Origin of the sequence: Polaromonas sp., assembly GCF_039930745.1 — a bacterium.
In the GTDB taxonomy this organism is placed as follows: domain Bacteria; phylum Pseudomonadota; class Gammaproteobacteria; order Burkholderiales; family Burkholderiaceae_C; genus Polaromonas.
Genome location: NZ_JBDTTH010000006.1, coordinates 1 through 57,671, shown reverse-complemented (window position 1 = coordinate 57,671; position 57,671 = coordinate 1). Strand labels below are relative to the sequence as shown.

46 protein-coding genes and 1 riboswitch (1 of these 47 running past the window's edge) are annotated in these 57,671 nt (G+C 63.2%); of the genes, 32 read left to right on the top strand and 14 right to left on the bottom strand.

Annotated elements, in window-relative coordinates; translation table 11 throughout:
• The 5 genes from ABI660_RS03850 to glnE all read right to left on the bottom strand — a co-directional run.
• Positions 1-1,862 carry the 5' portion of an efflux RND transporter permease subunit gene (locus ABI660_RS03850; protein ID WP_348065132.1) on the bottom strand. Its footprint begins 1,273 nt before the window's first position, so only the first 1,862 of its 3,135 coding nucleotides appear in the window; its start codon is at positions 1,860-1,862; its stop codon lies beyond the left edge, outside the window.
• An 11-nt stretch (positions 1,863-1,873) separates the two neighbouring features.
• Positions 1,874-3,070: an efflux RND transporter periplasmic adaptor subunit gene (locus tag ABI660_RS03845; RefSeq protein ID WP_348065130.1), complete on the bottom strand. Its 1,197-nt coding sequence runs from the start codon at positions 3,068-3,070 to the stop codon at positions 1,874-1,876.
• Positions 3,071-3,115: 45 nt separating this feature from the next.
• The gene (locus tag ABI660_RS03840) at positions 3,116-4,597 is read right to left on the bottom strand and encodes an efflux transporter outer membrane subunit (RefSeq protein ID WP_348065128.1); all 1,482 of its coding nucleotides are present in this window, start codon (positions 4,595-4,597) and stop codon (positions 3,116-3,118) included.
• Positions 4,594-5,325 (bottom strand): CerR family C-terminal domain-containing protein, encoded by a 732-nt coding sequence (locus ABI660_RS03835; RefSeq protein ID WP_348065126.1) that lies wholly within the window; start codon positions 5,323-5,325, stop codon positions 4,594-4,596. The genes ABI660_RS03840 and ABI660_RS03835 overlap by 4 nt, the downstream gene beginning before the upstream one ends.
• Positions 5,326-5,453: 128 nt before the next feature.
• Complete coding sequence (gene glnE / locus ABI660_RS03830; RefSeq protein ID WP_348065124.1) at positions 5,454-8,387, bottom strand: bifunctional [glutamate--ammonia ligase]-adenylyl-L-tyrosine phosphorylase/[glutamate--ammonia-ligase] adenylyltransferase; 2,934 nt, start codon at positions 8,385-8,387, stop codon at positions 5,454-5,456.
• A gap of 57 nt (positions 8,388-8,444) precedes the next feature.
• Between glnE and ABI660_RS03825 the strand changes: the two genes are divergently transcribed.
• From ABI660_RS03825 to ABI660_RS03810, 4 genes are read left to right on the top strand one after another with little or no spacing between them, the layout of a single operon-like run.
• The gene (locus tag ABI660_RS03825) at positions 8,445-12,635 is read left to right on the top strand and encodes a YhdP family protein (RefSeq protein WP_348065122.1); all 4,191 of its coding nucleotides are present in this window, start codon (positions 8,445-8,447) and stop codon (positions 12,633-12,635) included.
• Positions 12,636-12,637: 2 nt separating this feature from the next.
• Complete coding sequence (locus ABI660_RS03820; protein ID WP_348065120.1) at positions 12,638-13,444, top strand: carbon-nitrogen hydrolase family protein; 807 nt, start codon at positions 12,638-12,640, stop codon at positions 13,442-13,444.
• Positions 13,441-15,519 carry an ATP-binding protein gene (locus tag ABI660_RS03815; protein ID WP_348065118.1) on the top strand — a complete coding sequence of 693 codons (2,079 nt, stop codon included), beginning with the start codon at positions 13,441-13,443 and terminating at the stop codon, positions 15,517-15,519. The genes ABI660_RS03820 and ABI660_RS03815 overlap by 4 nt, the downstream gene beginning before the upstream one ends.
• 22 nt (positions 15,520-15,541) lie before the next feature.
• On the top strand, positions 15,542-16,168 hold the full coding sequence (locus ABI660_RS03810; protein ID WP_348065116.1) for a response regulator: 627 nt from the start codon (positions 15,542-15,544) through the stop codon (positions 16,166-16,168).
• Here the strand turns inward: ABI660_RS03810 and ABI660_RS03805 are convergent.
• Positions 16,163-16,312 carry a hypothetical protein gene (locus ABI660_RS03805; RefSeq protein ID WP_348065114.1) on the bottom strand — a complete coding sequence of 50 codons (150 nt, stop codon included), beginning with the start codon at positions 16,310-16,312 and terminating at the stop codon, positions 16,163-16,165. The genes ABI660_RS03810 and ABI660_RS03805 overlap by 6 nt on opposite strands.
• Here ABI660_RS03805 and ABI660_RS03800 point away from each other — a divergent pair.
• Together ABI660_RS03800 and ABI660_RS03795 are read left to right on the top strand one after the other, a co-directional pair.
• Entirely contained in the window at positions 16,260-17,465 is a 1,206-nt protein-coding gene (locus ABI660_RS03800; protein ID WP_348065112.1) for an MltA domain-containing protein, read from the top strand. The two genes, ABI660_RS03805 and ABI660_RS03800, sit on opposite strands and share 53 nt — an antisense overlap.
• 2 nt (positions 17,466-17,467) lie before the next feature.
• On the top strand, positions 17,468-17,794 hold the full coding sequence (locus ABI660_RS03795; RefSeq protein ID WP_348065110.1) for a hypothetical protein: 327 nt from the start codon (positions 17,468-17,470) through the stop codon (positions 17,792-17,794).
• 44 nt (positions 17,795-17,838) lie between these two features.
• Here the strand turns inward: ABI660_RS03795 and ABI660_RS03790 are convergent, their stop codons facing one another.
• Together ABI660_RS03790 and ABI660_RS03785 are read right to left on the bottom strand one after the other, a co-directional pair.
• Positions 17,839-18,465: a hypothetical protein gene (locus ABI660_RS03790; protein ID WP_348065108.1), complete on the bottom strand. Its 627-nt coding sequence runs from the start codon at positions 18,463-18,465 to the stop codon at positions 17,839-17,841.
• Positions 18,466-18,526: 61 nt separating this feature from the next.
• Entirely contained in the window at positions 18,527-19,012 is a 486-nt protein-coding gene (locus tag ABI660_RS03785; protein ID WP_348065106.1) for an Lrp/AsnC family transcriptional regulator, read from the bottom strand.
• Positions 19,013-19,188: 176 nt separating this feature from the next.
• On the opposite strand from ABI660_RS03785, the gene ABI660_RS03780 reads away from it, so the two are divergent.
• From ABI660_RS03780 to ABI660_RS03760, 5 genes are all read left to right on the top strand, one after another.
• Positions 19,189-22,767 carry an indolepyruvate ferredoxin oxidoreductase family protein gene (locus ABI660_RS03780; protein ID WP_348065104.1) on the top strand — a complete coding sequence of 1,193 codons (3,579 nt, stop codon included), beginning with the start codon at positions 19,189-19,191 and terminating at the stop codon, positions 22,765-22,767.
• Between the two features lie 193 nt (positions 22,768-22,960).
• Positions 22,961-23,296, top strand: a complete 336-nt coding sequence (gene yajC / locus ABI660_RS03775) for a preprotein translocase subunit YajC (RefSeq protein WP_348065102.1) — start codon at positions 22,961-22,963, stop codon at positions 23,294-23,296.
• A gap of 72 nt (positions 23,297-23,368) precedes the next feature.
• Positions 23,369-25,273 carry a protein translocase subunit SecD gene (gene secD / locus ABI660_RS03770; RefSeq protein ID WP_348065100.1) on the top strand — a complete coding sequence of 635 codons (1,905 nt, stop codon included), beginning with the start codon at positions 23,369-23,371 and terminating at the stop codon, positions 25,271-25,273.
• Between the two features lie 26 nt (positions 25,274-25,299).
• Complete coding sequence (gene secF, locus ABI660_RS03765) at positions 25,300-26,253, top strand: protein translocase subunit SecF (RefSeq protein WP_348065098.1); 954 nt, start codon at positions 25,300-25,302, stop codon at positions 26,251-26,253.
• 26 nt (positions 26,254-26,279) lie between these two features.
• Positions 26,280-28,760: a DUF1631 family protein gene (locus ABI660_RS03760; RefSeq protein WP_348065096.1), complete on the top strand. Its 2,481-nt coding sequence runs from the start codon at positions 26,280-26,282 to the stop codon at positions 28,758-28,760.
• Between the two features lie 124 nt (positions 28,761-28,884).
• On the opposite strand, the gene ABI660_RS03755 is transcribed toward ABI660_RS03760, so the two are convergent.
• The 3 genes from ABI660_RS03755 to ABI660_RS03745 form a co-directional block, all read right to left on the bottom strand.
• Complete coding sequence (locus tag ABI660_RS03755) at positions 28,885-29,406, bottom strand: DUF494 domain-containing protein (RefSeq protein WP_348065094.1); 522 nt, start codon at positions 29,404-29,406, stop codon at positions 28,885-28,887.
• A gap of 76 nt (positions 29,407-29,482) precedes the next feature.
• Positions 29,483-30,604, bottom strand: coding sequence for a DNA-processing protein DprA (dprA, locus tag ABI660_RS03750; RefSeq protein WP_348065092.1), 1,122 nt, complete (start codon positions 30,602-30,604; stop codon positions 29,483-29,485).
• A gap of 84 nt (positions 30,605-30,688) precedes the next feature.
• Positions 30,689-31,906: a LysM peptidoglycan-binding domain-containing protein gene (locus tag ABI660_RS03745; RefSeq protein ID WP_348065090.1), complete on the bottom strand. Its 1,218-nt coding sequence runs from the start codon at positions 31,904-31,906 to the stop codon at positions 30,689-30,691.
• A gap of 190 nt (positions 31,907-32,096) precedes the next feature.
• Between ABI660_RS03745 and def the strand changes: the two genes are divergently transcribed.
• From def to metH, 9 genes are all read left to right on the top strand, one after another.
• Positions 32,097-32,603: a peptide deformylase gene (def, locus tag ABI660_RS03740; RefSeq protein ID WP_348065088.1), complete on the top strand. Its 507-nt coding sequence runs from the start codon at positions 32,097-32,099 to the stop codon at positions 32,601-32,603.
• Between the two features lie 276 nt (positions 32,604-32,879).
• Complete coding sequence (gene fmt, locus ABI660_RS03735) at positions 32,880-33,863, top strand: methionyl-tRNA formyltransferase (RefSeq protein WP_348065086.1); 984 nt, start codon at positions 32,880-32,882, stop codon at positions 33,861-33,863.
• A 47-nt stretch (positions 33,864-33,910) separates the two neighbouring features.
• Entirely contained in the window at positions 33,911-34,600 is a 690-nt protein-coding gene (locus ABI660_RS03730; protein WP_348065211.1) for an AzlC family ABC transporter permease, read from the top strand.
• Positions 34,597-34,926, top strand: coding sequence for an AzlD domain-containing protein (locus tag ABI660_RS03725; protein ID WP_348065084.1), 330 nt, complete (start codon positions 34,597-34,599; stop codon positions 34,924-34,926). Before ABI660_RS03730 ends, ABI660_RS03725 begins: the two co-directional genes overlap by 4 nt.
• Before the next feature lie 291 nt (positions 34,927-35,217).
• Positions 35,218-36,411: a phosphoglycerate kinase gene (locus ABI660_RS03720; protein ID WP_348065082.1), complete on the top strand. Its 1,194-nt coding sequence runs from the start codon at positions 35,218-35,220 to the stop codon at positions 36,409-36,411.
• A gap of 187 nt (positions 36,412-36,598) precedes the next feature.
• Complete coding sequence (gene pyk / locus ABI660_RS03715; RefSeq protein ID WP_348065080.1) at positions 36,599-38,032, top strand: pyruvate kinase; 1,434 nt, start codon at positions 36,599-36,601, stop codon at positions 38,030-38,032.
• 250 nt (positions 38,033-38,282) lie between these two features.
• Positions 38,283-39,347 carry a class II fructose-bisphosphate aldolase gene (fba, locus tag ABI660_RS03710; protein WP_348065078.1) on the top strand — a complete coding sequence of 355 codons (1,065 nt, stop codon included), beginning with the start codon at positions 38,283-38,285 and terminating at the stop codon, positions 39,345-39,347.
• A 93-nt stretch (positions 39,348-39,440) separates the two neighbouring features.
• Positions 39,441-40,349 (top strand): phosphoribosylaminoimidazolesuccinocarboxamide synthase, encoded by a 909-nt coding sequence (locus ABI660_RS03705; RefSeq protein WP_348065076.1) that lies wholly within the window; start codon positions 39,441-39,443, stop codon positions 40,347-40,349.
• Between the two features lie 33 nt (positions 40,350-40,382).
• A riboswitch (S-adenosyl-L-homocysteine riboswitch) is annotated at positions 40,383-40,477 on the top strand.
• A gap of 17 nt (positions 40,478-40,494) precedes the next feature.
• Positions 40,495-43,302 carry a methionine synthase gene (metH, locus tag ABI660_RS03700; protein WP_348065074.1) on the top strand — a complete coding sequence of 936 codons (2,808 nt, stop codon included), beginning with the start codon at positions 40,495-40,497 and terminating at the stop codon, positions 43,300-43,302.
• A gap of 12 nt (positions 43,303-43,314) precedes the next feature.
• Here the strand turns inward: metH and ABI660_RS03695 are convergent, their stop codons facing one another.
• Positions 43,315-44,853, bottom strand: a complete 1,539-nt coding sequence (locus tag ABI660_RS03695; protein ID WP_348065072.1) for a YifB family Mg chelatase-like AAA ATPase — start codon at positions 44,851-44,853, stop codon at positions 43,315-43,317.
• A gap of 209 nt (positions 44,854-45,062) precedes the next feature.
• On the opposite strand from ABI660_RS03695, the gene ABI660_RS03690 reads away from it, so the two are divergent.
• From ABI660_RS03690 to ABI660_RS03640, 11 genes are all read left to right on the top strand, one after another.
• Positions 45,063-45,830 carry a TorF family putative porin gene (locus tag ABI660_RS03690; RefSeq protein WP_348065070.1) on the top strand — a complete coding sequence of 256 codons (768 nt, stop codon included), beginning with the start codon at positions 45,063-45,065 and terminating at the stop codon, positions 45,828-45,830.
• Between the two features lie 36 nt (positions 45,831-45,866).
• Positions 45,867-46,205: a P-II family nitrogen regulator gene (glnK, locus tag ABI660_RS03685; protein ID WP_007873831.1), complete on the top strand. Its 339-nt coding sequence runs from the start codon at positions 45,867-45,869 to the stop codon at positions 46,203-46,205.
• Positions 46,206-46,234: 29 nt separating this feature from the next.
• Positions 46,235-47,770, top strand: coding sequence for an ammonium transporter (gene amt / locus ABI660_RS03680; protein WP_348065068.1), 1,536 nt, complete (start codon positions 46,235-46,237; stop codon positions 47,768-47,770).
• 217 nt (positions 47,771-47,987) lie between these two features.
• Positions 47,988-48,854: an aldose 1-epimerase gene (locus ABI660_RS03675; RefSeq protein ID WP_348065066.1), complete on the top strand. Its 867-nt coding sequence runs from the start codon at positions 47,988-47,990 to the stop codon at positions 48,852-48,854.
• Positions 48,851-49,780 carry an SMP-30/gluconolactonase/LRE family protein gene (locus ABI660_RS03670; protein ID WP_348065064.1) on the top strand — a complete coding sequence of 310 codons (930 nt, stop codon included), beginning with the start codon at positions 48,851-48,853 and terminating at the stop codon, positions 49,778-49,780. Before ABI660_RS03675 ends, ABI660_RS03670 begins: the two co-directional genes overlap by 4 nt.
• Positions 49,781-49,977: 197 nt before the next feature.
• On the top strand, positions 49,978-51,075 hold the full coding sequence (glcE, locus tag ABI660_RS03665) for a glycolate oxidase subunit GlcE (RefSeq protein ID WP_348065062.1): 1,098 nt from the start codon (positions 49,978-49,980) through the stop codon (positions 51,073-51,075).
• Positions 51,075-52,322 (top strand): glycolate oxidase subunit GlcF, encoded by a 1,248-nt coding sequence (gene glcF, locus ABI660_RS03660; RefSeq protein WP_348065060.1) that lies wholly within the window; start codon positions 51,075-51,077, stop codon positions 52,320-52,322. Before glcE ends, glcF begins: the two co-directional genes overlap by 1 nt.
• A gap of 62 nt (positions 52,323-52,384) precedes the next feature.
• Positions 52,385-52,756: a VOC family protein gene (locus tag ABI660_RS03655; protein WP_348065058.1), complete on the top strand. Its 372-nt coding sequence runs from the start codon at positions 52,385-52,387 to the stop codon at positions 52,754-52,756.
• 9 nt (positions 52,757-52,765) lie between these two features.
• Positions 52,766-53,218: an EVE domain-containing protein gene (locus tag ABI660_RS03650; RefSeq protein WP_348065056.1), complete on the top strand. Its 453-nt coding sequence runs from the start codon at positions 52,766-52,768 to the stop codon at positions 53,216-53,218.
• A gap of 103 nt (positions 53,219-53,321) precedes the next feature.
• Entirely contained in the window at positions 53,322-53,792 is a 471-nt protein-coding gene (locus ABI660_RS03645) for a GyrI-like domain-containing protein (protein ID WP_348065054.1), read from the top strand.
• 352 nt (positions 53,793-54,144) lie between these two features.
• Positions 54,145-54,831, top strand: coding sequence for a YafY family protein (locus ABI660_RS03640; RefSeq protein WP_348065052.1), 687 nt, complete (start codon positions 54,145-54,147; stop codon positions 54,829-54,831).
• A gap of 73 nt (positions 54,832-54,904) precedes the next feature.
• Here ABI660_RS03640 and ABI660_RS03635 read toward each other — a convergent pair whose 3' ends face one another.
• Positions 54,905-55,777, bottom strand: a complete 873-nt coding sequence (locus ABI660_RS03635; protein ID WP_348065050.1) for a LytTR family DNA-binding domain-containing protein — start codon at positions 55,775-55,777, stop codon at positions 54,905-54,907.
• Positions 55,778-55,938: 161 nt separating this feature from the next.
• Between ABI660_RS03635 and ABI660_RS03630 the strand changes: the two genes are divergently transcribed.
• Positions 55,939-57,126, top strand: coding sequence for an acyltransferase (locus ABI660_RS03630; RefSeq protein ID WP_348065048.1), 1,188 nt, complete (start codon positions 55,939-55,941; stop codon positions 57,124-57,126).
• Here the strand turns inward: ABI660_RS03630 and ABI660_RS03625 are convergent.
• Complete coding sequence (locus tag ABI660_RS03625) at positions 57,056-57,541, bottom strand: glutathione peroxidase (RefSeq protein ID WP_348065046.1); 486 nt, start codon at positions 57,539-57,541, stop codon at positions 57,056-57,058. The two genes, ABI660_RS03630 and ABI660_RS03625, sit on opposite strands and share 71 nt — an antisense overlap.
• Positions 57,542-57,671: the final 130 nt, after the last annotated feature.

The following is a 57,671-nucleotide window of genomic DNA, read 5'->3' as shown; positions in this document are numbered from 1 at the left end:
CTTTCAGTCCGTTCAGTGAGCAATACCGTCAAGGTGGCTTTGCGCGTTTCGGCTGCACCGGACATGGCAAAGGGGTCGCTGCCGGCACTGCCGCCGCCGATGGTGGTGTAGACGCTGCGCACATGTTCGACCCGGCTGACCAGCTGCCGCGCCTGCTCGGCCGCAGCCTTGGTCTGCGCCAGGCTGGAACCAGGCGGCAATTCCACGTACACCTGGGTCTGCGAGTTGTCGTCCGGTGGAATGAAACCCGTGGGCAGCAGCGGTATCAGCATGATGGAGCCGAAGAAAAACAGTGTGGCCGCCACCATGGTGGTCACGCGGTGCTTCAGGCACCAGGTGGCCATGCGCATGTACACCCGCATCCAGCCCGGGTCTTTATGGTCACCAACGATGGGCTTGAGGATGTAAGCCGCCATCATGGGGGTGAGCACCCGCGCCACTACCAGTGAGGCGAACACGGCCAGCGAAGCGGTCCAGCCGAACTGCTTGAAAAACTTGCCGGCCACGCCGCTCATGAAGGCTGTTGGCAAAAACACGGCGATCAGCGTGAAGGTGGTGGCCACCACGGCCAGGCCGATCTCGTCGGCCGCTTCCATCGCCGCCTGGTAGGGCGTCTTGCCCATGCGCAGGTGGCGCACGATGTTTTCCACCTCGACAATCGCGTCGTCCACCAGGATGCCGATCACCAGCGAGAGCGCCAGCAAGGTCACGACATTGATCGAAAAACCCAGCAGGTACATGCCGATGAAAGCCGGAATCACCGACAGAGGCAGCGCCACGGCCGACACAAAAGTAGCCCGCCAGTCGCGCAGGAACAGCCAGACCACCAGCACCGCGAGGATGGCACCTTCGTACAACAGGTGCATGGAGCCGTCGTACTCTTCCTCCACGGGCTTCACGAAATTGAAGGCCTCGGTCAGCACCAGGTCGGGGTGCTGCGCCTTGAGTTCGGCCAGCGCCACCTGCACGGCGGCACCGACGGTGACTTCACTCTCGCCGCGGCTGCGCGCAACCTCAAAACCGACCACAGGCTTGCCGTCAAGCAGCGCCGCCGATCGCGGGTCGGCATAGGTGTCGCTGACAGTGGCCACTTGGTCAAGCCGGATACGCCGGCCGTCGCTGAGCGAGAGTTCGAGCCGCGCCAGCTCTTCTGCGGATTTCACCGTGGCCAGAGTGCGCACGGGTTGTTCGCTGCCGCCCAGATCGGTGCGGCCGCCGGCGCTTTCGGTTTGCACCTGCCTGAGCTGACGCGAGATGTCGGCAGCACTAGCGCCCAAAGCTTGCAGCTTGGAAGGATCGAGCGCGATGCGCACTTCACGCGTCACGCCGCCCACGCGGTTGACGGCGCCGACACCGCGCACCGCCAGCAGCTTGCGCGAGATGGTGTTGTCGACAAACCAGGACAACGCCTCTGCATCCATGCGGCCTGAAGCCACGGTGAAGGCCAGCACCGGCGTGCCGGCCAGGTCCACCTTGCCGACGATCGGGTCGCGCACGTCGCCAGGCAGGTCCGAGCGAACGCGCGCCACGGCGGAGCGCACATCGTCCACCGCTTCCTGCACCGGCTTTTCCAGGCGGAACTCGGCCGTGATCGTCACGCCGCCGTCCTGCACCTTGGTGTAGATGTGCTTGAGGCCTTGCACAGTGGCAATTGAATTTTCGAGCTTGCGCGCCACCTCGGTTTCAAGCTGCGCGGGCGCAGCGCCCGGCAAGGAGGCCGAAACGGTGACGGTCGGCAGGTCAATGTCCGGGAAGTTCTGCACCTTCATGGCCTTGAAGGACAACATGCCGCCGAAGCTCAGCAGCACAAACAGCATCACCGCGGGAATCGGGTTCTTGATCGACCAGGAGGAAACATTCATCGTGATGCTCCTTATTTGCTAGCTGCTGACGCAGGTGCAGCGAGGGCTGGAGCCGTATTTGGTGCGGATGTCTCGGCCGCTGCGCCGGGTGCAGCGCCAATGCGGACCAGGTCACCGTCGTTGAGGAAGCCGGCGCCGTCAACCACGATGCGCGCATCGGCTGTCAGACCCGAGACCACCTCGATCCGGTCGCCCACCAGGCGCCCGGTCTGCACCTTGACCTGGCTGACCCGGTTATTGGCGTCCAGCTGGAAGACGAAATTGAAACCGTCGCGGACGACGATCGCACGCTGCGGCACCGTCAGTGCTTCTGAAGTGCCGAGGTTGAATTCGCCGCGGGCGAACATGCCGGCCTTGGCGGGCGCGTCCTTGCCTGCCGACGCTGGCAGGTCAACATAAACCAGCGCCGAGCGTGTTTGCGGATCGACGGTGGGCGCAATCATGCGCACGCGGCCGCGCAGCTCGCCGCCGCTGGCCGGCCGGATGACGGCGGTGGTGCCGGTGGTGATGCGGCCGAGCTCGGCCGAGGTCACTTCGGCGCGCCATTCGAGCCGGCCCTTGCGGACCATGCGGAACAGCTCGGTGCCGGCGCTGACGACAGCACCCACGGTGGCGGTGCGCGCTGAAATCACGCCGCTGTCGGGCGCCAGTACCTCGGTCTGTCTGCCGCGCAGTTGCTGCGCACCCAGCACGGCCTGCGCGGCTTCGGCACGCGCTCGGGCGGTTTTCTCGGTCGTGAGGTACTGGTTGATTTGCTGGGTACTCAGCGCGCCCGAATTCTGCAATGTGCGGGCGCGCTCGGCGTTGGCCGCAGCGTCGGACGCGCTGGCCTGGGCTTCCAGCAAGCTGGCGCGCGCCTGGGCCACGTCGGCCTGCACGCTCTCGGTTGAGAAGGTCGCGAGCACCTGCCCGGCTTTCACCACGTCGCCGACATTGGCGCGTACATCAGTGAGGCGCAAGCCGTTCGATTCGGAGCCGATGATGGCCTCTTGCCAGGCGACGATGTTGCCGTTGGCGGCCAGTGCGATGGCCAAACGTGCTGGCTGGGGCTGGGCAGCGGTCACGGTCAGGGCCGGCTTGGGCGCGGCCTTGGCGTCTGCCGCAGCATCCCCGGACTTCCCGGAAGAAAGAAAAAAGAAGGCGCCCGCCGCCACAGCAACAACAAGGATGGCGATCACGGCAACAGGTTTGAGTTTGAATTTGTTCATGGTGTTTTTGGAATCAAACAATGACGATAAAGAGGGAGGGAAAGGTCAAGGACGGGCTTGCGCGATGGAGGGCGCGGCAGGGGTGGCTTCCGGCCCGGCCATGGCCGGCGTCCAGCCGCCGCCCATGGCGCGGTACAGCGCTACCCAGGCCGACAGGCGTTCGCGCTGCAGTGAAGCCAGCGTGGTTTCGGCGCCCAGCTGCGCGCGGCGTGCGTCCTCCAGCTCCACCAGGCTGGCCAGGCCGTTGCGGTAACGCGCCTCGGTGCCGGTGAAAGACGCGCGGTAGCCGGCCACGGCGGTCTGCGCATCGCCTTCGCGCGCGCCCGTGCTCTGCAGGTTGACCAGGGCTTCCTCGACCTCGCGCACGGCTTGCCGGACGCGGGCGCGGTAGAGCGCTGCCGCTTCCTCGTACCGCGCCCGCGCGGCATCTACATCCGCTGCCCGGCGTCCCCCGTCGAACAACGGCAGGCTCAGAGCCAGCGGGCCGATGGACCAGGTGTCCAGGGTGGTGGTCACGCCGCCGCTGCGAAAACGCGAGTTGCCGATGGAGCCGCTCAGGCTCAGGCGCGGGTAACGCTCGGCTTGGGCGCTGCCGACATCGGCGCTGGCGGCGGCCACTTCGCGTTCGGCATTGAACACGTCGGGGCGCTGAGTCAGCGCATCGGCCGGCACGGATGCTATTGAAAACATAGCTGCTTGCGCCCGTGGTTCGGGGGCTTGAGCTACTTTTTGTCTTATATCCGGCTCGGCCAGCCCGGTCAGGGCCACCAGCGCCTTGATGTCCAGCTCGCACTGAGCGCGCTGCTGCGTGGCGCGCGCGCTGGCCTCGGCGGCACTGGCGCGCGCCAGGGCGTCGGTGGCCGGTGCAGTAAAGCCGGCCTTGGTGCTGAGGTCCGACAGGCGGGCGGTTTCCCCTCGCGAGGTGGCGTCGGACTGCGTCACGGCTTCCAGCTGCCGGCAGGTGCGCAGGCTGTAATACTGGTTGGCAACTTCGGCCGCCACCGAGACGCGCGCATCGTGCCACTGCGCCTGGGCACCGGCCAGGCGCTCGGTGGCGGCATCGCGGCCGGCGAGCCTGCCGCCGAACACATCAATCTCCCAGGCCGCCTGCAAACCCGTTTGCGCGGTGGTGATCACCGGCGCGGCGCCGGGCCCGGTGGCTGGCTGCGTGCGGCCGCGGCTGATACTGGCCGTGGCATCGAGCGAGGGCAGCAGGGCCGCGCCGGCCGCTACCCGCGTGGCGCGGGCCTGCTCGATGCGCGAACGCGCTGTTGCCACCGTCGGGTTCACGGCTTGGGCGGCGCTGATCAGCTCAACCAGCAGCGGGTCGCCCTGCTGCTGCCACCACTGCGTCAGGTCGGTCAACGTCCCCTTGTGCGGAAGCCCTGCCGTCTGGACTTGCGTGGGCAGCGGGGCGAACCACTGCGACGGCGTATTGGCGGAAACCTTGTCAGGCGGGGAATGCAGCGCGCAGGCGCCCAGCATCAGCGGCACCAGGGCAGAGGCGATCAAGCGGGTGTTTCTCATGTCTTGTTCTTCTTTGAAAGATTCTTGGGAGAGGCAAGGGACTGGCGCCGGGCCAGTTCGACAGCGACCATGGCCTCGGCAAAATCCACCAGGCGGGCCGCCCAGAGGTCAATCGCTTTCGGCGTGGCAATCAGTTGTGGCCGTATACCCTCGATCACGTCGCGGGTGATGAACATCTGCAAGGCCAGGCCGGTGATGCTGAAGGCCAGACGGTGCAGATCATCATCGGGTCGGGTGACGCCGAGATGCCGGCCGAGCAAGGCCACCAGCGCAGCGTGGGCGGGCTTGATGCCCTTGTCGAGTTCCTCGGCCCAGACACCGGTGGGCTCCAGCATCTCGCGAAAATGCAGGCGGGTGCACTGTTGAATGAACTCGCCCTGTTTCATGGGGTTCAAAAAACTGGCGACAAAACCTTGCAGGGACTGCCGCAAGGTGAAGCCGGGCTGGTCGTACAGCGCGATGTCATCCTTGGCGCTGCCCATGGGTTCGGTGAACACCGCACGGTAGAGCCCGGCCTTGTCGCCGAAGTAGTAGCTGATGGCAGCAATATTGACCCCGGCCGCCAGCGCAATCTCGCGTGTTGATGTTTTGGCAAATCCCCTTTCGGCAAACAGCCGCAAGGCGGTGAGCAGCAGATGCTCTCTGGCTTCGGCGCCGTCAGAACGTTGCCTGCGGACCTCCGGGCTGGCGCCGGCGGCGGCTGGCGAGGTAAGAGAGGCGGATTTCATGGGCCGATTAGAGCACCTAAATCAAACGATTGATTTAGTTAAGACAATTGTTTCAATTGAATACATCCGTGGGCAATGCGCCGGACGCGAGGAGGGCGAAAAACGCCCCGTGTCCGCGCCGGTGGCCGTCAGGCTGTGGCTGGCACGAGGCCGTCTTCAAACACGGTGACCCACACGGCAAGTACGGCGTCACGCTCGGCCTGGAGTGCCGGCGGGGCCACCTGGGTGGGTTCCTCATTGAGCCGCGCATGGTGCTGGACACGGCGCAGCTCGCGGTAGGCACGGGCCGCGGCCTCGCCTTGGCCAGCCGGCAGCAGCCCGACCGCCTCGGCGCGCTGCAGCAAGGCAATGTTACCGACGTTGTCAACCAGCTCCGGGTGGTTGCGCGACTGTGACAGCACCAGGAATTGCACGGCAAACTCGGCATCCACCATGCCGCCGGAGCTGTGTTTGACGTCGAATTTTTCACCGGTTTTTTCGCCCTCGAATGCCGACGGGCCGCCCCTAGATGCGAGAGCCCCCTCGGGGGGCAGCGTAGCGTGGGGGCGTTTGACCGGGTGGGCCGTCTGCACCTTCTTGCGCATGGCAACAATTTCACGGCTTAGCGCGAGGATGTCGCGCGGGGCGGTGATCACGGCCAGGCGCACCTGGTCGAACCGCTCGCGCAGCGATTCGGCGCCGAGAACAAAGCGCGCGCGGGTGATGGCCTGATGCTCCCAGGTCCAGGCGGTGTTGCTGCCGCGCTGTTGCTGGTAGTTGGCATAGGCCTCGAAGCGGGTGACCAGCAGCCCCGAGTTGCCGTTGGGCCGCAAGGCCGTGTCGATCTCGAACAGGTCGCCTTCGCTGGTCTTGATGGTCAGCCAGTTGATCAGCTTGCGCACAAAGGCCGCGTAGACCTCGGGGGCGCGCTCGTCTTCGTCCTCGTAGACAAACACGATGTCGAGGTCGCTGCCATAGCCGAGTTCCTTGCCGCCCAGCTTGCCGTAGGCAATGATGGCGAACTGTGGCGCCTCGCGGTGGCGGCTTTTCAGATGTTGCCAGCACCAGTCGGTGGTGATCTTGAGCACGGCTTCGGCCAGCGCGCTGAGGTCGTCGGCGACCTGCTCGACCGTCAGTGCCCCTTCGACGTCGCGCGCCAGGGTGCGGAAAACCTCGGCATGGTGAGCGCGGCGCAGCAGGTTCAGGCAGGTTTCCTCGTCGTCCTCGCCGGTACGGCGCAGCGCGGCCAGCCGCTGCTGCAATTCGTGCATGAAGACAGCGCCATCAAAACGCTCGTGCAGCACGGCGTCGCTCGCCAGCTCGTCAATCACGCCCGGGTGCTGGAGCAGATAGCGCGCCGGCCATTTGGCCGCGCCAAGCAGGCGCAGCAGCCGCTCATGCACGGCGGGGCGCTCGAGCAGCAGGGCCAGGTAACTTTCGCGGCGCAGCAGCGGTTCTATCCAGTCAAGAAGGCGCACGGCCGCTTCCTCGCCGACACGCCCTTCGGTCAGCCACTGGGCTGTGCGTTGAACCAGCCGGACCAGGCGTGCGCGCGCATCGTCGCGCAGCCCCGCCACGCGCGGGTGTGTTCGCCACAGCGCCAGACGGGCGCGGAAGCCGTCAGGCAAGGTATCTCCGAGTTTTTCAAGCAGCTCCTCCAGGTCCTGCGGGGCCGCCGGGGCCGATTTGCCACAGCCCTTGCAGTCGCTTTTTTTGCCCAGCAAGGTGTCGAACTCCTGGGCCACCAGTTCCCGATGGGTGTCCAGCTCGCTGAGGAAAGCGCAACAGTTGCTGTAGCTCAGGGTCTGCGCGATCCAGGCCAGGTCGTCGTCGCGGGTGGGCAGTACGTGGGTTTGCTGGTCGTCCAGGTACTGGATGCGGTGCTCGACACGGCGCAGAAAATCGTAGGCACGCATCAGCGCCTCGGCTGTGGCCTGCGCCATCAGGCCGGCGCTGGCCACACGCTGCAGGGCATCGACCGTCGGCCGGGTGCGCAGCTCGGGAAACTGTCCGCCGCGCACCACCTGCAGCAACTGCACGGTGAATTCAATTTCGCGAATGCCGCCGCGCGACATTTTCACGTCGTTGGCGCGTTCGGGGTGCCCCGCCGCGCGTTTGGCCGCGTGCTCGCGGATCTGCCGGTGCAGGATGCGCAGGGAGTCGAACACGTTGTAGTCGAGGTAGCGCCGGAACACAAAAGGCAGCACGGAGCCTCGCAAGGCCTGGGCCGAACCGCTTTGAATACATTCGAGCGGCGCCACCACCCGGCTCTTGAGCCAGGCAAAACGCTCCCATTCGCGGCCTTGCGCCTGGAAATATTCTTCCAGTGCGCTGAGCGAGACCGCGGGCAGCCCGGAATTACCGTTGGGCCGCAGCGCAAGGTCGACCCGGAACACAAAGCCGTGCTCCGTGGTTTCCCCGATCAGGTTGTAGATGGCCTTGACCTGCTGCGCGAAATATTCATGGTTGGAGATGACGCCCCGCCCGCTTGCCTGGCCGGCGGTTTCACCGTCATGGTCGTACACGTAGATCAGGTCGATGTCGCTGGAAACATTGAGTTCCCTGGCCCCGAGCTTGCCCATACCGACGACCCACAGCTGGGCCCGCGCACCGGGTGCGCCGGGTACCTGGGGCATGCCATGCAGCGCATCCAATGGCGGACGTGATTCACAGATCGCAATGTCCAGGGCCAGCTCCGCCAGTTCCGTCATGGCCCGGGTCACGACCTCCAGAGCCGCGCCTCCGCCATCTGCGCTGCACTGGGCAGGTTCAGCCGCTTCTTCCGGTGACCGGGGCGGCGCACCGCCGAAGGCACGCGAGGCGACAAGCGTGGGGGCCCTATCACAATCAAGAACGACAAGCCGTTCCATGACGAGTTGGCGCAAGACCCGCAGGGCGGCACCGGTGTCCAAACCCTGCGCCTGCAGGGCCTCATAGGCCGTCTGCATCGTGGCCCGCACCGGTGTTCCGACCGGCAACAAGGCCAGCTGCTCTCCATAACGCCGCCGTATGCGCTGGACAAAGCGGGAATAGCCTGATGCCGCCTCTGGTATGGCCGAAAGTCCGGTCGATGGCATGAACATCACTAAACTTGCCTGGGTGGCGTGGAACGGACGGAAGCGCTGAAGGTCATAATTCTCATGCCAATGGATCAAACGACACCCTCCCAGCCAGCGCTTGCCTCACGACGTCTCAAATTTGCCGCGCTTGTCGCGCGTCTGGCCCTGTGGCTGGTGCTGGCGTTCTGGGTTCTTTTTGGTATGGCCTGGGCCGTACTTCACGGCTGGATTGTGCCGCGAATCGGCGAATTCCGCCCGCGCCTCGAAACGGTGGCCAGCCAGGCGCTGGGTACACCGGTACGTATTGGCCAGATCACGGCCCGTTCAGGCGGCCTGGTTCCTTCGTTCGAACTGCGCGACGTGGTCTTGCTGGATGTCCTGGGGCGCGAAGCCCTGCGCCTGCCGCGCATCCTGGCAGCCGTATCGCCCTCTTCGCTGTGGGGTCTGGGCTTCGAGCAACTCTATATTGACCAACCCGAACTCGATATTCACCGTACGGCGGACGGAAAGATTTATGTGGCCGGCCTGGCCGTGTCGCTGGAGCCCGGCAAGGACAGCAGCGCCATCGCCGACTGGTTTTTTTCGCAAACCGAGTTTGTCATCCGCGGCGGCACTGTGCGCTGGATCGACGATTTGCGACAGGCACCGCCACTGGCCCTGACCCAGGTGGACTGGGCCCTGCGCAACCCAGGCCGGCGTCACCTGATGCGCCTGGATGCCACGCCGCCGGCGGCCTGGGGCGAACGTTTCAGCCTGCGCGGCATGTTTCGCGAGCCGCTGTGGTCGGACGGTGCCGGGCAGTGGCGCCAGTGGGCCGGCCAGCTTTATGCCGAGTTCGGCCGTGTCGATGTGTCCGAGGTCAAGCGTTACGCCAGCCTGGACACCCTGGGCATCGACCTGCGGACGGGCAGTGGCGCGTTGCGCGCCTGGGCCGATGTCGATGGTGGGCAGATCACCGGCGGGACGGCCGACGTGGCTCTGCTGGAAGTTGATGCGAAGCTGGGCCGAAAACTGCAGCCATTGGCGCTGCAATCGGTCGTCGGCCGTTTCGGCGGCCGGCAGTTTGCAGGCGGCTTTGATTTCGCCACCGAAGGATTGCAGTTTCGCACCCACGACGGCCTGCAATGGCCGGGCGGCAATGCCTCCATCGTTTACACCGGCGCGGAAGGCCGGGCGCCGGCACGTGGCGAAATCAAGGCAGACAAACTCGATCTGGCGGCCCTCGCGCTGATCGCCAACCGGCTGCCCTTGGGAGACGCCGCGCATTCGATGATTGCTGCGCTGGCACCTAAGGGGTTGGTGGAAGTCGTCGAGGCCAGATGGCAGGGCGCGCTGGATGCGCCCATGGCCTACTCGGCCAAAGGGCGTGTAACGCAGCTTGAGATTGCGCCGCAGGCCGCGACACATGCCGACCGGCCCGGCGTGCGCGGCGCCGCGGTGGACTTCGATCTGACACACCAGGCCGGCCAGGCTCGTCTAAAGATCGCCAATGGCGCCCTCCATCTGCCGGGGATTTTTGAAGACCCGCAACTGCTGCTCGACCAGTTCTCTGCGGATGCCCAGTGGAAGCTGACCGGTCCGAAAATTGACGTGCAGCTGCGCAACATGGTGTTTGCCAATGCCGACGCCCAGGGCAGCGCACAGGCGAACTGGCACACCGCGGAAACGGCCGGGACTGCCACCGGTGGCGTTGCGCATGACAGCCGGTTTCCCGGTGTCCTGGATTTGCAGGGCAGCCTCAGCCGCGGGGATGGCAGCAGGGTTCACCGCTACCTGCCGCTGATCCTGCCGGACAAGGTGCGCCACTATGTACGCGATGCGGTGACGCAAGGCGCGCTCAGCGATGTGAAGTTCAAGCTCAAGGGCAACCTGAAAGACATGCCTTTTGCCGATCCCAAAAAGGGTGAATTCAAGGTGTCGACCAAGGTGGACAAGGCCCATTTTTTCTATGTACCCAAATCAGTGCACCCGCGGGAAGCCGGCGCCTGGCCGGCGTTGACCGAGCTTGATGGCGAGTTGGTCTTCGACCGTGCTTCCATGCAGGTCAATGGCGCAACTGGCCGCGTCGCCGGTTTTCCAGGCCTGCAGCTGGTCAAGGCCGAGGCGCGCATTCCGGACCTCATGCATACAGCTACCGTGCAGGTGGATGCCGGGCTCAAAGGCCCGCTGGCGGAGGCGGTGGGTTTCGTCAATACCTCGCCACTGGGGGGAATCACTGGCAAGGCGCTGGCCAGAACCGTGGCATCCGGCGCCGCCGACTACAAGTTTGCGCTCAGCCTGCCGCTGGCGAATATTGAGAAGTCCCGGGTCCAGGGCAGTGTCAGCCTGGCGGGCAACGATGTGCAGTTCGCCCCTGACACGCCGCAGCTGACGCGGGCGAAGGGGCTGGTGACGTTCACCGAAAATGGTTTTGGGATCAGTGGCGGCCAGGCCCGCATGCTGGGCGGTGAGGTTCGCCTGGAAGGCGGCGCGCGGCCGGCGGCGACCGGCCCGACCCGGCCTGCTGCGGCGCCCCTGGAATTTCCCGACGCACTCGTGTTTATCCGGGCGCAGGGGACGCTGAGCGCAGAAGGGCTGCGCCAGGCCAGGGAACTGGGCTTGGCGGCACGCCTGGGCGCGCATGCCAGCGGTGCGGCCGCCTACACCGCCAGCATGGGCATCCGGAAAGGCATGATCGAGTTCAGTCTGGCCAGCAACCTGCAAGGTATGGCGCTGAGCCTGCCCGCGCCCCTGACCAAAACCGCGGACGCTGCCCTGCCCCTGCGTTTTGACAACACGGCGCTGCGCGAGTCGATTAGCGCGGGCCAGCCGACCCAGGACCAGCTGACGCTCAGTGTGGGGAAGCTGGCTTCGGTGGTGTATGTGCGCGATATCAGCGGACCGGAACCGCGTGTCCTGCGCGGTGCCCTGGCCATCGGCCTGCAGCCTGATGAAAGTGCGCCGCTGCCGGACAGCGGGGTGGTGGCCAACATCAACCTGGCCACGGTGAACATTGACGCCTGGGACAAGGTGCTGAGTATTTCGACCGATGCCAGCCCAGCCCCGCCAGCCGCCGGCAGCCGGCTGACCCCGGCCAGCGCCGTGCTCAGCTACCTGCCGACCACCCTGGCGATTCGTGCCAACGAACTGTTGCTGGAGGGGCGCACGCTGCACAACGTGGTGCTGGGCGGTTCGCGTGATGGCCTGACTTGGCGTGCCAACGTGGATGCGGCCGAACTCAATGGCTATGTCGAGTTCCGCCAGCCCGGTGGCGCCGGCGCCGGACGCCTGTATGGACGCCTGTCGCGCCTGAGCCTGGGCCAGAGCACTGCCAGCGAGGTTGAGGCCATCCTCAACGAACAGCCCGCCAATATTCCGGCGCTCGACATCGTCGTCGAGGACATGGAACTGCGCGGCAAAAAGCTGGGCCGGGTGGAAGTTGACGCGGTCAATCGCGGTGCCGGTACGGTGGCCCGTGAAGGCGGTGTGCGCGAGTGGCGGCTGAACAAGCTCAATGTCATCGTGCCGGAAGCAACCCTGACGGCCACCGGCAACTGGGTAGCTGTTGACGCGCAGCAGGCCGCTGCCGCGAGCGGGGCGCGCGCGGCGGGCGAGAAGCGCCGTACGGTAATGAATTTCAAGCTTGATATTGCGGATTCGGGTGAGCTGCTCAAGCGGTTTGGTATGAGCGATGTGATTCGCCGCGGCAAGGGCAAGCTCGAGGGCCAGATCGCCTGGATAGGCTCGCCGCTGAGCCTGGACTACCCGAGCCTGAGCGGGCAGTTCAATGTGAATGTGGCTTCGGGCCAGTTCCTCAAGGCCGACCCCGGCATCGCCAAGCTGCTCGGGGTGCTGAGCCTGCAGGCTTTGCCCAGGCGCTTGACGCTGGACTTCCGGGATGTTTTTTCCGATGGCTTTTCCTTTGACTTCGTGCGCGGCGATGTCACCATCGACCGGGGCCTGGCTTTTACCAACAACCTGCAGATGAAGGGTGTCAATGCCGCCGTGCTGATGGAAGGCACCGCCGACATTGCCAAGGAAACGCAGAACCTGACGGTGGTGGTGGTCCCGGAAATCAATGCCGGCACCGCGTCGCTGATTGCCACTGTGATCAACCCGGCCATCGGCCTGGGCACCTTCCTGGCCCAGTATTTCCTGCGACGACCCTTGAGCGAGGCCACGACCCAGGAATTCCACATTGACGGGACCTGGAACAATCCGAAAATCACCAAGGTCAATCGCAAACCCGTGACCGGAGCCCTGCCCGGTGACGACAGCACCCTGAAGAGGTAAACATGCACGTCGCCGCCCTTCAAATGGTTTCAGGCATCCATGTCGCCGCCAACCTGGCGGTGGCCCGGCAGTTGCTGGAGCGCGCTGCCGCGCAAGGCGCCGAATTGGCGGTGTTGCCCGAGTATTTTTGCGTGATGGGCCTGAAAGACACCGACAAGCTGGAGGTCCAGGAGGCGGCGGGCGAGGGGCCGATCCAGGACTTCCTGGCCCGGTCCGCGCGCGAACTCGGCCTGTGGGTGGTGGGCGGGACCGTGCCGCTGCGCGCCAGCGACCGCCGCCACGTGCGCAACAGTTCGCTGGTGTATGCGCCATCGGGGCAGTGTGTCGCGCGCTACGACAAGATTCACCTTTTCCGTTTCGACAACGGGATCGAGCAGTACGACGAATCGCGCGTGATCGAATGCGGCGCGGAACCGGTCACCTTCGAGCTGCCCTCTGCCGATGGCCACAACTATCGGGTGGGACTGAGCATCTGCTATGACCTGCGTTTTCCCGAGCTGTACCGGGCCATGAAGGCGGATGTGCTGCTCGTGCCCAGTGCGTTTACCCGGACCACCGGACAGGCGCACTGGGAAGCCCTGCTACGGGCACGGGCGATTGAAAACCTGGCCTATGTGGTGGCTGCGGCGCAGGGCGGAGCGCATGAAAATGGCCGCCACACCTGGGGCCAGAGCCTGGTGGTGGACCCCTGGGGCGAGGTGCTGGCGCAGCACGCGCAGAATCCGGCGGTGGTCATGGCGCAGGTCTCCGCCGAGCGTCTGCGAGCAGTTCGCCTGCAGCTGCCCGCACTCAATCACGGGGTGTTGTGAGTCCATCCGACGGGGCTGAAACCCCTGCCCCGCCTGCGGGCCGGCGTCGCTGGAGCCGGCGCTGGGCCTTGTGGGCGCTGCTGGTCGCTTTGCTGGCGGGCCTTTTGTCAACCCTGGTCTGGCTCGCCGGGCGCTACGAATCGAGCCAGGTGCAAAGCCGGATGGAGCAGGACGTGGTGCAGATGGCCACCGATATCCGCGCTGCGCTGACGCGCAATGTCCAGAGCATGCAGGCCTTGCAGGCCAGCAGTCCGAGCCCGGAGGCATGGCGTGTGCCGGCGGCCGAATTGCTGCACGCGCGCCGGGAGATCATGCGGTTGGAGTGGCGGGATTTGGCACTGGACACGGTGTCCCATGTCGAGACGCCCTATCGTCTCCCGGTGTTTGAGCGTCTGGGCCGGGACAACACCCAGGCAGATGTCGGTTTTGCCTGCGCGGCGGCGCGCCGCTTCAGCGGACCGGCTTATTCAACCAGCTACTTCCTGCCGCAGGCCGACGGCCTGGGGCTGGAAGTGCTGGACATGTGCCTGCCGGTGTCAGTGGCTGGCCACCTGGCGGGTTATCTGGTGGGGACTTATTCACTGCCGGACATCTTGTCCGAACTGGTCGGCAAGCAGCTGGCGCGGGGGCAAGGGGTGGCGTTCACCGAGGCTGATGGGACGCGCCTGGCCATGCACGGCACCCCGGCGCGCGGCAGCCGGACCTATATTGCGCAGCATCTGCTTGATTTGCCGGGCAATACCATGGTGCTCAGACTGGAGCGTCAGGTCGGAACACCGGCACTGTTCCCTAATCTGCTGACGGCGCTGGTCGCTGCCATGTCAATTGCTTTGGTGGCGGTGCTGGCGCTGCTGGGCCGCGACATGCGCCGGCGCCTGAAGGTCGAACACGACCTGGCCGACGCGCTGGCATTTCGCAAGGCCATGGAGGATTCGCTGGTCACCGGCATGCGCGCCAGGGATCTGCAGGGCCGCGTAACCTATGTGAATCCGGCGTTTTGCCAGATGGTGGGACTAGAGGCCAGCGAGTTGCTCAAGCACACCACGCCGCCGCCTTATTGGCCACCGGAGCTGGCGGAGGAATACCAGCAGCGGCAGGCCAGCCGGCTGGCCGTGGGTGCGACCTTGCCGCGCGAGGGCTTCGAGTCCGTGTTCATGCGGCGCGACGGCTCACGTTTCCCGGTGCTGATCATCGAGGCGCCGCTGATCAATGCCGTGGGTAAACAGACCGGCTGGATGAGCGCCATTCTTGACGTCAGCGAACAGCGGCGCATCGAAGAGCTGTCGCGGGCCAGCCAGGACAGGCTGCAGGCCACAGCCCGGCTGGCCACGGTGGGCGAGATGGCTTCGCTGCTGAGCCATGAGCTGAACCAGCCGCTGGCAGCCATTTCCAGCTATGCCACGGGTTCGCTCAATTTGCTGCAAAGCGCCGCGGCCGAAGCGCAGCCGGTAGACAACAGCGAAGATCTGCAACTGGCCATGCGCCGCATCGCGGAGCAGGCCGAGCGCGCCGGCAAGGTCATCAAGAGCGTGCATGACTTCGTGCGCCGGCGCGAGCAGGTGCGCGAGCCGATAGCGCCGCGCCTGCTTCTCGATGCGGTGATGCCGCTGGTCAGCCTGCAGGCGCGCAAGCTGGGGGTCCGGGTGCTGATGCAGGTGGACGAAAGCTGCGCGTCCGTGATGTGCGACCGGACCATGGTTGAGCAGGTCCTGCTCAATCTGGCGCGCAACGGCATGCAGGCCATGCAGGGGCTGGACAAAGGCCGACGCTCCGACAGGTTGCTGACCTTGCGGGTGCGGGCGGCGGCCTCGAATGCGCAAAGCCGCTGGGTGGAGTTTGCCGTGATCGATCATGGTTTGGGCATTCCGGAGGAGGTGGCGCGCAAGCTCTTCACCCCGTTTTTCACGACCAAGGCCGAAGGCATGGGGCTGGGGCTGAGCCTGTGCCGCACGGTGATCGAGCAGCATGGTGGCTTTCTCGGCTTTGAGCCGGTACAGCCTCAGGGTACGATTTTTACCTTTACATTGCCGGTGGCGGTTACCGTCGCCACGCCGCATGAAGCGGCGGTTTGTTGACAAGTACCAAGAAGGAGTTGGCATGGAACCCATCCAGAATGCTGCGGTGTACATCGTGGATGACGACGCCAGCGTGCGCGAGGCGCTGGCCTGGCTGCTGCGTTCCCGACGCCTGAACAGTGAGACCTTTGCCAGCGCCGAAGCATTTGACGCGCGGATATCGGGCGCCTTTGACGTCACTTCGCCTTCATGCGCCTTGCTGGATGTGCGCATGAGCGGCCTGAGTGGCCTGGCCATGTTTGAAAAGCTGATTGGCTACGGCCTGCTGCCGACGCTTCCGGTGATTTTTCTGACCGGCCATGCCGACGTGCCGACCGCGGTCGATGCCGTCAAGCGCGGGGCTTTCGATTTTTGCGAAAAACCCTTTTCCGACAACGTGCTGGTGGACCGCATCGAGCAGGCGCTGGCGCGGTCTGCGGCGGCGCTGGCCCTGCGCAGCGAACATACCAGCCTGCAGACCCGGCTGGACGGTCTGACCGAGCGCGAGCGCGGCGTGATGCGGCTGGTGGTGGAGGGGCTGCCGAACAAGCTGGTGGCCGACCAGCTGGACATCAGCGTGCGGACGGTGGAAGTTCACCGGGCCCGAGTTTTTGACAAAATGCGGGTAAAGTCGGCGGTGGAGCTGGCCAACCTGCTCCGTAATTTATAGCGAATCTCCCGGCTTCCGGGGATCGGCTTCGCGCTGGAGGTCTTCCTTGATCTCGCCCTTGCTGCGGCCGGAGAACATCGTCCACCAGACAATGAAGACCAGAATGAGCAAGGCCCCCAGGGCTTCGAGTAAAAGTAAGGCCATGACTGTTTTTCCCCGGATAACACCGACCCTTGCCATTATCGCCACCGCGCTGGTTCTCGTGTCCTGCGCGACGCCGCGGGCGCCCATGCCAGTGCCACCCGGGCCTGCCAGCGCCAGTGTGCCCGTGCGCCCCGAGGCGGCGGCCCAGGCGCCTGCCGTGATGCGTGGCAAGAGCCGCTGGGTGCCGGTGGCCTGGAGCGAACTGCCGGGGTTTGAAAGCGATGCCCTGTTTGAGGCCTGGAATGCCTGGCTCAAAAGCTGCGAGCGGCCCGGCCCGGCGTTTGCGCCCTTGTGCGGCGAGGTGCGACGCTTGAGCATTGCCACCGGGGACGAGCAGCGCGCCTGGATGACCCGCCGGCTACAGCCTTACCGCGTCGAAACGCTGCAGGGCCAGGCCGACGGTTTGCTCACGAGTTATTACGAGCCCCTGTTCAAGGCCAGCCGGCAGCCCGGCAATGGGTATGCAGTGCCGCTGTACCAGCCGCCGGCGGGCTTGGGCGGGCGCAAGCCCTGGTACACGCGCCAGGAAATCGAGACGCTGCCGGAGGCGCAGGCGGCGCTGAGGGGGCGGGAAATCGCCTGGCTGGCCGACCCTGTCGATGCCATGTCGCTGCATATCCAGGGTTCGGGCCGGCTGGCTGTCACCGAAGCCGACGGGGTGCAGCGTACCGTGCGCGTGGCCTTCGCGGGCTCCAACGAACAGCCCTTCCGCAGCATCACCCAATGGCTGGTCGATCAGGGCCAGGGCCGTATGGCCGCTCCCTGGACGGAGTCGACCAAGACCTGGGCGGCACAAAACCCGCAACGCGTATCACAGCTGCTCTGGAGCAATCCGCGCTACATCTTTTTCCGCGAAGAAGCTTTGACCGAGATGGACGCTGCCTTCGGACCGCGTGGCGCCCAAGGCGTGCCCCTGACGCCGGGCCGCTCGATTGCCGTGGACCGGGAGAGCATTCCCTACGGCACCCCGGTCTGGCTCGCCTCGCGCGGGGCGGCGGCAGACCTGCAAAAACTGGTGATCGCGCAGGATACGGGCAGCGCCATCATCGGCGCCGTGCGGGCCGACTATTTTGCCGGCACCGGCCCGCAGGCTGGTGAACTCGCCAGCCGGGTGAACCAGCCTTTGCGGCTGTGGGTGTTGTGGCCCAAATGATCATGGCGTCCCAAAACCGGTTGTTTCCCTTGCTGGTTTTGGTCGCGATGCTGTCGGCTTGTGCCTCCTCAGGTACGGGCGCTGCGGTGACCCGTTACCGCTGTGAACACGGCGTTGACTTCAGTGTGCGGTTTGTGGATGACAGCGCGCTGATCGAGAGTTCGCGCGAGTCAGACGTGCTTTTTCGCGATGCCGGTGGTCAGGGTCCTTCGCAGCCGGTCTATGGCAACACACGCATGCGGGCTGAATTTGGCCTGGGGCCAGGCGGGCGCGAGGCGGTGCTGCATTACCCCCAGCTACCGCTGAAGGCGCGTTGCGTGCGGGACTAAAGAGGAGGAGCCGTTCAGGCCTTCCTTGCTTGTGCAGCAGGCGGCTAGCGCAAGGAAACCCGCAATTGCACCGTCAACGCCGACCGGTTTGCTGACTGCGTATTGTTGAACGGGGTGGAACTGTTGCCTGCAGCGGCTTCATCCGACTCGGCCACCGTCATCCATTCGTTGAGAGGCACCACCAGGGTGGTCACCACCCGGGAATCGGTGGGCGGAGACATCGCGTTGCGCGTGTTTTGCACAGCGGCCAGTTCCAGCTCGGCACTGTCGCCACCCCGCCAGAGCGGCATGGCAGAAAAACCGCTGCCCGCGCTGACCAGCACGGTTCCGCTCCCATAACGCACCACGCCGTCTTGCACAAAGCTGTGCAGCAGCCGCAGGGGGACACTGTTGCCCAGCATGATGTTCGCGCTGCGGCCATTGAGTACCAGCAGTCGCTGGGTCAGGTGGTTCGAGTCATTGCGCTGGTCGTTTTGCGCAGTGATATTGACGTGTGCGCCGGACTGGCCGGGCTGCAGCCGCACATTGCCCGAGGCGCCCAGGGCGTTCTGCGACTGGCTGCTATCACGTAGTTGCCGCACTTCGATTTGCAGATTGCGCAGCGGCAGGGCGGCTGGATTTGCTATTAAATCAGGAGCTGTTTGCGCCCGCACAGCAAGGGCTAGAGCCATAAAAGGCACTGAAAACAAGGCGAGAACAGCTTTGCGGCGATGAATGGCCATAAAGAAGATCTTACGTGGCCTTGCCCGACAGGTGGCCCAGTGGAAGCACGCTGCTGGCCTTGATTTCGCCGAGTGAAAAACTCGTATGCATGTCTTTGACATTTGGCAGGTTCAGCAGGCTTTTCAACGCAAAGCGCGAAAAACTGTCCAGGTCTCTCGCTACTACCTGCAGCTCGAAGGTCCCGGTGCCACTGATGTAGTGGCAGGCAATGATCTCCGGCAGTTTGCGGATGGCTTCTTCCATCGCGCTGGTCGCGTCGCCGGTGTTTCGGTCTGCATCCAGGCGCACAAAAGCCAATACGCCCAAGCCAATCTTGTGGCGATCAATTTCCGCGCGGTAGCCCTTGATGAAACCCCCCTCTTCCAACGCCCGCACGCGCCGCCAGCACGGGGCGGCACTCAGCCCGACGCGAGCGCTGAGTTCGGCATTGCTCAGACGCCCATCGGTTTGCAATTCATTCAGGATGGCAAGGTCAAACTTGTCGAGTGTTTCCATAAGTGCCTATTTTAAGCAAGAATCTTTCTCGTAACAGGCTAAACAGGGCATAAAAAGCAAAGACTTATCAGCGCATCGAGCCTACACTTTCCCTAATATAGAGGCATCACCCTACCCGGGTGTGAGCCTTTTTTCTTCGCCCACAAGGCGGTGTCAGCCCCACGATTGGAGACAAGATGAACGCGCCCCTACCCGAACACATTCGCAAGGCTCTCGAGACCGTTACGCTGGACGACAAATACAGCCTGGACTACGGTCAGGCTTTCATGAGTGGCGTCCAGGCGCTCGTCAAGCTGCCCATGTTGCAGCGTCAGCGTGATGCCATGCAAGGCAAGAACACGGCGGGTTTTATCAGTGGTTATCGCGGCTCGCCGCTGGGCGGTTATGACCAAGCCTTGTGGAAGGCATCCAGTTACCTGAAGGCGCAAAACATTGTTTTCCAGCCGGGCGTCAATGAAGAGCTGGCCGCCACCGCGCTGTGGGGCACGCAGCAACTCGGCTTCTCACCGCCTGGCACCAACAAGTTCGACGGTGTGTTTGGCATTTGGTATGGCAAGGGCCCGGGCGTGGACCGCTGCTCCGACGTTTTCAAACACGCCAACATGGCTGGCACCACGCCTTGGGGCGGCGTGATTGCGGTGGCCGGTGATGACCATGTGGCCAAAAGCTCGACTGCGGCCCACCAGAGCGACCACATCTTCAAGGCTTGCGGCCTGCCGGTGTTCTTTCCGGCCAATGTGCAGGAAATCCTCGACCTGGGCGTGCACGCGTTTGCGATGAGCCGCTTCTCAGGTGTCTGGGCCGGGATGAAAACCATCCAGGAAATTGTGGAATCCAGCGCCACGGCGATGATTGACCCCGAGCGCGTGCAGATCAAGCTACCGACTGATTTCCAAATGCCGCCGGGCGGCGTGCACATTCGCTGGCCCGATGCGGCACTCGACCAGGAAGCTCGTCTGTTCGACTACAAGTGGTACGCCGCGCTGGCCTACATCCGCGCCAACCGCCTGAATTACAACGTGATTGAGGGCCCGAATGACCGCTTCGGCATCATTGCCAGCGGCAAGGCCTACAACGATACCCGTCAGGCCTTGATCGATCTGGGCCTGGACGACGCGACTTGCCGGCAGCTTGGCATCCGCCTGCACAAGGTGGGTGTGGTGTGGCCGCTGGAAGCACAGGGCACGCGCGAATTTGCGACTGGCCTGCGCGAGATTCTGGTGGTTGAGGAAAAGCGCCAGGTCATCGAATACCAGCTCAAGGAAGAACTCTACAACTGGCGCGCCGACGTGCGGCCTAACATCTACGGCAAGTTCAACGAGGTGGACGGCGACTTCAGCGGTGGCGAATGGTCCATGCCGAACCCGACGGCCAACACGCTGCTGCGTGCCAATGCCGACCTGTCGCCAGCCTTGATTGCCAAGGCGATTGCACAGCGCGTTCGCAAGCTAGGACTGGACAGCGATCTGGCTGCGCGCATCGATACGCAGCTGGCCATCCTGGAAGCCAAAGAGCGTTCCCTGCAGGTGCTGGAAGTCAAGGCTGATCGCCAGCCCTGGTTTTGCTCGGGCTGTCCGCACAACACCTCGACCAAGGTGCCGGAGGGTTCGCGTGCCATGGCCGGTATTGGTTGCCACTTCATGGCCTTGTGGATGGACCGCAGCACATCAGGTTTTACCCAGATGGGTGGCGAAGGCGTGCCCTGGGTGGGCCAGCAACCCTTCACCACCGACCAGCACATCTTTGCCAACCTGGGTGACGGAACCTATTTTCACAGCGGTTCGCTGGCGGTGCGCCAGTCGATTGCTTCGGGCGTGAACATCACCTACAAGATTCTCTACAACGACGCGGTGGCCATGACCGGTGGCCAGCAGATCGGCGAGCGGCCCGAAGGCCTGTCGGTGGTGCAAATTGCCCAGTCCATGCGGGCCGAAGGCGCGGCAAAAATTGTGGTGGTAACCGACGAGCCGGAGAAGTACGAAGGCGTCACCCTGGTCGAAGGCGTGACGGTGCATCACCGCGATGAACTGGATGCCATTCAGCGTCAGTTTCGCGAGATCAAGGGCACGACCGTCATCATTTACGACCAGACCTGCGCTACCGAAAAGCGTCGGCGCCGCAAGCGCGGCAGCATGGTGGATCCGGCCAAACGCGTGGTCATCAACGAGCTGGTCTGTGAGGGCTGCGGTGACTGCAGCGTGCAATCCAACTGCCTGAGCGTCGAACCGCTGGAAACCGAGTTTGGCCGCAAGCGCCAGATCAACCAGTCCACCTGCAACAAGGACATGTCCTGCCTCAAGGGCTTCTGCCCGAGTTTCGTGACGGTTGAAGGCGGCCAGCTCAAGAAGAAGGCCAAAGGCAAGGCCGCTTCGCCCTTTGAGATGGGCGCTTTGCCTGAGCCACAGATTCCTTCGACCCGCGGCGTCAACGGCGATGTCTGGGGCATTGTCGTCGCCGGCGTTGGCGGTACCGGTGTCATTACCATCGGCCAGCTGCTGGGCATGGCCGGCCATATTGAAGGCAAGGGCATCGTGACGCAAGACGCCGGTGGCCTGGCGCAAAAAGGCGGCGCCACCTGGAGCCATGTGCTGATAGGCGCGAGCCAGGACGACATCCGCACGACCCGTGTCAGCATGGCCGGCGCCGATTTGATCATTGGCTGCGATCCCATCGTGGCGGCCGGCAAGGAAACGGTGATGCGCATGCGCGAGGGCCGCACCCACGTGGCACTCAACTCCTACAGCACGCCCACCGCGGCCTTTGTGCACAACGCGAACTGGCAGAACCCGGCCGAAGCATGCGCTGCCGAAATTGTCAAGGCTGTAGGCCTGCCCGGCGTCGGAGCCTTCAACGCCGATGCAGCGTCTACAAAGCTGATGGGCGACAGCATATACACCAACCCGATGATGCTGGGCTATGCCTGGCAAAAGGGGTGGATCCCGCTGGAATACGCTTCCTTGATGCGCGCCATCGAGCTCAACGCCGTGGCGGTGGACAACAACAAGACCGCATTTGAATGGGGGCGGCGTGCCGCGCACGACCTGTCGTCGGTTGAAAAACTGTTTGTTTCCGCCCAGGTCATTGCCATGCCGACGCCGCGCCAGGGCCTGGCGGACTTGGTGGCGCGCCGCGTCGCGTTTCTGACGGATTACCAGAACACGGCTTATGCACGCCGTTATGAGGAATTTGTGAAGCGCGTGCTGGAGGCCGAATCGGCGCTAGGCAAGACGCTGCTGGCGCAGACCGTGGCCAGGTATCTGTTCAAGCTGATGGCCTACAAGGACGAATACGAGGTGGCGCGCCTGCACACCGATCGCAGCTTCCACGACAAGGTGGGAGCGATGTTTGAGGGCGACTTCAAGCTCAATTACCACCTGGCACCCCCGATGATTGCGAAGAAAAATGACAGGGGCGAATTGCAGAAGCAGCAATTTGGTCCCTGGATGCTGACAGCATTCAAGGTGCTGGCCAGGCTGAAGGGGTTGCGCGGTACCGCACTTGACCCGTTCGGGCGCACCGAAGAGCGCAGGATGGAGCGTGCGCTGATCAACCAGTACCTGGCAAGCATGGAGGAGGTGCTGTCTTCGCTGGATGCGGACAACCATGCCGCCGCGGTTGAAATTGCCCGCATCCCGGAGCTTATCAAGGGTTATGGGCATGTGAAGGCACGCAATGCTGAGCTGGCACAGCAGAAATGGACCGAGGCCATGGCGGCATTTCGTCAGCCGGCTGTCGCGGTACGCCAAGCAGCCTGAGGCTAAGCTTCCCAGCATTGGCGCGGGCGATCAGCCCGAAAGCGTCGTTTGACGGGCCGGGGAAGAAGCAGGCGAAAGAGCCCCTGCCCACGCTCAGGTTACAACTGCTTACGCTGCCCGGCCGCATACAATCAGGCTCTCTTTGCCCCCGGCTTGCGCCAGGGGGCGCCCTTCTCTTGTTGTGGAGTCTGCCGTGTTTATTTCTTCCGCGTTTGCACAAACCGCCCCCGCCGCTGCTGCCGAAGGCGGCATGCTGTCGTCGCTCACCAGCATGTTGCCGCTGGTCCTGATGTTTGTGGTCCTGTATTTTGTGATGATTCGTCCGCAGATGAAAAAACAGAAAGAGCATCGCACCATGATTGATGCGCTGGCCAAAGGCGATGAGGTGGTGACCGCGGGCGGACTGCTCGGTACCGTCACCAAGCTGGGCGAGGCCTATCTGAGCCTGGAGCTTGCTACGGGTGTTGAAGTCCAGCTGCAGCGCAGTGCCATCGTTCAGGTATTGCCCAAAGGCAGCATCAGGTCGTAAACGCTTCTCCTGGCCGGCCGGTATGGGCCGGCCTTTTTAACCGCCCCTAGTTTTCCCAGGAACAGCACGCTCATGAATCGTTATCCGGCCTGGAAGTATGCGATCCTTGTCTTTGCGGTATTGATTGCCGCGCTGTACACGCTGCCCAATTTTTTTGGCGAGGCGCCTGCCGTCCAGGTATCCAGCAGCAAAGCCAGCCTCAAAATCGACAGCACGACCGTGGCGCGCATTGAGCAGGTGCTCCGGGAGGCCAACGTCAGGGCCGATGCGGTGACCCTGGATGCCACCTCGGTCAAGGCGCGTTTCGGCGACACGGATGCCCAGCTCAAAGCCAAGGATGCCATCGAAAAAGCCCTGGAGCGCGATCCGGCGGCGTCTTCGTATGTCGTGGCCCTCAACCTGTTGTCGCGGTCACCCGCCTGGCTGACCGCGCTCAATGCCCGGCCCATGTATCTGGGGCTGGACTTGCGCGGTGGGGTGCATTTCATGCTCCAGGTGGACATGCAGGCGGCATTGACAAAAAAGGCGGAGTCACTGGCAGGCGATCTGCGGGTGGGGTTGCGTGAGAAGAACATCCGCCATGGCGGCATCACCCGCAATGGGCAGGCCATTGACATCCGGTTCCGCGACATGGCCACGCTCGACGCCGCTCGCGGGCTGGCGCAGGACCAGTTCCCGGATCTGCAGACTGTGGATGCGCCTGAGGGGACGGAATACAAACTCACTGCACGCATCAAGCCCGAAGCAGCACGCCTGGTGCAGGAGCAGGCGCTCAAGCAGAACATGGTCACGCTGCACAACCGTATCAATGAACTCGGTGTTGCCGAGCCGGTGATCCAGCAGCAGGGGCTGGACCGCATCGTGGTGCAGTTGCCCGGTGTTCAGGACACCGCCAAGGCGAAAGACATTCTGGGGCGCACGGCGACGCTGGAGATGCGGCTGGTTGATGAAAGTGCCGAGGGCCGCGCTGCCGAGAGCGGCTCCAGTGCTGTTCCTTTTGGTTCGGAGCGCTTTCTTGAGCGTGACGGGCGGCCCGTGATTGTCAAAAAGCAGGTGATCCTGACCGGCGAAAGCCTGACGGATGCCCAGCCAGGGTTTGATTCGCAGAGCCAGCAGCCCAAGGTAGATTTGACCGTGGATGCCAAGGGCGGGCGGATCATGCGTGACGTGAGCCGGGAAAACGTCAAGAAGCGCATGGCGATTGTGCTGTTTGAAAAAGGCGTGGGCGAGGTACTGACGGCGCCGGTGATCCAGAGCGAACTTGGCAACCGTTTCCAGATTTCCGGCTCCATGAGCGTGACAGAAGCCAATGACCTAGCGCTGCTGCTGCGCGCCGGGTCGCTGGCGGCGCCCATGGAGATCATTGAGGAGCGCACCATAGGCCCGACGCTGGGGGCCGAAAATATTTCCAAGGGCTTCCACAGTGTCGCCTGGGGTTTTATGGTCATCGTGGCCTGCATGGCTGTGTACTACATGCTGTTTGGCCTGTTTTCGGGGCTTGCACTCGCCGTCAATCTACTGCTGCTGGTGGCGATTCTGTCCATGCTGCAGGCGACACTGACCCTGCCGGGCATGGCGGCCATGGCGCTAGCGCTGGGCATGGCGATTGACTCCAACGTGCTGATCAATGAACGGGTACGTGAAGAGCTGCGCAATGGTGCGGCGCCGCAGGCCGCCATCAACACTGGTTATGAGCGCGCCTGGGCCACCATCCTGGACTCGAACATCACCACCCTGATCGCCGGACTGGCTTTGCTGGCTTTCGGCTCGGGCCCTGTACGGGGCTTTGCGGTGGTGCACGTCATCGGCATTCTGACCAGCATGTTCTCGGCAGTGTTTTTCTCACGCGGACTGGTCAATCTTTGGTATGGTCGGCAGAAAAAACTCAAATCAGTCTCCATTGGCACCGTCTGGCGGCCGCCAGGAGATGCCGGTTTGCCTGCCAGGACGGGCAAATCCGCCGCCACGGTCAACTAGCCACAGAATAACGAGAAGAGAACGCCATGGAGTTTTTCAAGATCCGTAAGGACATCCCGTTCATGCGGCATGCCCTGGTCTTCAATGTGATTTCGTTCACGACCTTTGTGCTGGCCGTCGTTTTCCTGTTTTCACGCGGTCTGCACCTGTCGGTGGAGTTCACCGGCGGCACGGTGATGGAAGTGAGTTACTCGCAAGCGGCGAACGTTGAAAAAGTGCGGGGTGCCGTGGCCGGCCTGGGTTTTACCGATGTCCAGGTGCAGAATTTCGGGACCGCGCGCGAGGTGATGATCCGGTTGCCTGCGCAAAAAGGGGTAACGACGGCCCAGCAGAGTGAGAGGGTCATGGCCGCCCTGAAAACCGACGACCCCCAGGTCACCTTGCGACGGACCGAGTTTGTCGGCCCCCAGGTTGGCGAAGAACTGGCACAGGATGGCCTCAAGGCGCTGGCAATGGTGGTTGTCGGCATCATGATTTACCTGGCTTTTCGCTTTGAATGGAAATATGCGGTGGCTGCCATCATTGCCAATTTGCATGACGTCGTGATCATCCTCGGGTTTTTTGCCTTTTTCCAGTGGGAGTTTTCGCTCTCCGTGCTGGCGGCGGTGCTGGCCGTTCTGGGCTATTCGGTCAACGAGTCGGTGGTGATCTTTGACCGTATCCGGGAGAATTTCCGCCGCTACCGCAAGATGAGCACTGTGCAGATCATCGACAACGCGATCACCTCCACCATCAGCCGGACCATCATCACGCACGGGTCCACACAGATCATGGTTTTGTCGATGTTGCTGTTCGGCGGGCCGACGCTGTTTTATTTTGCGTTGGCCCTGACCATTGGTATCCTGTTTGGCATCTATTCGTCGGTCTTTGTGGCTGCGGCCATTGCAATGTGGCTGGGCATCAAACGCGAAGACCTGGTTAAACCAATGGGCAAAAAGGATGAAGACCCCAACGATCCGAATGCCGGAGCAACGGTTTAGGAAAGTCGCAACAAGACAATACCTTCGTGGCCGCAAACACCAAAAGAGATCTACTTCTTGCCAGGCAGGCCCGTGAACGGTTTGTGGGGCATGCAACGCGTATTCTTCCGGAGCTGGCCAGCGGCATTCGCGTCAAGCTGTCCGGCCTGATGGAGCAAAGCGGCAATGCCCGCGATATGCAGGCCAGGCGTGACGCCTGGTTGGCATTTCAAGACAATGAAGCAGTCTGGGTCAACGCCACCATTGACGCCTGGAAAAAAGCGCTGACCCCGCCAACCGCCTCGGTCCGTATGGCGGCGGACACAGGGAAATTCGAGCTGATGGGCAACGAGGTGATGGAAAACAAGATCCTCGCCTCACGCTTGGCTTTGCGCCTGTTGGACAGCGCCAGCTGGGAACTCAACGATCTTCGTCTGCGCATCCAGAGCCTGGAGGGGGTCCCCGAACTTGCGAAGGAAGATATTCTTCGACCCGAAGTCCTTTCGCAGAACCTGGTGGAGCAGTGGACGCTGGCACCCTTGTCGCGCGAATCGTGGCTGATGGTGCAGGACCTGATCCAGCAGCAATTGACCGCGCATCTGCTCGATGCCTACCGTGCGGCCAACGAGTTCCTGATCAAGGAAAACGTGATGGTGGACATTGACCTGCGGGGCCTTGTCAAACGCACGCCTTCTACCGAAAACTCTCCATCGGCGGGCAGCAAATCCAAGGCAACGGGGGGGCGCGCCGCGCCAGCGACGGGGCATGTTTCCGGCGCGGGCTCATCGGGTGCAGGGTTTCCAGCCGGAGCGGGTGACAGAAGCAGAAGCCGCGGTGCCGAAGGCGGGGCAGGTGGTGGACGTTCAAGCTCAGGAGCCGGCGCGGCGAAAGGCCCGGGCACTGGTTCGGGTACTGGCGCAAGCCGCAGCAGTTCGCCAGGAGCCAACGCGGGCTCCTCGGATTCTGCTGCGGAAAGAGCCGCGATCCACGACGAAACACGCATGCAAACCGGGACCTCGCCTCTGGCGCGGGCACGCATGCGGGCACAGGGGGTGATGGGCCACCTCAAACGCCTGCTGTCGGACCATGCCGTTGATTTTGACCACACCCATGCCAACCAGCCCTCGCCGCAACTGGCGCAGGCCTTGTCAAAGGTGCAGCCCCGGACAGCTGTTGCCGGCAATGCTTATGAAGGCACCCTGGTGGAGGCGCCCGACCAGATCTATGGCTCCGCCGACGTGGAGCAGGCGGCAGGCGCCTTGCGCCAGCGCAGCAGTGATCTCAAGCAGGCGGCCAGCACCTCCAGTGAAAAAGCCATCATCGAGATCGTGGCACTGATGTTCCAGAGCATTCTGACCGAAGACCGCATTCCGCCTGCCGTCCGGGTGTGGTTCGCCCGGCTGCAGATGCCGGTACTGCGCGTGGCGATTTCCGAACCCGAATTTTTTGGTTCCCTGCAGCATCCCGCGCGCCGGCTGATCGACCGCATGGGCTCCTGTGTGCTGGGCTTTGATGCGACCGTGTCGGGCGGCGCCCTCGAAGTTGAAATCAAGCGCATCGTGCAGGTCATCGAGCAATACCCGGAGACGGGCAGGCGTGTGTTCCAGCTCGTGTACGACGAGTTCCAGAAATTCCTCTCGAAGTTCCTGTCGGGGCAAGGCAGCGCAGCCCGCGTGGTGAGCGTGGCCCAGCAGATGGAGCAGAAGGAAACCATGGCCATCCAGTACACCATTGAGATGCGCAGCATGCTCAATGACATGCCGGTACGCGAGGAGATCCGCGGATTCCTGTTCAAGATCTGGGCTGAAGTGTTGGCCATTGCGGCCATGAAAAATGGCCCCCAGCACAAGGACACCATCACGCTCAAGCAGGCGGCGGCTGATCTCGTCTGGGCAGCAAGTGCCAAGCCCAACCGCAACGACAGGGCGCGCGTGATTGCCGATTTGCCCAAATTGCTGCACCTGCTGCGCCTGGGCATGTCGATGCTGGGCATGACCTTGCCGGTGCAGGATCAGCATCTCAAAATCATCAGTGATACGCTGGCAGACGCCTTCATGTCCAAGACCGATGCCATCTCCCTGGAGCGCATCGAAGAGATGTCCAGGCGGCTGGCGAATCTGGAGGACTACCTGTCGGACGAGGATGTCGGTGACCTGCCGCTGGACACCGAAAACCTGGTCATGATGATAGGCATAGATGCCTCGGACCTCGAAGTCATTGCCGATGGCGGCAGCCAGCCCAGCGAAGCCATGCGCTCCTGGGCGCAGGAACTGCAGCTGGGTGCCTGGTTCAGCCTGGACCACAACGGCCAGGTCAGCCATGTGCAGTTCGCCTGGCGCAGCGAGCGCAAGCAACTGCACCTGTTTGCGTCAACCGACGGCCGCAATTTCCTGATCCAGGCGCGCCGCCTGGCGGCTTATCTGCAGGCTGGTCTGTTGGTGCCGACCGAAGAGGAAGCGCTTACCGTGCGTGCGACCCGCGAGGCGCTGGCCAAGCTCGATGCCAATCCGGAGCGCTTGCTCGGCTAGCCGTAACGGCGGTGGGGGTCTTCTTCTTCGCCAGCCGGGGCCGCGGATCTGGCTCCGCCAGTCCGCAGGCGCAGCACCCCCTCGGGGGGCAGAGAGCTACACGAAGTGAGCGAACGTGGGGGCTCTAATGAGCCACGCGGAATTCGGTGTCGTCGCAGAGTTCGTCCAGAACCAGGGCCTCCGGTTCTTCGCCAAAGCTCCAGTACACCATCAGGACAATGATTTTCAGGTCATCCAGCGCCAGAGGGTCACCGGGAGCTGCCATGGCCCGGTCAATGACAATTTCCCGCATGTGGGGTGGCAGCACACCGGAAGCTTCGAGGAAGCTGACGAAACCCAGCGCCTGTGCTCCCAGATGGTCCTGTTCTGCCACGGAGTAGACGCGCAGGCTGCCGGCCGACTGCGTCACAAAGCCGGGCGGCGTGTTGACCAACGCAAGCTCAGGGGCATTCACGGCGGACCCGTCGGGCAGGCCGACTTGGGTGTTTTGCGCGGCAATATTCAGGCCATTGAGCCAGACCAGCGCCGCTTGAATTTCCTCAGCCTCAAAGCCGACTGCGGTGAGCTTGCGGCTCAGCTGGTGCAGCTCGGGGCAGGCGTCGCCTTGCCAGTAATTCTCGTATACGTACACCAGTACTTCAAACATGGGTCCAATATAACGCAGTTGAGGGCGGCGTTGACTCGGTATGCCGATGGCCCTTTGTGCGGTGTGCGCCGGGGGGCTAAGTTGTCGCCATCCGCTGAAACAGCCCGCCCTGCAGCCGCGCCACCTCGCCGGCCATTTCCAGAGACAGCAGACGAGCCTGTAACTCTGCCGTCGCCAGCCCGGTGCGTGCCTGCAACGCGTCCAGGCTGACCGGTTCGAAGCCCATCGCGGCGAACAGAGGGTCTTCGGGCGCTTGTTCTTCCTCATCGTTGCTGGCGGGCAAGAGCGCTGAAACATACGGCAAATGCAACTCTTCCAGTACGTCCTGGGCGGACTCCACCAGCTTGGCACCTTGTTTGATGAGCGCATGGCAGCCACGTGATTGCGGGGAATGGATGGAACCCGGAATGGCGAATACCTCCTTGCCCTGTTCGGCCGCCAGGCGTGCGGTGATCAGCGAGCCCGACTTGAGCGCCGCTTCGACGACCAGTGTGCCCTGCGACAGCCCGGAGATCAGCCGGTTGCGTTTGGGGAAGTTGGCGGTCAACGGCGGCGTGCCCAAGGGGAACTCGCTGATGATGAGCCCTTGCTGCGCAATGCGATGAGCCAGCGCCAGATGTTGCTTCGGATAGACCCTGTCTAGTCCGGTGCCCACCACGGCAATGGTGCTTCCCCCGCCGAGCAGGGCGCCGTCGTGGGCTGCGCCGTCCACGCCGAGGGCGAGTCCTGACACCACGCAGAGGCCAGCTTCGCCAAATACTTTGGCAAATTGCCGGGCATTGCTTTCACCCTGCGGTGTCGGGTTCCGGCTTCCCACGATGCCCAGGCAAACTGCTCTGTTATTTGTAGCTGGTGGCGCCCATGGATTAAGGGCTCCGAGCATATAAAGCATGGACGGCGGGTCTTCGATGTCGAGCAACGCCGACGGGTAGCCGGCATCGCCCAGTGTCACCACGCGTCGGTTGTCCGCGCCTTGCAGCCAGTCCAGTGTTGCTTGCAGTTGGGCAGCCAGCGCGGCTGGTTCTGTTTGCAGGGCATCGACCAGACGATCCGAGCCAAACTGGCGTAGCGTGCCGGCATCCTGTTCAAAAATGGCTTGCGCTGAACCAAAGGCGGCCAGCAACTGGCGGGCACCCGTATTACCGATACCCGGTGTCAGGGACAGGCGCAGCCAAGCACCGAGTTCAGTGGCATCCACAGGGATGGCCAGTTTCAGGCCGCGGCGAAAGAAAAGAGGCGGGTCATGCAGAAGGAGAAGGTCTGCACGGGTTGCCGACGGGCTTCAGTTCGGATTCGTGAAGCGGTCACCAACTTTCACGCCTTCGCTGACTTCCAGGACCAGGGCATAAGACAGCTTGTCGAAGGCGCGGAAAACGATCAACAAGCCGTTGCGCTCATTGGGCAACCTGATCTGAGTCCGGGCGGAGTCTGTGCGATCAGTGATTTGCTCTCCGCTTCGCAAAATGGCCATCACGTAGCCCCGTTCTATCCCGTCCCGCAGGCCGCGGTTGATGACCACCACCTGGTTGCCAGACGCATAACGCACCGCACTGCCATAAATGGAGACAATCTGGCCGTCCATCGGAAGCACGGGTGCGCGCGGTGCATAGCTCAGCAGTTCGCGCGGTGGCTCCGGTACCAGCCGGTCACCGACGCGTATTTCTTCCTTGGCTACCAAAATATCAATGGTCGCAGGAATAATTTCACTGGACACCTTGCCATCTTTGTCGGTAACCCTGCCGATGGATTCACCGCGAACCAGTTCGGCCTTGCCGAGAAACTGGGCCTCGTAGCCGAGGATTTCGCCGGTGGCCGGGTCTTTGAGCGGTGTGGCATTGCGGAAAACGCGGTAGTCCAGCGGTTCGCCCTTGGCCGTACTCAGGGGTGTGCCGCTGTCCTTGCTGGTGTAGACACCTCGGGCATAAGCGCGGTCACCACGGCTGAGCAAGACGCGACCTTCCTGCGCGGCCACAATGCGCGGCGCCGCCAGAAAAGCGGCTTCATCCACGATCAGGGCTTCCGAGAGAAAAGGCTCGATGGCTTGTGGCGACAGCGTGGGAACCGCTGCGTCGGCCAGTGATTCGTAACGCGTGCGCGGCGATACCCGCACGGTCCCTGGCTGGCCATCGCCTTCGCCTGATCGGCGGGCCCGCAATGTGGCACGGCCGTTGGATTTGTCCAGATAAAGCTGCTGTCCCGGGTAAATGCGGTGTGGATTGCGGATGTCGTCCAGGTTCATGCCCCACAACTCGGGCCAGCGCCATGGGGTTTTCAGGAACATGCCTGAGATGGCCCACAAAGTGTCGCCACGCTTGACGGTGTATTCGTCGGGGGCATTGGGTGCCAGATCGCTCAGCGGCACCCCGGTTTGGGCCACCTGGTTCGCGGTGGCTTTCTGGCCGGCCGTGATCGGGAAGTTTTGCGCCTGCAAGCCCGTTGCGGATGCCAGCAGGGCGGCGGCTATTGAAATCTGGGTGAACCGACCAAAAATATGTTGCATCTTGAAGGCCCTTGGGGCTTGCACGGCCTTGGAGCCCTAAGGCCGTGTGCCGAGTTTGTAACTTGATAAATCACTAGCGATTTTGTACTTAAGCCCTTGATTAGGCAACGAATATGCGATTTGGCGGCAACCAGAACACTGAAAATTAGCGAAAATTAGCGAAAATAGCGACATCTGATTGCCTGCCACCATGACTCAACTGACCATTCTTCGTTACCCGGACCCGCGCCTGCATACCGTGGCCCGGCCTATTGCGGCTGTGGACACCCGTATCCGCAGCCTTGTCGCCGACATGCTGGAAACCATGTACGCGGCAGAAGGTATTGGCTTGGCCGCCAGCCAGGTGAATGTGCACGAACGCCTTGTGGTCATCGATGTCAGCGAAGGCAGGGACCAGCCGCTGGTGCTGATCAACCCCGAAATTGTCTGGGCCAGCCCGGAAACCCAGGTCAACGACGAAGGTTGCCTGTCGGTACCCGGTGTTTACGATGGCGTACAGCGGGCCAGCGCCGTCCGCGTGAAAGCGCTGGATCTGGAGGGGCGGGCGCAGATCCATAGCGCCGAAGGCCTGTTATCGGTATGTATCCAGCACGAGATGGATCATTTGCTGGGCAAGGTGTTTGTTGAATACCTTTCTCCGCTGAAACGCAATCGCATCAGGACCAAGATGCTCAAGCAGCAGAAGGAGGTGGGTTAGCCCCCACGTTCGCGCACTGCGTGTCGCTCTCTGCACCTTGCAGGCCGCCGCTCGCCGGAGGCTTCGCTTCTGGCGCCTGTCCAAACCTGCTCAAGCAGGTTCGGAGCCGCAGGCACCAGCCCCGAGGGGGCGCTGCGCCTGCGGACTGGCAAAGCCAGATCCGCGGCCCTTGCTGGTATGAAGAGAATGCCCGAGGGGGCGCATTCACCGCTAAGCAGTTGATTGAAAATTAGGTGGCCACTCTGGTAGCAGCCGGTACTCGGCGAAAATGCGTCAATGCGTGTCATTTTTGCCGGTACCCCCGAATTTGCCAGTGTGGCCCTTGCGCAGCTTCATGCTGCCGGTTTTGCAATTCCCCTTGTCCTGACCCAGCCGGACCGGCCGGCCGGCCGTGGCATGAAACTGCACGCCTCCAGTGTCAAACAGTTTGCCCTGGAAAAGCATATTCCTGTGGGCCAGCCGCGCAGCCTGCGTCTCGACGGTAAATACCCGGAGGATGCCGGTGTTGCGCGTTTGGCCATTGAGGCGGCGCAGGCGGACGCCATGGTGGTTGCTGCTTATGGCCTGATCCTGCCCCAGTGGGTGCTGGACACGCCCCGGCTGGGCTGCTTCAATATTCATGCTTCCGTGTTGCCGCGCTGGCGCGGGGCGGCGCCGATTCATCGCGCCATCGCGGCTGGGGACACCGAAACAGGCATCACCATCATGCAGATGGATGCCGGCCTGGACACAGGCGACATGCTGCGGGTTGAAAAACTGGCCGTCCAGCCGGTCGACACCACGGCGACCTTGCATGACAAGCTGGCTGCGCTGGGTGGCCGTTTGATGGTCGAGACCCTGGAGCTTGCGGCCTGCGGCGGTCTCCAGCCAGTGCGGCAACCCGACCAAGGCATCACCTATGCCCACAAGATCGAAAAACATGAAGCGGTGATCGACTGGACACAGAGCGCGGCCGTGATCGAACGGCGCGTCCGTGCCTTCAACCCTTTCCCCGGCGCCGCCGGCCTGCTGGCGGGCGAGCCCGTCAAATTCTGGCTCGCTACCGTGCTGCCGGGGTGCGCGGTGCCTGAAGGTGCCCTGCCTGGGCAAGTACTGGCCGCTGGCCCGCAAGGCGTGGATATTGCCACCGGCGAAGGTGTGCTGCGTGCCGTCCGGCTGCAAAAACCGGGGGGTAAAACACTGGAGGTGGCTGAGTTCCTGCGCGGGTTTGCCCTGCAGACCGGCATGGTTTTTCAAGGCAGCCCGGGGAAGGCTGCTTGACCGCGGCGCTGCTGCGGCATCCGGAATTTCGCCGGGGTGCACGCGACATGGCACCGGTCGCGGCTGGCACGGCCGCCTGGGGCCTGATGACTGGCGTGGCCATGGTCAAGTCAGGCATGAGCCTCTTTGAAGCGGTGCTCATGGGCGTGATTGTGTTTGCCGGCAGTTCGCAGCTCGCTGCCGTGCCGCTGATTCTTGCTGGCGCGCCGATGTGGGTGATTCTGGCCACGGCCTTTTGCGTGAATCTGCGGTTTGCCGTATTCAGCGCCCACCTTAGGCCCTACTTCATGCACCAGCCCCTGTGGCGGCGGTTGATCAGCGGTTACTTTACGGCTGATCTGACCTATGTGATGTTCACGAACCGCCATCCGCATCCGGTACCGCCCGACGATGCTGCGGCGCTGCGCGCCCAAGAGGCCTATCTCGCGGGAAACTGCGCCATGGGCTGGTTCAGCTGGGTAGGTGCCAGTCTGCTAGGCATCGCCCTGGCCAACGCGATCCCAATGCATTGGGGGCTGGGGTTCGCCGGCATCCTGGCTCTGTTCGGCATCCTGTGTTCACTGGCCAGCAGTCGCTTGCGTGTGATTTCCGCCGGCGTCGCCAGTGCGGCCGCGGTGGCAGCCTTTGCCCTGCCGCTCAAACTCAACATCCTGGTAGCGATCGCCGCGGCGGTGGCTGTCTGCCTGATGCTCGAGAAACCCGGGGCCCCACCGTCCAAAGCAGAGGGTGCGGCGTGACTGATAGCTGGACGGTACTGACCATTCTTGGCTTGGCCGTGGTCACGGTGATCACGCGCTCGTTCTTTTTTATCTCCAGCAAGCCCTGGACGTTGCCAGGCTGGGCGCAGCGCGGCCTGCACTATGCGCCGATTGCGGCCCTGTCGGCGGTCATCGTGCCGGAAATCGTGATGACGCAGGGTCAGTTCATCGGCACTTGGCAAGACGCCCGCGTGTTTGCAGCGCTGGCCGGAGCTGCCTGGTTTTTCTGGTGCGGGGGCGTGCTGGGCACCATCATCGCGGGCATGGCGGTTTACCTGCCCTTGCACATTGGCCTGGGTTGGTGAGGATATGGCCCCCACGGTTGCTCACTGCGTGTAGCGCCCGCACCTTGCAGGCCGCCGCTCGCCAGAGGCCTCGCTTCTGGCGCCTGTCCAAACCTGCTCAAGCAGGTTTAGAGCCGCAGGCACCAGCCCCGAGGGGGCCGCTGCGCCTGCGGACTGGCAAAGCCAGATCCGCGGCCCCTGCTTGAAAAGAGGCCTGTACCGAGTCGTTACGGTCGCTCACGGTCCGCAGCGATAGCGCACCTACAATTTGATCTTTTGGGCGATTTGGTCCACCTTCCATTGCGAGCTTTCATGAACTTCATCCGTTTTTCCGATCTGTGTTCTCAGGGGCTGGTCAAAGGCCGGCGAGTTTTTATCCGAGCGGACCTCAATGTGCCGCAGGACGATGCGGGCCACATCACCGAAGACACCCGCATCCGCGCTTCGATTCCCTGCATCCAGATGGCGCTCGATGCGGGCGCTGCGGTCATGGTCACCTCCCATCTTGGCCGGCCGACGGAAGGACAGTTCAAGCCTGAGGACTCGCTTGCGCCCGTGGCGCAGCGCCTGGGTGAGCTCATGAAGCGTGAGGTGCCGCTGGTGTCCGGCTGGGTGGACGGTGTGACCGTGCAGCCGGGCCAACTCGTGCTGCTGGAGAACTGCCGCGTCAACAAGGGTGAGAAGAAAAACGACGAGGCGCTGGCGCGCAAGATGGCGGCGCTCTGCGATATTTTTGTGCATGACGCCTTCGGCACCGCACATCGTGCGGAAGCTTCCACCTACGGCATTGCGCAGTATGCAAAAACAGCTTGCGCCGGCCCGCTGCTGGCCGCCGAGATGGATGCGATTTCCAAAGCTCTGGCCAACCCGAAGCGGCCGCTGGTGGCCATCGTGGCCGGCAGCAAGGTATCCACCAAGCTGACCATTCTCAAGGCGCTGGCCGGCAAGGTGGACCAGCTGATTGTGGGCGGCGGCATTGCCAACACTTTCATGCTGGCCAGCGGCCTGCCCATCGGCAACAGCCTGGCCGAGCGCGAACTGCTGGACGAAGCGCGGGCCGTCATGGCGGCCATGAAGGCCCGCGGCGCCGAGGTGCCGATTCCCACCGATGTGGTGACCGCCAAGGCCTTCAGCGCCGATTCCCCCGCCACAGCCAAACAGGCCACCGAGGTGGTGGCGGATGACCTGATTCTGGACATCGGTCCGCAAACCGCGAAGAAGTTGGCCGACCAACTGATGGCAGCCGGCACCATTGTCTGGAACGGCCCGGTAGGTGTGTTCGAGTTTGCTGCTTTTGAGGGCGGCACCCAAACCATTGCGCGGGCGATTGCTGCCAGTCCGGCCTTCAGCATCGCCGGCGGCGGCGACACCCTGGCCGCCATCGCCAAATACGGCATTGAAAAAGAGGTGGGCTACATCTCGACCGGTGGCGGGGCTTTCCTCGAAGTGCTGGAAGGCAAAACCCTGCCTGCGTTTGAGATCCTGCAGAAACGCGCTGCAGGCTGATGCTCGCGAGTCATTGCTATTAAAAGTATAGCTGTCAGCGCTTATGTTTAAAGGGCTAGAGGCTGATTTGATCATGTTTTCCGCTTAACCGTGATGCCAGTGCCAAGCCCCCGGTTTACGCGGCTTGCATGTACCCGGCATGTAACTGGTTCCGTGTGAGAATCGAGCCCCATTACAGGAGACAGACATGTACAGCAGCGCCACCAAAATTGTTGCCACCCTTGGCCCCGCTTCCAGCGATCCGGCGCTGCTTGAAAAAATGATTCGCGCTGGCGTGACCGTGGTGCGCCTGAACTTCAGCCACGGCACGGCGCAGGACCACGTCGACCGGGCCACCATGGTGCGCGAAGCTGCCCAGCGCGCCGGTGTGGAGGTCGCCATCATGGCCGACCTGCAGGGCCCAAAAATCCGCGTTGGGAAATTTGCCGAAGGCAAGGTCATGCTGGAGGCCGGCGCCAAATTCGTGCTCGACGCCTCCCGCCAGGAGCCCGGTGACATCAAGGGCGTGGGGCTGGACTACAAAGAATTGCCACGTGATGTGCGCGCCGGTGACGTGCTGCTGCTCAACGACGGTTTGATCGTGCTGACGGTTGATTCGGTGCGCGGCGAAGAGGTGCTCACCACCGTCAAGGTGGGCGGCTTCCTGTCGAACAACAAGGGAATCAACAAAAAAGGCGGTGGCCTGACCGCGCCGGCTCTGACCGGCAAGGACATGGAAGACATCAAGACGGCCATGAGTTTTCAGGCCGACTATGTGGCAGTGAGCTTTCCACAAAACGCCACCGACATGGAAATGGCCCGTCAGCTGTGCAATGTGGCCGCGGCGCCCTACAAGCACAAGCCGGGGCTGATCGCCAAGATCGAGCGGGCCGAGGCTATTCCCAAGCTCGAAGAGATCCTGCAAGTCAGCGACGGCATCATGGTCGCGCGCGGCGACCTGGCGATTGAGGTGGGCAACGCGGCAGTGCCCGCTCTGCAAAAACGCATGATCAAGATGGCCCGCGCCATGGACAAGGTCGTCATCACCGCAACCCAGATGATGGAGAGCATGATTCTCAACCCTGTGCCCACGCGTGCCGAGGTCAGCGACGTGGCCAACGCCGTGCTCGACGGCACCGACGCCGTGATGCTCAGTGCTGAAACCGCCGCGGGCAAGTACCCGCTGGAGACCATTGAAGAAATGGCCAGCATCTGCCTGGAAGCCGAAAAAGCCGAATACGCGGCGCTCGACGCCGATTTCAGCGGCAAGACCTTCACGCGCATTGACCAGTCCATTGCCATGGGCGCGTTGTTCACGGCCTATCATCTCGGCGCCAAGGCCATCGTGGCGCTCACCGACAGCGGTTCCACCCCGCTGTGGATGAGCCGCCATGACATTCGCGTGCCGATCTATGCGCTGACGCCTCGCCTGGCAACGCAGCGGAAGATGGCGCTCTACCGCAACGTGCGTCCGCTGCTGATGGACCAGAGCGCCGACCGGGACACCGCGCTGGAGCAGGCGGAAGGCCATCTGCTGCGCAGGGACATCGTGCAAAGCGGCGACGTCTACGCCATCACCTGCGGCGAACCCATGGGCGCTCCCGGTGGCACCAACATGCTCAAGATCTGCCGCGTCGCCTGAAGGCTTTTTGCTCCTGGCTCCCAGCCGGGGCGTCCCGCATGGCTGGGATGCAAAAGCCTGGCTTGGTGACCAGCCTCCAGCCGCGCACAGGCAGATAACGGTTGTCCTACAGCGCTGATCGTGCCAGACCGACAAAGGACGCCACCTATCCGCTCTCTGACGGGGCAATCTGGCCGGCCCGACGGGTAAAATAGGCGAAGTTACCGGTCAGTTACCGCGATCTGTTCAACCTTTTCTGGGGATATTTCTTATGGCACTCGTTTCCATGCGCGAGCTGCTGGACCATGCAGCCCTCAACGGCTACGGCATTCCGGCTTTCAACGTCAACAATCTTGAGCAGGTCCAGGCTGTCATGGAAGCAGCGAAGGAAACGGGTGCGCCGGTGATCCTGCAGGCCAGCGCTGGCGCGCGCAAATATGCCGGTGAAGCCTTCATCAAGCATTTGATCCAGGCCGCCATCGAGGCCTACCCGCAGATTCCGCTGGTCATGCACCAGGACCACGGCCAGAACCCCGACGTTTGCCAGGGCGCCATCGACCTCGGTTTCTCCTCGGTCATGATGGACGGCTCGCTCGAAGCAGACGGCAAGACGATCGCCAGCTACGAGTACAACGTCGAAGTCACCAAAAAGGTTTCGCAGCTGGCGCACCGCTATGGCGTAACGGTCGAGGGCGAGCTGGGCTGCCTCGGTTCGCTGGAAACCATGAAAGGCGACAAAGAAGACGGCCACGGCACCGACGCGACCATGACGCGCGAGCAGCTCCTGACCGACCCCGAGCAGGCCGCCGACTTCGTCAAGCAGACCCAGATTGACGCGCTGGCGATTGCTATCGGTACCAGCCACGGCGCTTACAAGTTCACACGCAAGCCCACCGGCGACATCCTGGCGATTGACCGCATCAAGGAAATCCACAAGCGCATTCCCAGCACCCACCTGGTGATGCACGGCTCGTCCTCGGTGCCGCAGGAGCTGCTGGCGCTGATCCGCCAGTACGGCGGCAACATGAAGGAAACCTACGGCGTGCCCGTGGAAGAGATCCAGGAAGCCATCAAGCATGGCGTGCGCAAGATCAACATCGACACCGACATCCGCTTGGCGATGACGGCCGCCGTGCGCAAGTTCCTGGCCGAAAACCCCGAGAAGTTCGACGCCCGCGAATGGCTCAAGCCCGCCCGCGAAGCCGCCAAGGCGATCTGCAAGCAGCGTTACATCGAATTCGGCTGCGAAGGTCAGGGCGCCAAGATCAAGGGCGACACCCTGCAGGTGGTGGCCGCCAAATACGCCAAGGGCGAGCTGGCCCAGGTGGTGCATTAACCGGGGACACCTCACTTCCTGCGCCGGTTTTCGAACGGGCGATAATTGAAAGCTCGCTGGCATCAGCGGGCTTTTTTACTTTGGCAAGCATCCATGACCTCCGCACTCCACACCTCGGCCCTGACTTCCCTGCCCCTGCTGGCGCGCGGCAAGGTTCGCGACAACTATGCGGTCGGCAAAGACCGGCTGCTGATGGTCGCCAGCGACCGCCTCAGCGCTTTCGACGTGATCCTCGGCGAGCCGATCCCGGGCAAGGGCGCGCTGCTCACTCAGATGGCGCTGTTCTGGTTCGGCAGGCTGGGCCACATCTGCCCGAATCACCTGACCGGCGAAGCGCCTGAAAGCGTGGTGACCGCTGCCGAAATACCGCAGGTCAGGGACCGCTCCATGCTGGTCAGGCGTTTGAAGCCGATCCCGGTCGAGGCCGTGGTGCGCGGCTACCTGGCGGGCAGCGGCTGGAAGGAATATCAGGAGAGCCGGTCGGTGTGCGGCGTTTCGTTGCCGGCAGGGCTTAAAAATGCCTCCAAGCTGCCCGAGCCGATCTTCACGCCAGCGGCCAAGGCGGCGGTCGGGGAGCATGACGAAAACATCAGTTATGAGCAGGTGGTCAGGGTGGTCGGCCCGGAGCTGGCTGCCCAGATCCGCGACACCAGCATCCGGATTTACAAGGAAGCGGCGGCTTTCGCCCTGACCAAGGGCATCATCATTGCTGACACCAAGTTCGAGTTCGGTCTGGATGAAAACGGTACGCTGACGCTGATGGACGAGGTGCTGACGCCCGACTCGTCGCGCTACTGGCCGGTCGAAGGGTATCAGGAGGCTTTTGCCTTGGGCCTGAACCCGCCCAGCTACGACAAGCAGTTTGTGCGCGACTGGCTGGAGCAGACCCTGGTCAACGGCAAGCCCTGGGACAAAACCCCGCCGGCACCCCGCGTGCCGCAGGACGTGATCGAGAAAACCGCCGCCAAGTACCAGGAAGCGCTGACGCGGCTGACCGCCTGAGCCACAGACCCACGCCTTGGTCTAAAATACGCCCAACCCAAGGAGCGTTGCAGCGAAACCCCGTTTCGTCAGGCTTGGGTGACAGCAGGACTCTTTTTGGCCTGCCTTTGCAACGGCGCTCACCTTTGATGCTAGAGGTGAGTGAATGTCCGAAATCCAGGTTCCCCCCATGAAGTTGTCCGGCCTTGAGCCGGTCGCCATAGGCGCGGGCGCGTTGTTCGTCAACATCGGCGAGCGCACCAATGTCACAGGCTCCAAGGCCTTTGCCCGCATGATCCTCAACGGCGAGTACGAGCAGGCGCTGGTGGTGGCGCGCCAGCAGGTCGAAAACGGCGCGCAGATCATCGACATCAACATGGACGAGGCTATGCTGGACAGCCAGGCCGCCATGGTGCGTTTCCTGAACCTGATCGCCAGCGAACCCGACATCGCACGCGTGCCCATCATGATCGACAGCTCCAAGTGGAGCGTGATCGAGGCTGGCCTGCGCTGCATCCAGGGCAAGGGCATCGTCAATTCGATCTCGATGAAAGAGGGGCTCGAGCCCTTCAAGCACCAGGCCAAGCTGCTCAAGCGTTACGGCGCCGCCGCCGTAGTCATGGCCTTCGACGAAAAAGGCCAGGCCGACACCTACGAACGCAAGATCGAGATCTGCGAGCGCGCCTATCGCGTGCTGGTCGATGAGCTGGATTTTCCGCCGGAAGACATCATTTTCGATCCCAACATCTTCGCGATTGCCACCGGCATTGAGGAGCATAACAACTACGCGGTGGACTTCATCAATGCCACGCGCTGGATCAAGCAGAACCTGCCGGGCGCCAAGGTGTCGGGCGGCGTCTCCAACGTGAGCTTTTCCTTCCGCGGCAACGACCCGGTGCGCGAAGCCATCCACACCGTCTTCCTCTACCACGCGATCCAGGCCGGCATGGACATGGGCATCGTCAATGCCGGCATGGTCGGCGTGTACGACGACCTGGAGCCCACGCTCCGCGAACGCGTCGAGGACGTGGTGCTCAACCGCACGCCGGTCTACAAGGACGGCGAGGAACACCTGAGCCCGAGCGAGCGCCTGATTGAAGTCGCCGAAACCGCAAAAAGTGGCGCCAAGGACGACAGCAAGCGCAACGAGTGGCGCGCGTTGCCGGTGCGCCAGCGCCTGTCGCACGCGCTGGTCCACGGCATGAACGAGTTCATCACCGAAGACACCGAAGAGGTCTACCAGGCCATCCTCGCCGACGGCGGTCGGCCGCTGCATGTGATCGAAGGCCCGTTGATGGACGGCATGAACGTCGTTGGTGATTTGTTTGGCCAGGGCAAGATGTTCTTGCCGCAGGTGGTGAAAAGTGCCCGCGTGATGAAGCAGGCGGTGGCGCATCTGCTTCCCTACATCGAGGCAGAGAAACTGCTGCTCGAGGCCGCCGGCGACGACGTCAAGACCAAGGGCAAGATCATCATCGCCACCGTCAAGGGCGACGTGCACGACATCGGCAAGAACATCGTGACCGTGGTCCTGCAGTGCAACAACTTCGAGGTGGTCAACATGGGCGTGATGGTGCCCTGCCACGAGATCCTCGCGCGTGCCAAGGTAGAGGGCGCGGACATCGTGGGCCTGTCCGGCCTGATTACGCCTAGCCTGGAAGAAATGCAATACGTCGCCGGCGAGATGCAGAAGGACGATCACTTCCGCATCAAAAAGATTCCGCTGATGATTGGCGGCGCCACCACCAGCCGAGTGCACACGGCGGTGAAGATTTCGCCGCATTACGAAGGCCCGGTGGTGTACGTGCCCGACGCCTCGCGCAGCGTCAGCGTCGCCCAAAGTTTGTTGAGTGACCAGGCGGCTAAATACATCGACGAACTCAACGCCGACTACGACAAGGTACGCACCCAGCACGCCAACAAAAAGCAGACACCGATGTGGCCGCTGGCCAAGGCCCGCGCAAATGCAACGCCGATAGACTGGGCCAGCTACACCCCGCCCAAGCCCAAGTTCATTGGCCGCCGCGTGTTCAAGAACTTCGACCTGGCAGAGCTGGCGGAGTACATCGACTGGGGCCCGTTCTTTCAGACCTGGGATCTGGCTGGCCCCTTCCCGGCCATCCTGAAAGACGAAGTGGTGGGCGAGGAAGCGGTGCGCGTTTTTGGCGACGCCAAACGCATGCTCAAGCGCCTGATCGAAGGCCGCTGGCTGACCGCCAGTGGTGTGATCGGTTTGTACCCGGCCAACAGCGTCGGCGACGACATCGAGATCTATACGGATGAGTCGCGCAGCGAGGTGGCGATGACCTGGTACGGGCTGCGCCAGCAGGCTGAAAAAACCGCACTCGACGGGGTGATGCGGCCCAGCCGCTGCCTGTCGGATTTTGTCGCACCCAAAATGCCGGCTCCTGATTTGATAGCTGCTAACGCACAACTGGCGGGGGCTGGAGGCCAAAAAGACTCAAAAATCGAGGATTACATCGGCCTCTTCGCCGTCACGGCCGGCCTGGGTGCCGAGAAGAAGGAAAAGTACTTCAACGACGACAACGACGACTATTCGTCCATCATGCTCAAGGCGCTGGCTGACCGGCTGGCCGAAGCGTTTGCCGAAGCCATGCACAAGCGGGTGCGCCAAGACCTGTGGGGCTACGTCGCCGGCGAAACCCTGGGTACCGAGGACATGATTGCCGAGAAATACCAGGGCATACGCCCCGCGCCCGGCTACCCGGCCTGCCCGGACCACAGCGTCAAGAAGGACATGTTCGAGCTGCTGCAGGCCGGTGATATCGGCATGGCGCTGACCAGCAGCCTGGCCATGACACCGGCCGCCAGCGTCAGCGGCTTCTACCTGAGCCACCCGCAAAGCGTGTATTTCAACGTCGGCAAGATCGGCGACGACCAGTTGCAGGACTTGGCCAAAAGGCGTGGTGCCAAAGCCGAGGATTTACAGCGTTTGCTGGCGCCTCTTCTTTAGGGGCCGCCGGTTTTACGACGCTGCCTTGAGCGCGCGCCGGTACTGCACCGCTTCGGCCACATGCGTGACCTGCACGGCCTGCGCACCGGCCAGGTCGGCAATCGTGCGCGCAACCTTCAGGCAGCGGTGGATGCTGCGCCCGGACCAGCCCAGGCGCGCAGCCGCGGTGTTCAGGAATTTGGCTGCGGCGTCATCGAGCTGGCATTGCGTGTCAATGGCTTTACCTTGCAGCGCCTGGTTGCTACTGTCCTGACGCGCCATGGCGCGTTCGCGCGCTGCGACCACCCGCTCCCGGATACCGGCAGTGCCTTCACCAGGCGGCGCGTTGACCAGTTCATCGGCAGCCAGCGCCCCCACTTCCACATGCAGGTCAATGCGGTCCAGCAGCGGGCCGCTGAGTTTGCCCTGGTAGCGTGAAACCTGGTCCGGCGAACAGCGGCAGGCGCGCAGGCTGGAGCCCAGGTAGCCGCAGGGGCAGGGGTTCATCGCGGCGATCAGCTGGAAGCGCGCGGGAAACTCGGCGCGCTGGGCTGCGCGCGAGATCGTGATGGTGCCGGACTCCAGCGGCTCGCGCAGGGCTTCCAGGGCGGTTCTTGGGAACTCGGGCAGTTCGTCTAGAAACAAAACGCCCTGGTGGGCCAGCGAAATTTCGCCGGGACGCGGCGGCGAGCCTCCGCCGACCAGGGCTACTGCGCTGGCCGTGTGGTGCGGCGCGCAAGTGGGCCGGACCGCCCACTTGTCCAGCGAAAACCGGCCGCCCAGCGAGGCGATGGCGGCGCTTTCCAGTGCCTCTTCAGTGGTCATTGCGGGCAGCAGTCCGGCAAAACGCTGGGCGAGCATGGATTTGCCCGAACCTGGCGCTCCCACCATCAGCAGGCTGTGGCCGCCCGCGGCGGCAATTTCCAGAGCCCGCTTGGCGGCCGCCTGCCCTTTGACGTCGGACAGGTCGGGGTAAGGCGCGGGCTGCTGCTGCGTGCTGGCCTGCACCCGGGCCCAGCCCGGCGTGTCTTCTGGAACCGTATCGCCCGGCAAAAACTGCCGGACCACGTCCAGCAGATGATGTGCACGGTAAACCTCGGCATGCGGCACCAGCGCGGCTTCCTCGGCGCTGCCGCCGGGCAGCACCAGTTTGGGCCGCGCCTGGCCGGCACATTGCCCTGGCAACGCCAGGCTCATGGCCAGTGCCCCGCGTATGGGGCGCAATTCTCCGCCCAGCGACAGCTCACCGGCAAACTCATAGCCGGCCAGCTTGCCGGTGGCTATCTGTCCGCTGGCAGCCAGAATGCCCAAAGCGATAGGCAGGTCGAAGCGGCCGGAGTCTTTAGGTAGGTCAGCCGGCGCCAGGTTGACGGTGATGCGCTTGTTGCCAGGGAACTCCAGCCCGGTGTTCTGGATGGCTGAACGCACCCGCTCCCGTGCTTCCTTGACTTCAGTTTCCGCCAGCCCCACCAGCGTGAAACTCGGCAAGCCGTTGGCCAGATGCACTTCCACACAGACTGGATGAGCCTGCATACCCAAAAGGGCGCGGCTTTGCACTAAAGATAAGCTCATTGTTCCTCCTCCCTCCCTATGCACCAATAGGGGGCACATAGAAAAGCACCTATTTGGTGCGGTTTGCGTTTGTTCTCACCATGTTGTAACTCGAGAGCTTTACAAATGGACCGGTGCACAACATTGGCGCTGCTGAAGTTTTTGGCACGCTCCGTGCTAATTGATCCCTGTCTAAAGCAGTCCCCACTTTAACTATCTATGGAGTTCGTATGAAATTCGCCGTCAAAAAATCTATGCTGGTGATGGTTCTGGCGCTTGCCGGTTCGGCCTTTGCCCAGACAGCAGCTCCTGCGCCGGAATCCACCTTGTCCTACAACGTGGGCGCCACGACCGACTATCGCTATCGCGGCATTTCGCAAACCGGCAAGAAGCCGGCGATCAATGGCGGCATTGACTACGCGCACAGCAGCGGGTTTTACGTTGGCACGTGGGCTTCGTCCATCACCTGGCTGAAAGACAGCACCGCCAACCCCAACACCACCAAAGGGCCGGTTGAAATTGACCTCTACGGCGGCTACAAGGGCTCCCTGACCGAAGGCCTGGGTTATGACGTGGGTGGCCTGTATTACTGGTACGCCGGCAACAACCTGAAGAAGACGCCTGGCTTCGTGAGCCCCAACACTTTTGAGTTGTATGGCGCCCTTACCTTTGGTATCGTGACGGCCAAATACTCGCATGCCACGACCAACCTGTTTGGCACGGCCAACAGCAAAAATAGCGGCTACCTCGACCTCAGCGCGAATTTTGATCTGGGCTCGGGCTGGTCCATCGTCCCGCACGTCGGCGCTCAAAAAATCAAGAACGGCAATTCCTATTCCGATTATTCTCTGGCCGTTAACAAAGACATCGACGGGCTGGTCATGAGCCTGGCCGTCGTGGGAACCAATGGCCTGGGTGGGGCGTACACGCTGCCAGGTTCCGGCACCCGTGACCTGGCCAAGGATGGCCTGGTTTTCTCGATCAAGAAAAATTTCTGAAGCAACACGGCGCAATCTGAGCCAAAGGAGAATTTTATGAAACTGGTAACGGCCATCATCAAACCGTTCAAGCTGGATGAAGTGCGCGAAGCGCTTTCCGGCATTGGCGTGCAGGGCATCACCGTGACCGAGGTCAAGGGCTTCGGTCGCCAGAAGGGCCACACCGAGCTTTACCGCGGCGCTGAATATGTCGTGGACTTTCTGCCCAAGGTCAAGATCGAAGCGGCAGTGTCCGACGATCTGGTCGATCGCGTGATTGAAGCCGTGGAGGGCGCAGCCCGCACCGGCAAGATAGGCGACGGCAAGGTCTTCGTTTACAACCTGGAGCAAGTCGTGCGCATTCGCACGGGCGAAACCGGCAAAGAAGCGCTGTAAGCCTCATCCTGAAAAAAGAGAACATAGACATGAAAAAACTACTTCTTTCCCTGGCATTGGGGTTGAGCCTGTTCACTGGTGCTGCTGCCGTCCTGGCGCAGGCGCCTGCTGCCGCTCCTGCCGCTTCCGAAGCCGCTGCACCTGCCGCTCCTGCTGCGGCTGTAGCAGCTCCCGCAGCGGTGGCCGCGCCCGCTGCCGCCGAAGCCGCAGCACCTGCTGCCCCTGCCCCCGTTCCCAACAAGGGCGACACCGCGTGGATGATGGTCTCGACCATGCTGGTCATCCTGATGACCATTCCCGGCCTGGCCCTGTTCTATGGCGGCCTGGTCCGCAGCAAGAACATGCTGTCGGTGCTGATGCAGGTCATGGTGACCTTTTCAATGATCGTGGTGCTGTGGTTCATCTATGGCTACAGTCTGGCCTTCACCGAGGGCAACGCCTTCTTCGGCGGATTCGACCGGCTGTTCATGAAAGGCATCTGGGACAACGTCGCCGGCACCTTTGCCAATGGCGCGACCTTCAGCAAGGGTGTTGTGATTCCCGAGATCGTGTTTGCTGCCTTCCAGGCGACCTTTGCAGCCATCACCTGCACGCTGATCGTCGGTGCGTTTGCAGAACGCATGAAGTTCGGTGCCGTGCTGATGTTCATGGTCCTCTGGTTCACCTTCAGCTACGCACCTATGGCGCACATGGTCTGGTTCTGGATGGGGCCCGATGCCTACACCGCCAAGGATGTGGTCGATGGCATGAACGCCAAAGCGGGTTACATCTGGCAGTCGGGTGCGCTTGATTTCGCTGGCGGTACCGTCGTGCACATCAACGCCGCCATGGCCGGTCTGGTTGGCGCCTACATGGTGGGCAAACGCATTGGTTACGGCAAGGAAGCCATGGCACCACACAGCCTGACACTGACCATGGTAGGTGCGGCATTGCTGTGGGTCGGCTGGTTTGGTTTCAACGCAGGCTCTGCGCTGGAAGCCAACGGCTTCGCTGCCCTGGCCTTCATCAACACCCTGGGTGCCACGGCAGCCGCGGTGCTGGCCTGGTGCGTCGGCGAAGCGCTGATGCGCGGTAAGGCTTCCATGCTGGGTGCGGCTTCCGGTGCAGTGGCTGGTCTGGTGGCGATCACGCCGGCAGCCGGCAATGTCGGCATCGGCGGCGGGCTGGTCATCGGTCTGGCTGCAGGTTTTGCCTGCCTCTGGGGTGTCAATGGGCTGAAGAAGCTGCTTGGCGCCGACGACTCGCTCGACGTGTTCGGCGTGCACGGCATCGGCGGTATCCTCGGCGCCCTGCTGACTGGCGTGTTCAACTCGCCAAGCCTGGGCGGCCCCGGCTACGTGGCCGACTGGGTGACGGCCACCATGGTCACAGCTGCTGACTACTCCATCGTCGCCCAAGTCTGGATCCAGCTCAAGGCGGTGTTGATCACTGTCGTGTGGTCCGGCGTAGTGGCCTTCATCGCCTACAAGATCGTGGACCTGACCATCGGCCTGCGTGTCAGCGAAGAAGACGAGCGCGAAGGCCTGGATATCACGTCGCACGGCGAAACCGCTTACAGCCGCTAACTGGCACAAGCCGTGGCTGCTTCTGGGCGGCCACGGCAGGTTGAATGAATTTGAGATAAATAGCGAGAGTCTCCTTTGGATGTTGGGCCCGCAAGAACTCCGGTTCTGGCGGGCCTTTTTTTGTGCGGGCGGTGCTCTCCTGCCGGTGCACAATGGCTGCAGGAGATGCCATGAAACCTCACGCTCACCCTTGTTCACAGCCCTCCCCGGAGGCGCCATGAGTGGACCCATCACACTGTCCAGCGCCAGCTTGCGTTGCGACATCAAGCCCGAGCTGGGAGGCTGCATCGCCGGCCTCTGGCTCGGCGAGCTTCCCGTCCTGCGTTCCACTCCCGCTAAGGAACTGACATCGGTCCGGCTGGCAGGCAGCTACCCCCTGGTGCCGTTTTCCAACCGGGTCGGCCATGCCACGCTGAAATGGCAGGGCACCAGCCACCCACTTGTGCAGAACAACGGCTCCGAACCGCACGCCATTCATGGCTTGGGCTGGCAGCGGCCCTGGCAGGTGCTAGACCAGGATGACCAGCTCCTGATGCTGGCCTGTGAACACCGGGCCGACCCGTTCTGGCCGTTTGCTTTCGATGCCTCGCAGACTTTTCGGCTCAGCGGTAACACCCTGGAGCTCACGCTCAGCATGACCAACCAGGCACCCACGCCCGCGCCTGCGGGCCTCGGCTGGCACCCCTACTTCGTCAAAAGACCCGGCAGCCGCGTTGCGTTTGAAGCGACGGGGCGTTGGGAGATGAGCGACGAAAAGTTGCCGACGCACCGCGAACCCTCGCGCGGCCTGGACGCAGACTGCGCGGCCCTGGACGTGGACCACTGCTTTGACGGCTGGAGCGGCATGGTGCATCTGCGCGACGAAAAAATGTACGCACGTATCACCTCCAGCCTGAACCGGCTGGTGGTTTTCACCAACACCAGCCGCGACTTTGTTGCCATCGAGCCGGTCAGCCACGTCAACAATGCCATCAACCTGGTACAGGCCGGCGCAGGCCGCGCCGAAGATCTCGGCGTGCGGGTGCTGGCGCCCGGCGAATCCATGAGCGCGCACATGAGCATCCAGGTGGAGCGCGCCGCATGAGCACTTGGCAAGCCTTGGCGGCTGAGCCCTGCGAAGTGAGTGAGTCGCCGTTCTGGCACCCGGACGAGCAGATGCTGTATTGGGTTGACATCCCGTCGAAAAAAATCTTTCGCGGCAATGTATTCATGGGCACGGTGGAAAGCTGGGCCATGGCAGCGCCGCATGACCTGGAGCCGGGCTGTATTGCACCGGCGCGCAGCGGCGGTCTGGTGATCGCCCTGCGCGACGGCATTTACCGCGCCCGCAGCTGGGGCGGCCCGCTCGAGAAACTGGCCGCGGCCCTGCATGACACCAGGACCAGCCGCTTCAACGACGGCAAGTGCGACACCTTGGGCCGTTTCTGGGCCAGCACGATTTACGAGCCGCGTGACGCGCGCGAAGCCGCGCTGTACTGCCTGGATTGTCGCGATGGGCACGCGCCGGCGCTGGCCCGCATGGCCGGTGGCGCGACCGTGGGCAACGGCCTGGCCTGGTCGGCCGACGGCCGCACGCTCTACTGGGCCGACACCACCGCTCATGTGGTCCATGCCTGGGACTGGGACGCTGCCGCCACCATTCTGCAAGGGCCACGTGTGTTTCGGCAGTTTCCCCTCAAGCCCCCGGGCTGGCAACCAGGCATGCCCGGGTATGGCGGCCGCCCCGACGGCGCGGCGGTGGACAGCCAAGGCAACTACTGGGTCGCCATGTTCGAGGGCCGGCGTGTGCTCAAGCTCTCGCCCGATGGCGAGGTGCTGGCCGAGGTGGCGACGCCGGCGCAGTGCCCGACGATGGTGTGTTTCGGCGGCGACGACCTGCAAACGCTGTACCTCACCACAGCGCGCCATGGCCGACCGGCTGCAGAGCTCGAAGCCATGCCGCAGTCCGGGTGTGTGTTTTCGATGCGGGTGGATGTACCCGGCCTGCCCGTCAATTTTTTCGCTGGTTAACTACTCACCCCCTGAGCCGCCTTCGGCGTCTTCCCCTACAGGGGACGCCACCTGTGGCCCGGCAAAGCCGGCGCCACGATGGCACTGGCGTACACCCATCTGCTGCGGGGGGGTAGTTTCGTTACCGTAAAAAACCGAACGGCCGCCGTTCAAAAAAATCAAACTGCGCAGCAGCGGCCCGCCTTACCATCAGCGCCATGGATTCAGCGCTTCAATTGATCATCGATCAAGTGCGTGCCGCCTCGGCGGCCGGTACGGCCTTGCGCATACGCGGCGGCGGCAGCAAGGACTTTTATGGCGAGCCGCCTGCAGGTGAACTGCTGGAGACCGCGCCGCTGGTCGGCATCACCAGTTATGAGCCGACCGAGCTGGTTGTCACCGTGCGGGCCGGCACGCCCTTGGCGGAGCTTGAGGCCGTGCTGGCCGAACGCGGTCAGTGCCTGCCTTTCGAACCGCCGCATTTCGGGCCGGACACCACGGTGGGCGGCATGGTCGCCGCCGGTCTGAGCGGCCCGGCGCGTGCCAGTGTGGGTTCCGTGCGTGACTATGTGCTGGGCCTGACGATGATCAACGGCAGGGGCGAGCTGCTCACTTTCGGCGGCCAGGTCATGAAAAATGTGGCGGGTTATGACGTGTCGCGCCTGATGGCCGGTGCCATGGGCACGCTGGGCCTGATCACCGAGGTCAGCCTCAAGGTGCTGCCGGTGGCGCCAGCCGAAGCCACGCTGAAGTTCCAGATGAACCAGGCCCAGGCGCTGGCGCAGCTGAACCGCTGGGGCGGGCTGCCGCTGCCGCTCAACGCCAGCTGCTGGGTGGAAGATGCCGGCCTGCCCACGCTTTATCTGCGCCTGCGCGGGGCGGTTGCCGCTGTGGATGCCGCCTGCAAAACGATGGGTGGTGAACGCCAGCACAACGCCGCCGTGGCGCCCGACTGGACGCTGTGCCGCGACCAGCAACTGCCCTGGTTCCTGGCGCGTGGCGAGCGGGATCTGTGGCGCCTGTCGCTGCCGCAGACAGCACCCGTGCTGGAGCTGCCCGAGCCGCCGCTGGTCGAGTGGCACGGTGGCCTGCGTTGGGTGCGTGCCGCGCCGGACGACGGCGCGCGGCTGCGCGAGATCACCGCGCATGCTGGCGGGCACGCTACGCTTTTTATAGCTGATAGCGCCCGCCAGATAAGGGCTGAAAGTCGATTTGATGCATTAAAACCGCCGCTGGACCGGATTCACCGCCAGCTGAAAAAAGAATTCGATCCCGCCGGCATCTTCAACCGCGGCCGGCTGTACCTCGACTTCTGATGCAAACCAATCTTTCCCCCGAATTCCAGGGCACGGCCGATGGCCTGGCCGCGGAAGCGATTCTGCGCAAGTGTGTGCATTGCGGTTTCTGCACTGCCACCTGCCCCACCTACCAGCTGCTTGGCGACGAGCTTGACGGCCCACGCGGGCGCATCTACCTGATCAAGCAGGTGCTTGAAGGCGAGGCGCCGACGCGCAAGACACAGCTGCATCTGGATCGCTGCCTGACCTGCCGCAACTGCGAGAGCACCTGCCCCAGCGGCGTGCAATACGGCCATCTGGTAGACATCGGCCGCAAGCTGGTGGATGAACGTGTGCCGCGGCCCGCGCTCGAAAACACGGTGCGCTGGGCCCTCAAGGAAGGCTTGCCCTCACCGCTGTTTGCACCGGCCATGAAAGTCGGCCAGGCCGTGCGCGGCCTGCTGCCTGCGACGCTGAAAGCCAAGGTGCCTGCCCGTCAAGCGGCAGGGCGTTGGCCTGAACGTGAACACGCGCGCAAGGTGCTTTTGCTCGCCGGCTGTGTGCAACCCGCGATGATGCCCAACATCAACACCGCGACGGCGCGCGTGCTCGATGCAGCGGGCATTCAGACCGTGGTTGCGGCCAAGGCCGGCTGCTGCGGGGCTGTGAAGTTTCACCTGAACGACCAGGACGGCGGCCAGGCCGAGATGCGCCGCAACATCGACGCCTGGTGGCCGCATGTGGAGGCGGGTGTCGAGGCCATTGTCATGAACGCCTCGGGCTGCGGCGTCACCGTCAAGGAGTACGGCTACATCCTTCAGGACGACGCGGCGTATGCGGCCAAGGCGGCGCGTATCAGCGAACTGACACGCGACCTGAGCGAGCTGCTGCCCGAGCTGGTCGATGTTCTGCGCGAAAAAATCTCCTCCGAAACCAAAGGCGGCACCATTGCATTTCACCCGCCCTGCACCCTGCAACACGGCCAGCAGTTACGCGGCGGTGTTGAAAAGCACCTGGGCGTGCTCGGCTTCAACGTGAAGGTGGCCAGCTGCGAAGCGCATCTGTGCTGCGGCTCTGCCGGCACCTATTCAGTATTGCAGCCGGAGATTGCCACCCAGCTGCGCGACCGCAAGCTGGGCCACCTCCAGGACATGGCACCAGAGCTCATCGTGTCGGCCAACATCGGCTGCATCACGCACCTGCAAAGCGGCACGGCCACGCCGGTCAGGCACTGGGTGGAAATTCTCGACGAAGCCTTGAGTGCAAGTTCCGGCCAGGGCTACTGACACTACGTTGTCAGTAGCCCCCCGTCATCATCAAGGCTTCTTCAACACAACAGGAGCCCTTGATGAAAAACGCCATCAGCTGGTTTGAAATTCCCAGCACCCAACTCGACCGTGCCCAGGCCTTTTACGAAGCCGCGCTGAACTGCAAAATGCGTCGCGAACCCATGGGGCCCTCCGAAGGCGCCGTGTTTCCCTATGAGGGTGAAGGCGTGGGCGGCTGCCTCATGGCTGGCCCCACGGCGCCTGCGCCCAGTGCCAGCGGCACACTGGTCTACCTCGACGCTTCTCCTTCGTTGGACGCAGCGCTGACGCGGGTGACCAAGGCTGGCGGGGCCATTGCGCTCGGCAGGCAGGCCCTGCCACCCGGCATGGGGTTTTTTGCGCACATCACCGACCTGGATGGCAACCGGGTGGGTTTGCACGCCCTGGCGTGAGCTGCCGCCATGCGCAAAAACTGGATTGCCGTGGCCAGCGCCCAGCATGCCCGCTGGGGCTGCGAGAAACCCGACAGTGGCTACATGCAGGTCGGGCACGGCAAGCTTGCACCGCTCAAGCGCGTGGCGCCGGGTGACCGTGTGGCGTACTACTCGCGCACCATCACGTTTGGCGCGAAAGACAACTTCCAGCGCTTTGTGTCCATCGGTGTTGTCCAGGAGGGTGTCCCTTACGCATTTGACATGGGCGGCGGCTTTGTGCCTTACCGGCGCGATGTCGCGTACCTGACTGCGCAAGAGGTGTCCATCCTGCCCTTGCTGGACCAGTTCGAGTTTGTGGAAGACCGCCAGCGCTGGGGCTACAAGTTCCGCTTTGGCTTGTTCGAGGTCAATGACCATGACATGCGTCTCATTGCGCAGGCCATGCTGGCAGACCTGGGGCGTCTGGCGCTTGCCGCCTGATCCTCCAGCCTGCCCATCCTGTTCAGGGCCAGGGCTGCTGACAATACGCTGTCAGCAGCCCTGGCTCAGCATCGGGCTTGTTTCATCTTCACCGGAGTTTTTTATGCAACCTACCCGCCAGACCCTTGCCGCCGCCTTTCTGATTTCCGGCATCATGGTGCGCACCACCAACCAGGACGAGCAGGATCCCCACACGGCCCGGCTGGCCGGACATTGGGGCCGATTTTTTGCCGACGGGCTGTTCGAAAAAATCCCCGGCCGGCTGCCGGACCCACGCATGTACGGGGTTTATTCCGCCTACGAAACCGACTACACCGGCGCCTTCGACGTGACCGCCGGTGCTGCTGTTTCTGCGCCTGCCGCCGGCGCTGCATGGCACACGGTGGAGATCCAGCCTGGTGAGTACCTGGTCTTCACGGCCAAAGGGGCCATGCCGCAGGTGGTGGTGCAAACCTGGGGTGCGATCTGGCAATTTTTCCAGACCCACCCCGAAATACAGCGCAGCTATGCCACGGATTTCGAGGCCTATCAGGGGCCCGACGAAGTTGCCATTCACATTGGCATCAAGGCCTGAGGCCAAGGCAGCAGGGCCACGTGATGGCGCACAAAGGCAAACGTTTTCCGGTGGAAGACGACGAAAAGAACTGCTCAAACCTTGAAGGCCGGACCGCCTGCTGCTTCGGCTGGTTTTTGATCGCTACTTTTTTAATAGCTGCTGGTGCCCGTGGATAATGGGCTCTAGTACCGCAACCCGAAAGTATCGAAACATGAAAGCGCGTCTTCGCACCCATGGCGGCGTTGCAACCCTTGCGAAGGCGCCCAGCCTTCGCTGCGGCTTGCGCCTTGCCCTGGGCACGAATCCATCACTTTCATTTTGTTTCGCTACTTCCAGGTTGCGGTACTAGCCTCAAAAAAACACTTCATCCATGCGCCGCGCCGATCGCCTGTTCCAACTGGTCCAGCTCATCCGGGGCCGCCGGCTCAGCACGGCGGCACACCTGGCCGGGCGCTTGGCGGTGTCCGAACGCACCATTTACCGCGACGTGGCCGAGCTGCAGCACCAGGGCGTGCCCATCGAAGGCGAGGCCGGCGTGGGCTACCGGCTGGGCTCCGGCTTCGAGCTGCCTCCCCTGATGTTCACGCGGGAGGAAGCCAAGGCACTGGTGGCCTCGGTGCGCCTGGCGCAGCAGGGCCTGGACCCCGGCCTGGCCCGCGAGGCAGAAGATGCCTTGGGGAAAATCATGTCGGTCTTGCCGGCCGCTGCCCGCGCGGCGGCAGAAAGCCTGGCCATTTATGCGCCCCTCATCGGGGGCGACACCGGCAACCAGCAGCGCCTGCAGCAACTGCGTGAAGCCGTCCAGGCCAGGCGCAAGGTGCAACTGCATTACCGCGACCCGCAAGACAAAACCAGCCGGCGCACGATCCGTCCGCTGGGCTGCTTTTTCTGGGGCAAGGTCTGGACGCTGGCGGCCTGGTGTGAAGCGCGCCGGGACTTCCGCAGCTTTCGCATCGACCGCATCCAGTCTATGGAGGTGCTGGAGGGCGGCTTCCCGCAGGAAGCCGGCAAAACGCTGGCGGATTTTCTGCGCCATGTCGGCGCGCCCGTCCTTTAGTGCAGACTTCAGTTGCTATTGAATCAATAGCTTCTTGCGCCCGTATTTAAAGGGCTGAAGCCTGATTTGGTTTCTAACTACCCCCCAGGGCGTCGCGGTGGCGACGGCTGCAGGGCACCTGGCTGCCATCCTTCATGCGCAGGCGGGCGTCACCGCTGTCCAGCGGCTCGATTTCGGCAATACGGTCCAGGTTGACGGCGAAGCTGCGGTGCACCTGGACAAACCGTGCCGGGTCCAGCTGGCCCAGAAAATCCGCCAGGGTGGAGCGCAGCAGGTAGTCGTGGCCGTTGACGTGGATGCCAATGTAGTTGCCCTGGGCCTGCAGCCATTCGATGTCTGTGGCCGCAATCAGAAATTCCTTGCGCAGCTTGCGCACCAGGAAGCGCTCCGGCCGTGCCGCCGCGCCGGCCGCAGGCGCGGTGCCGGCGGCGGTTTCGGGCGCATCCAGCACGCGCGCCTCACCCTGCAGGCGGAGCAGCAGCAGACGGTAGCTGACCAGCGCGCCAAGAATCAGCACATAACTGCGCACGTCCTTGAGGTACTCGTAGGCGAAGACGCTGGCCCAGGGGCCGGGCGCGTAGCTGGCGCCCACGGCGGCATAGGCCGCCTTGCGCAGGGCCATCATCACCAGCACATGTGCACCGCAAAACAGCAAGGTGCCCGCCAGATGCCAGGGCAGATTGCGGCGCAGCGTGGCCCAGTGCAAGGGAAAACGCCGCTCGAAAGCGACCAGCGCCGGAATCAGCAGGCCCACGGTCAAGCTGCTCGACAGTTCCCAGACCAGAGGCTCAACAAAAGGAATATGGCGCCGGTCTATCCAGGTCGTGATGCTGTTGAACAACATCTGGACGGTCAGCACCACCACCCAGTAGCCGATTTCGGCGGCGCGCCGGTAGGACAGGTAGTGCGCCAGCCAGGGGTTCCCGGTGTCCATGTTGTCAGCCATGCCGCTAGTCTAGGGCCGGCCCCGGGAGATGCCTGCCGGTTTTCCTCCCCGCGGGCCGCCGCTGGTCACAAACTGCCCCCGCCTCGTCCCAATCACCGCCCCCTGGGCCGCTTGCGGTTCAAAAATCCGTTCATCGTTCATCTTCCTGCCTGAGGCCCCCAATGAATCGTCGTCACGACATCGATGCCCTGCGCGCCCTGGCCTTTGGCCTGGTCATCCTCTACCACGTGGCCATGTATTACGTGGCCGACTGGCCCTGGCATCTGAAAAGCCCGCATGCGGCCGAGTGGCTGCAGCTGCCCATGCGGGCGCTTAATTTATGGCGCATGGACCTGGTCTTCCTGATTTCGGGTCTGGCCCTGGGTTTTCTGCAACGGGGCCAGGGCGCGCGCGCCCTGTTCCGCCAGCGCAGCTGGCGGCTGCTGCTGCCGCTGGTTTTCGGCATGGCGGTCGTCGTGCCTTTCCAGGCCTACGCCCAGGGTGTGGCCAACGGCAGCATCGCACCGGGTTTCGGCGCCTTCCTGCTGCGTTACGCCGCCGGCGGGCCCTGGCCGAAAAATGCGTTTGACGGCTCGGACTTCGGTGTCACCTGGAACCACCTCTGGTACCTGCCCTACCTGTGGCTCTACACCAGCGTGCTGCTCCTGCTGTTGCCCGCATTGCAGTCGGCTGCCGGCCGGCGCTTGCGCCGGGCGTTCGCCGGGCTGCGCGGTGCGACCCTGCTGGTGGTGCCGGCGCTGCCGCTGGTGTTGTGGTCGCTGACCTTGTGGCCGCATTTTCCGCCCACGCATGACCTGATCGGCGACGGCTGGCTGCATGCGGTGTATTTCACCCTGTTCCTCTATGGGTGGTGGATAGGCACGGACGAAGGCTGGTGGGCCGAAGCGGCGCGCTTGCGCTGGCCGGCCCTGGGCGCGGCACTGGTGCTGTTGGCGGTGTGCCTGGGCCTGCGTGTCCTGCCTTCGGAGTTGGCGGTGCCACGCCAGTTGGTGCGCCTGGTCGCCGACCTGTACCTGTGGACAGCCCTGCTGGCCATCCTGGGCTGGGGCCACGTAAAACTGAACCGCCCGTGGCGCTGGTTGCCCTGGGCCAATGAGTCGGTCTATCCCTGGTATGTGCTGCACCAGACCGTGATCATCGTGGCCATCTGGTGGTTGGCGCCGCTGCAGCTGGGGCCCGCGGTGGAGCCTGCGGTGCTGGTGTTGCTGACGGTGGCAGGGTGTTGGGCGATTACTGCCCTTGTGCGCCGTACCGCCTGGCTTCGGCCCTTGTTCGGGCTCAAGCGGCGAGCGCGGCTTCCACGTCCTTCGCCAGACCTTCAGGCTTGTCGGTCGGCGCATAACGCTTGAGAACCTGGCCATCTTTGCCGACCAGGAACTTCGTGAAATTCCACTTGATGGCCTTGCTGCCCAGCAGGCCGGGGGCTTCGGCCGAAAGCCACTTGTACAGCGGGTGCGCGGCCGGGCCATTCACGTCGATCTTGCCCATCATCGGAAAACTCACGCCATAGTTGACCTGGCAGAACTCGGCGATCTCGCCATCGGCGCCGGGGTCTTGCGAGCCGAACTGGTTGCACGGAAAACCCAGCACCACCAGGCCCTTGCCGGTGTAGGCCTTGTGCAACTCCTCCAGCCCGCCGAATTGCGGCGTGAAGCCGCACTTGCTGGCCGTGTTCACGATCAGCAAGACCTTGCCCTTGAATTCGGACAGTGCGATGTCCTTGCCATTGATTTGGCGTGCTTCGAAGTCGTAGATGCTGCTCATGGTGCGCTCCTGGTTGAACCTGCCACTGTACTGCAGCGGGAAGACTGAGCCCCCACGTTCGTTCACTGCGTGTAACTCTCTGCCCCCCGAGGGGGCCGCTGCGCCTGCGGCCCGGCAAAGCCGGTTCCGC

Excerpts from the sequence above, each read along its gene's own strand:
- ABI660_RS03845 (WP_348065130.1), bottom strand. The coding sequence starts at position 3,070 with ATGAACAAATTCAAACTCAAACCTGTTGCCGTGATCGCCATCCTTGTT.
- ABI660_RS03840 (WP_348065128.1), bottom strand. The coding sequence starts at position 4,597 with ATGAGAAACACCCGCTTGATCGCCTCTGCCCTGGTGCCGCTGATGCTG.
- ABI660_RS03835 (WP_348065126.1), bottom strand. The coding sequence starts at position 5,325 with ATGAAATCCGCCTCTCTTACCTCGCCAGCCGCCGCCGGCGCCAGCCCG.
- glnE (WP_348065124.1), bottom strand. The coding sequence starts at position 8,387 with ATGTTCATGCCATCGACCGGACTTTCGGCCATACCAGAGGCGGCATCA.
- ABI660_RS03825 (WP_348065122.1), top strand. The coding sequence starts at position 8,445 with ATGCCAATGGATCAAACGACACCCTCCCAGCCAGCGCTTGCCTCACGA.
- ABI660_RS03820 (WP_348065120.1), top strand. The coding sequence starts at position 12,638 with ATGCACGTCGCCGCCCTTCAAATGGTTTCAGGCATCCATGTCGCCGCC.
- ABI660_RS03810 (WP_348065116.1), top strand. The coding sequence starts at position 15,542 with ATGGAACCCATCCAGAATGCTGCGGTGTACATCGTGGATGACGACGCC.
- ABI660_RS03800 (WP_348065112.1), top strand. The coding sequence starts at position 16,260 with ATGAAGACCAGAATGAGCAAGGCCCCCAGGGCTTCGAGTAAAAGTAAG.
- ABI660_RS03805 (WP_348065114.1), bottom strand. The coding sequence starts at position 16,312 with ATGGCCTTACTTTTACTCGAAGCCCTGGGGGCCTTGCTCATTCTGGTC.
- ABI660_RS03795 (WP_348065110.1), top strand. The coding sequence starts at position 17,468 with ATGGCGTCCCAAAACCGGTTGTTTCCCTTGCTGGTTTTGGTCGCGATG.
- ABI660_RS03790 (WP_348065108.1), bottom strand. The coding sequence starts at position 18,465 with ATGGCTCTAGCCCTTGCTGTGCGGGCGCAAACAGCTCCTGATTTAATA.
- ABI660_RS03785 (WP_348065106.1), bottom strand. The coding sequence starts at position 19,012 with ATGGAAACACTCGACAAGTTTGACCTTGCCATCCTGAATGAATTGCAA.
- ABI660_RS03780 (WP_348065104.1), top strand. The coding sequence starts at position 19,189 with ATGAACGCGCCCCTACCCGAACACATTCGCAAGGCTCTCGAGACCGTT.
- secD (WP_348065100.1), top strand. The coding sequence starts at position 23,369 with ATGAATCGTTATCCGGCCTGGAAGTATGCGATCCTTGTCTTTGCGGTA.
- secF (WP_348065098.1), top strand. The coding sequence starts at position 25,300 with ATGGAGTTTTTCAAGATCCGTAAGGACATCCCGTTCATGCGGCATGCC.
- ABI660_RS03755 (WP_348065094.1), bottom strand. The coding sequence starts at position 29,406 with ATGTTTGAAGTACTGGTGTACGTATACGAGAATTACTGGCAAGGCGAC.
- ABI660_RS03745 (WP_348065090.1), bottom strand. The coding sequence starts at position 31,906 with ATGCAACATATTTTTGGTCGGTTCACCCAGATTTCAATAGCCGCCGCC.
- def (WP_348065088.1), top strand. The coding sequence starts at position 32,097 with ATGACTCAACTGACCATTCTTCGTTACCCGGACCCGCGCCTGCATACC.
- fmt (WP_348065086.1), top strand. The coding sequence starts at position 32,880 with ATGCGTGTCATTTTTGCCGGTACCCCCGAATTTGCCAGTGTGGCCCTT.
- ABI660_RS03730 (WP_348065211.1), top strand. The coding sequence starts at position 33,911 with ATGGCACCGGTCGCGGCTGGCACGGCCGCCTGGGGCCTGATGACTGGC.
- ABI660_RS03720 (WP_348065082.1), top strand. The coding sequence starts at position 35,218 with ATGAACTTCATCCGTTTTTCCGATCTGTGTTCTCAGGGGCTGGTCAAA.
- pyk (WP_348065080.1), top strand. The coding sequence starts at position 36,599 with ATGTACAGCAGCGCCACCAAAATTGTTGCCACCCTTGGCCCCGCTTCC.
- fba (WP_348065078.1), top strand. The coding sequence starts at position 38,283 with ATGGCACTCGTTTCCATGCGCGAGCTGCTGGACCATGCAGCCCTCAAC.
- ABI660_RS03705 (WP_348065076.1), top strand. The coding sequence starts at position 39,441 with ATGACCTCCGCACTCCACACCTCGGCCCTGACTTCCCTGCCCCTGCTG.
- metH (WP_348065074.1), top strand. The coding sequence starts at position 40,495 with ATGTCCGAAATCCAGGTTCCCCCCATGAAGTTGTCCGGCCTTGAGCCG.
- ABI660_RS03695 (WP_348065072.1), bottom strand. The coding sequence starts at position 44,853 with ATGAGCTTATCTTTAGTGCAAAGCCGCGCCCTTTTGGGTATGCAGGCT.
- ABI660_RS03690 (WP_348065070.1), top strand. The coding sequence starts at position 45,063 with ATGAAATTCGCCGTCAAAAAATCTATGCTGGTGATGGTTCTGGCGCTT.
- glnK (WP_007873831.1), top strand. The coding sequence starts at position 45,867 with ATGAAACTGGTAACGGCCATCATCAAACCGTTCAAGCTGGATGAAGTG.
- amt (WP_348065068.1), top strand. The coding sequence starts at position 46,235 with ATGAAAAAACTACTTCTTTCCCTGGCATTGGGGTTGAGCCTGTTCACT.
- ABI660_RS03675 (WP_348065066.1), top strand. The coding sequence starts at position 47,988 with ATGAGTGGACCCATCACACTGTCCAGCGCCAGCTTGCGTTGCGACATC.
- ABI660_RS03670 (WP_348065064.1), top strand. The coding sequence starts at position 48,851 with ATGAGCACTTGGCAAGCCTTGGCGGCTGAGCCCTGCGAAGTGAGTGAG.
- glcE (WP_348065062.1), top strand. The coding sequence starts at position 49,978 with ATGGATTCAGCGCTTCAATTGATCATCGATCAAGTGCGTGCCGCCTCG.
- glcF (WP_348065060.1), top strand. The coding sequence starts at position 51,075 with ATGCAAACCAATCTTTCCCCCGAATTCCAGGGCACGGCCGATGGCCTG.
- ABI660_RS03655 (WP_348065058.1), top strand. The coding sequence starts at position 52,385 with ATGAAAAACGCCATCAGCTGGTTTGAAATTCCCAGCACCCAACTCGAC.
- ABI660_RS03650 (WP_348065056.1), top strand. The coding sequence starts at position 52,766 with ATGCGCAAAAACTGGATTGCCGTGGCCAGCGCCCAGCATGCCCGCTGG.
- ABI660_RS03645 (WP_348065054.1), top strand. The coding sequence starts at position 53,322 with ATGCAACCTACCCGCCAGACCCTTGCCGCCGCCTTTCTGATTTCCGGC.
- ABI660_RS03640 (WP_348065052.1), top strand. The coding sequence starts at position 54,145 with ATGCGCCGCGCCGATCGCCTGTTCCAACTGGTCCAGCTCATCCGGGGC.
- ABI660_RS03635 (WP_348065050.1), bottom strand. The coding sequence starts at position 55,777 with ATGGCTGACAACATGGACACCGGGAACCCCTGGCTGGCGCACTACCTG.
- ABI660_RS03630 (WP_348065048.1), top strand. The coding sequence starts at position 55,939 with ATGAATCGTCGTCACGACATCGATGCCCTGCGCGCCCTGGCCTTTGGC.
- ABI660_RS03625 (WP_348065046.1), bottom strand. The coding sequence starts at position 57,541 with ATGAGCAGCATCTACGACTTCGAAGCACGCCAAATCAATGGCAAGGAC.